Here is a 53,775-nt window from a genome sequence, read left to right on the forward strand (position 1 = left end):
GCGTGGAACAGGCGGGCATCCTGGGCCGTGCATGGGATGCCATCCGGCTCTGGATAAAGTAGCAGGAACATCCCCCTGAGGCGCTGCTGCGTCTTCACCCCTTTCTGAATGGCTGCGCCATTCAGAAAGGGGGGGGGCACCGCCAGCGCGGCGGTTCTGGCTTGGCCGCGCGCTTTCGGCGGCTGTGGGTCTCCATCTTGAGCCTGGGTTTCCAAGGAAAACCGCGTAGCGCTTGCCCGTTCAGGGCCTTGCTGCTACATTAGAAGGCTTTTCGGAAATTCCGAAGGGTTTCACGTTTTCGTTTTTTACGTTTAGGGACGTATTCATGCCAACCATCAATCAACTAGTCCGTCAGGGGCGCGAGGTCGAAAAGATCAAGTCCAAGAGCCCTGCGATGGAAAACTCTCCCCAGCGCCGCGGCGTGTGCACCCGTGTGTACACCACGACGCCTAAGAAGCCTAACTCCGCTCTGCGTAAGGTTGCCAAGGTGCGCCTGACCAACGGTTTTGAGGTCATTTCCTACATCGGCGGTGAAGGCCACAACCTGCAAGAACACAGCGTGGTGCTGGTTCGTGGCGGTCGTGTCAAGGACTTGCCCGGTGTGCGTTACCACATCGTGCGTGGTTCGCTCGACTTGCAAGGCGTGAAAGACCGCAAGCAGTCGCGCTCCAAGTACGGTGCCAAGAAGCCCAAGGCCAAGTAAGCCCTGCGCTTTTGCACAAAAGAATTTTCGGTGCTGTCTCCCGCGTGGCGCGGTGAAGCAGCGTAGTGGCCCCAAACGCAGGTGTTCTGCGCGGGTCGAGTAAGTGGGAGTCCTTGATTGGCTCTCGCGGTGTCTGAAAAGATGCCAACTGAAGCAAAGATAGAGGTAAAAAATGCCACGTCGTCGCGAAGTCCCCAAACGTGAAATCCTGCCGGATCCCAAGTTCGGCAATGTAGAGCTGTCCAAATTCATGAACGTGATCATGGAAGGCGGCAAAAAGGCGGTTGCAGAGCGCATCATTTATGGCGCCCTGGAACTGATCGAGAAGAAGCACCCTGACAAGGACCCGCTGGAAGCCTTCACTGTTGCCATCAACAACGTGAAGCCCATGGTCGAAGTGAAGTCCCGCCGCGTGGGCGGTGCCAACTACCAGGTGCCTGTGGAAGTGCGCCCTGTCCGTCGTCTGGCTCTGTCCATGCGCTGGATCAAGGAAGCCGCCCGCAAGCGCGGTGAGAAGTCGATGGCCCAACGCCTGGCCAACGAACTGCTGGAAGCCACCGAAGGCCGTGGCGGCGCCATGAAGAAGCGTGACGAAGTGCACCGCATGGCCGAAGCCAACAAGGCATTCAGCCACTTCCGCTTCTAAATCGACGAACTGCCCTCGTCGCCAAGCGCAAGGCTGCCGGCAATTTTGCCTGCAGCCTTGTGGCGATTGAGGTGGTCACAAAATTGACGGGTCGCAGCGCCACAATGCTGGGCCCTTCCCCTGAATAACACGACCCATCCAAGGATCCACCATGGCTCGCAAGACTCCCATCGAGCGCTACCGCAATATCGGTATCTCGGCCCACATTGACGCTGGCAAGACCACGACCACCGAACGTATCCTGTTCTACACGGGCGTGAGCCACAAGATTGGCGAAGTGCACGACGGCGCTGCCACCATGGACTGGATGGAGCAGGAACAAGAGCGCGGCATCACGATCACCTCGGCTGCCACGACCTGCTTCTGGAAGGGCATGGACAACTCCTACGAAGAGCACCGCTTCAACATCATCGACACCCCCGGTCACGTGGACTTCACTATCGAAGTGGAACGCTCGATGCGCGTGCTCGACGGCGCCTGCATGGTGTACTGCGCCGTGGGTGGCGTGCAGCCCCAGTCGGAAACCGTCTGGCGCCAAGCCAACAAGTACAAGGTGCCTCGCCTGGCCTTTGTGAACAAGATGGACCGTACCGGTGCCAACTTCTTCAAGGTCTACGAGCAGATGAAGCTGCGCCTGAAGGCCAACCCTGTGCCCGTGGTGATCCCAATCGGCGCCGAAGACAAGTTCACCGGCGTGGTCGATCTGCTGAAGATGAAGGCCATTCTGTGGGATGAAGCCTCGCAGGGCATGAAGTTCACCTACGAAGAAATTCCAGCCGACCTGGTCGCATCTGCCAAGGAATGGCGCGAGAAGATGGTGGAAGCCGCTGCCGAAGCCTCCGAAGAGCTGATGAACAAGTACCTGGAAGAGGGCGACCTCTCCGAAGCTGAAATCAAGTTCGGCCTGCGTACGCGCACCATCGCCACGGAAATCCACCCGATGCTGTGCGGCACCGCGTTCAAGAACAAGGGTGTGCAGCGCATGCTGGACGCCGTGATCGACTACCTGCCAGCACCGACGGACATCCCTGACGTGACGGGTACCGATGAAGACGAAAACCCCGTCACCCGCAAGGCGGATGACAACGAGAAGTTCTCGGCCCTGGCATTCAAGCTGATGACCGACCCGTTCGTGGGCCAGCTGACCTTCGTGCGTGTGTACTCCGGCGTTCTGAGCAAGGGCGATACCGTCTACAACCCCATCAAGGGCAAGAAGGAACGTATCGGCCGTATCGTGCAGATGCACGCCAATGAGCGCCAGGAAGTCGAAGAAATCCGTGCCGGCGACATCGCTGCCTGCGTGGGCCTGAAGGACGTGACGACCGGTGAAACGCTGAGCGACATCGACTCGCAGATCATTCTGGAGCGCATGGTGTTCCCTGAGCCTGTGATCACGCAGGCCGTGGAACCCAAGACCAAGGCCGACCAGGAAAAGATGGGCATCGCACTGCAGCGCCTGGCTGCAGAAGATCCATCCTTCCGCGTGAAGACCGACGAAGAATCGGGCCAGACGCTGATCGCCGGTATGGGCGAGTTGCATCTGGAAATCATCGTGGACCGCATGAAGCGTGAGTTCGGCGTGGAAGCCAACGTGGGCAAGCCTCAGGTTGCCTACCGCGAAACCATCCGCAAGACGGTGGAAGAAGCCGAAGGCAAGTTCGTGCGCCAGTCCGGCGGTAAGGGCCAGTACGGCCACGTCGTTCTCAAGATCGAACCCAACGAAGCCGGCAAGGGCATCGAGTTCGTCGATGCGATCAAGGGTGGTGTGGTTCCTCGCGAATTCATCCCGGCCGTGGAAAAGGGTATCAACGAAGCCGTGACGCAAGGCGTGCTGGCTGGCTACCCCGTGGTGGACGTCAAGGTCACGCTGCACTTCGGTTCGTACCACGATGTGGACTCGAACGAACTGGCGTTCAAGATGGCTGCCATCTTCGGCTTCAAGGAAGGCTGCCGCAAGGCCGGCCCGGTCATTCTGGAGCCCATGATGGCTGTGGAAGTGGAAACGCCGGAAGACTACGCTGGTACCGTGATGGGTGACCTGTCCTCTCGCCGTGGCATGGTCCAGGGCATGGACGACATCCCGGGCGGTGGCAAGGCCATCCGCGCTGAAGTGCCGCTGTCCGAAATGTTCGGCTACTCGACCTCGCTGCGCTCCGCGACGCAAGGCCGCGCTACGTACTCGATGGAATTCAAGCACTACAGCGAAGCACCGCGCAACGTGTCTGAAGCCATCATGGCTGCACGCGCCAAGTAAGCGCGTCGAGTGAAAGGTCTGCCCTGGGCAGGTCTTTCCTCTTTGTTTTTAAGTCAGATTGGCTGTTAGCGCTTCTCTATAAAGCGCTAGCGGCTATTAAAACAGTAGCAAAATTCTTGCAATCTGCGATCCGGTGCCGTCCTGTTGCCCTGTGCGGGACGAACCAGCAATCGGGTGCAGACGTTAAACCCCAACACAGGCATTGCTCTTTGGAGATTCAAAATGGCAAAAGGTAAATTCGAACGGACCAAGCCTCACGTCAACGTGGGCACAATCGGCCACGTGGACCATGGCAAGACGACGCTGACGGCGGCCATCGCTACCGTGCTGTCTGCTAAGTTCGGCGGCGAAGCCAAGGCATACGACCAGATCGATGCAGCGCCCGAAGAAAAGGCCCGCGGTATCACGATCAACACCGCCCACGTGGAATACGAAACGGCCAACCGCCACTACGCCCACGTGGACTGCCCTGGCCACGCCGACTATGTGAAGAACATGATCACCGGCGCAGCCCAGATGGACGGCGCTATCCTGGTGTGCTCGGCTGCTGACGGCCCCATGCCCCAGACCCGCGAGCACATCCTGCTGGCTCGCCAAGTGGGCGTGCCTTACATCATCGTGTTCCTGAACAAGTGCGACATGGTGGACGACGAAGAACTGCTCGAACTCGTCGAAATGGAAGTGCGCGAACTCCTGGACAAGTACGACTTCCCAGGCGACGACACCCCCATCATCCGTGGTTCTGCCAAGCTCGCCCTGGAAGGCGACAAGGGCAAGCTGGGTGAAGAAGCCATCATGAAGCTGGCTGAAGCGCTGGACACCTACATCCCCACGCCAGAGCGCGCTGTGGACGGTGCCTTCCTGATGCCCGTGGAAGACGTGTTCTCCATCTCCGGCCGTGGCACCGTGGTGACCGGTCGCGTTGAGCGCGGCATCATCAAGGTCGGCGAAGAAATCGAAATCGTCGGTATCCGCGACACGCAAAAGACCATCTGCACCGGCGTGGAAATGTTCCGCAAGCTGCTGGACCAAGGTCAAGCTGGCGACAACGTCGGCCTGCTGCTGCGCGGCACCAAGCGCGAAGATGTGGAGCGCGGCCAAGTGCTGTGCAAGCCCGGCTCGATCAAGCCCCACACCCACTTCACCGCTGAAGTGTATGTTCTGAGCAAGGACGAAGGCGGCCGTCACACGCCCTTCTTCAACAACTACCGCCCTCAGTTCTACTTCCGCACGACCGACGTGACCGGCGCCATCGAGCTGCCAGCCGACAAGGAAATGGTCATGCCTGGTGACAACGTGTCGATCACTGTGAAGCTGATCAACCCCATCGCCATGGAAGAAGGTCTGCGCTTCGCTATCCGCGAAGGCGGCCGTACCGTGGGCGCTGGCGTCGTGGCCAAGATCATTGCTTAATTCATAAGCAGAATAAGGAACTTGCCATGTCCAAGCAAAAAATCCGCATCCGCCTGAAGGCGTTTGACTACAAGCTGATCGACCAGTCCGCTGCCGAGATCGTTGACACTGCCAAGCGCACCGGCGCCATCGTCAAGGGCCCCGTGCCCCTGCCGACACGCATGAAGCGTTTCGACATCCTGCGCTCGCCGCACGTCAACAAGACCAGCCGCGACCAGCTCGAAATCCGCACGCACCAGCGTCTGATGGACATCGTGGACCCAACGGACAAGACCGTTGACGCCCTGATGAAGCTCGACCTGCCTGCTGGCGTGGACGTCGAAATCAAGCTGCAGTGATGTAGCGACGGCCGTTGTGAGGTGGGTCCGCCCGCCTTGCAGTGTCTGAAATAACGCGAACTTGTTTGAAAGAGCAGTTCGCGTTATACTTTAGGGCTTCGCTCAATTTGCGCCTGTTAAAAGGTGTGCATTGGCGGAGTTTTATTAACCTTCTTTCATACACGCGGGCGAGAGCTTGCGGAAACGCTGCAGCCAATTGAAGTTGTGGCGGTGAGAGTTTTGGAGAAAACCAATGAGTCTGAGCAACTCCCTCGGGTTGCTGGGTCGCAAAGTGGGCATGATGCGTCTGTTCACCGATGATGGGGACGCAGTGCCTGTCACGGTGGTGGATGTGTCCAACAACCGCGTTACCCAGGTCAAAACCCAAGAGAACGATGGCTACGTGGCCTTGCAGGTCACGTTTGGTTCGCGCAAAGCATCGCGCGTAACCAAGCCAGAAGCCGGCCACCTTGCCAAGGCAGGTGTGGAAGCCGGTGAAATCATCCAGGAATTCCGCGTGACCGCAGAAACCGCTGGCAAGTACGCCGCGGGTGCTACTGTTCCTGCCGCCGATGTGTTTGCCGTGGGCCAGAAGGTCGATGTGCAAGGCACTTCCATCGGTAAAGGTTATGCCGGTACCATCAAGCGTCACAACATGAGCTCGCAGCGCGCGTCGCACGGTAACAGCCGTTCGCACAACGTGCCTGGCTCGATCGGTATGGCACAAGACCCCGGTCGCGTGTTCCCCGGCAAGCGCATGACGGGCCACCTCGGCGATGTCACCAAGACCACGCAAAACCTCGATGTCATCCGCATCGACGAAGCGCGTCAACTGCTCTTGATCAAGGGCGCTATTCCGGGCTCCAAGGGTGGGTTCGTGACGGTGCGTCCAGCGGTCAAGGCCAAATCTTCCAAAGGAGCGAACTAATGCAGCTCGAACTCCTGAATGACCAAGGCCAAGGCGCGTCCAAGCTGGATGTTCCCGAAACCGTGTTCGGTCGTGAATACAACGAAGATCTGGTGCACCAGATCGTCGTGGCCTACCAGGCCAATGCACGCCAAGGCACCCGCGCCCAGAAGGACCGCGAGCAAGTCCGTCACTCGACCAAGAAGCCTTTCAAGCAAAAGGGTACGGGTAACGCACGTGCAGGTATGACTTCCTCGCCACTGTGGCGTGGGGGTGGTCGGATTTTCCCGAACATGCCTGACGAAAATTTCACGCAGAAGATCAACAAGAAGATGTACCGCGCCGGTATGTCCGCCATCTTGTCGCAGCTGGCCCGCGAAGGCCGTCTGGCTGTGGTCGATTCGCTGAAGCTTGATTCCCCCAAGACCAAGGTCCTGGCCGACAAGTTCAAGGCGATGAACCTGCAATCGGTGATGGTGATTGCCGACGAAGTGGACGAAAACCTGTACTTGGCTTCGCGCAATCTGGTGAACGTGCTCGTCGTTGAGCCCCGTTACGCCGATCCCGTGTCGCTGGTGCGTTTCAAGAAAGTGCTCGTCACCAAGGGTGCAATCGACAAACTCAAGGAGATGTTCGCATGAGCACACTCAAGTTTGACGAAGGTCGTCTGATGCAAGTGCTGGTCGCTCCCATCGTGTCCGAAAAGGCCACCATGGTTGCTGAAAAGTCCAATGCTGTGACGTTCAAGGTGCTGCAGAACGCAACCAAGCCAGAAATCAAGGCCGCTGTGGAATTGATGTTCAAGGTCGAGGTCAAGGGCGTTTCTGTGGTGAACACCAAAGGCAAGACCAAGCGTTTTGGCAAGACCATCGGCCGCCGCGACAACGTTCGCAAGGCATACGTCACGCTGCAACCAGGTCAAGAGCTGAACCTCTCCGGGGAGGCCGCGTAATCATGGCTGTCATCAAGATGAAACCCACTTCGCCCGGCCAACGTGCCGTGGTGAAGGTCACGCGTGACCACCTGTACAAGGGTGAAGCGTACGCCCCCCTGCTGGAACCACAATTCCAGAAGGCCGGCCGTAACAACAACGGTCACATCACCACCCGCCACAAGGGCGGTGGTCACAAGCACCACTACCGCGTAGTGGACTTCAAGCGCAACAAGGACGGCATTCCGGCCAAGGTTGAGCGCATTGAGTACGATCCCAACCGTACGGCCCACATCGCTCTGGTGTGCTATGCCGACGGCGAGCGCCGTTACATCATCGCTCCCCGCAACCTGGAAGTGGGCGCAACCCTGCTGTCCGGTTCGGAAGCCCCGATCCGCGCTGGCAACACGCTGCCTATCCGCAACATCCCCGTGGGTTCGACCATCCACTGCATCGAGCTAAAGCCCGGTGCTGGTGCACAGATCGCTCGCTCGGCCGGTGCTTCGGCAACGCTGCTGGCCCGTGAAGGCGTCTATGCCCAGGTGCGTATGCGCTCGGGTGAAGTGCGCAAGATCCACATCGAATGCCGCGCCACCATTGGTGAAGTGGCCAACGAAGAACATAGCCTGCGCCAATTGGGCAAGGCCGGTGTGAAGCGCTGGATGGGTATTCGCCCAACGGTTCGCGGCGTTGCCATGAACCCAGTGGATCACCCTCACGGTGGTGGCGAAGGCCGCACCGGCGAAGGCCGCCATGCAGTCGATCCTTGGGGCAATCTGACCAAGGGTTATCGCACCCGTAACAACAAGCGCACACAGATCATGATCGTGTCGCGTCGCAAGAAGTAAGGGGTAACAGATGACTCGCTCTCTTAAAAAGGGTCCATTTGTTGACCATCACTTGCTGGCCAAGGTCGAAAAGGCCGTCGCCACCAAGGACAAGAAACCAGTCAAGACCTGGTCGCGTCGCTCCATGGTTCTGCCCGAGTTCATCGGTCTGACCATTGCCGTGCACAACGGCAAGCAGCACGTACCTGTCTATGTCACCGACCAGATGGTGGGCCACAAGCTGGGCGAATTCGCCCTGACGCGCACCTTCAAGGGTCACCCCGCTGACAAAAAAGCGAAGAAGTAAGGAACGACCATGTCTGAAACACGTGCAGTCCTCCGGGGCGTCCGTCTGTCGGTCGACAAGGGCCGTCTGGTCGCTGACCTGATCCGCGGCAAGAAGGTGGACCAGGCTCTGAACATCCTGAACTTCACGCAGAAAAAAGCTGCGGGAATCGTCAAGAAAGTTCTGGAGTCGGCCATCGCCAATGCCGAACACAACGATGGCGCTGACATCGACGAACTGAAGGTCAAGACCATCTACGTCGAACAAGGCACCACGCTCAAGCGCTTCACCGCGCGCGCCAAAGGCCGCGGCAACCGCATCAGCAAGCCCACGTGCCATGTGTACGTGACGGTTGGCAACTAAAGGCTCGGGAAGACTATGGGACAAAAAATCCATCCTACCGGCTTCCGCCTTGCGGTCAGCCGCAACTGGTCCAGCCGTTGGTACGCCAGCAACCGCGACTTCGCGGGCATGCTGGCCGAAGACATCAAGGTGCGTGAGTACCTGAAGGCCAAGTTGAAGAACGCGGCTGTGTCGCGCATCCTGATCGAGCGTCCAGCCAAGAACGCCCGTATCACCATTTACTCGGCACGTCCTGGTGTGGTGATCGGCAAGAAGGGTGAAGACATCGAGAACCTCAAGAAGGAACTCGCGCTTCGCCTGGGCGTGCCAGTGGCAGTCAACATCGAAGAAGTGCGCAAGCCTGAAATCGATGCCAAGCTGATCGCCGACAGCATCACGCAACAGCTCGAAAAGCGGATCATGTTCCGCCGCGCCATGAAGCGTGCCATGCAGAACGCCATGCGTTTGGGTGCCCAGGGCATCAAGATCATGTCGTCCGGTCGTCTGAATGGTATCGAAATCGCTCGTTGCGAGTGGTACCGTGAAGGCCGCGTGCCACTTCACACGCTGCGCGCCGACATTGACTACGGTACCTCTGAAGCCAAGACCACCTACGGTGTGATCGGCGTCAAGGTCTGGGTCTACAAGGGCGATACGCTGGGTCGTAACGACCTGCCTGCCGTGGAAACCCCACGTCCAGACGAAGAACGCCGCCCACGCGGTCCACGCCGTGACGGCCGCCCAGGTGGCGATCGTCCAGGCGCAGGCCGTGGCCCACGTCGTCCAGTCGGTGGTAACACCGCTCCGGCCGACGGCAGCGACAAGCCAGTGGAAGCTGGTGGCGCTGATAACACCGCCGTTAAGCGCGTACGCAAAGTCGCCGCGCCCGCTACAGCAGCGGACGGAAAAGGAGAATAAGTATGCTGCAACCTGCTCGCCGCAAGTACCGCAAGGAGCAAAAGGGCCGTAATACCGGTGTCGCAACGCGGGGTGCCTCCGTTGCGTTCGGTGATTTCGGTCTGAAGTGCACCGATCGTGGCCGTCTCACGGCCCGCCAGATCGAAGCTGCACGCCGTGCGATTTCCCGTCACGTCAAGCGTGGCGGCCGTATCTGGATCCGCGTGTTCCCGGACAAGCCAATCTCTACCAAGCCCGCAGAAGTGCGTATGGGTAACGGTAAGGGCAACCCCGAGTACTACGTGGCCGAAATCCAGCCCGGCAAGATCGTTTTTGAGATCGTCGGTGTGCCTGAAGAACTGGCCCGCGAAGCGTTCCGCCTGGCTGCAGCCAAGCTGCCGCTGCGCACCACGTTTGTCAGTCGTCACCTTGGCGCTTAATTCAGGAGAACAAGCAATGAAGACTACTGAACTTCGCCAAAAAGACGTCGCCGGTATCGAAGCCGAAATCAAGGCGCTGCAAAAGGCCCACTTCGGCCTGCGCATGCAAAAGGCTACGCAGCAATTGGCTAACACCAACACGCTGCGCACCACCCGCCGCGATATCGCCCGTGCAAAGACCATTCTTGCTGAAAAGCAAGCCGCCAAGTAAGGAGCCCACATGACGGAACCTAAAAAATCCCTCAAGCGCACCTTGGTTGGCAAGGTGGTCAGCGACAAGCGTCAGAAGACTGTGACCGTGCTGGTCGAGCGCCGTGTGAAGCACGAGCTCTACGGCAAGATCGTTGCGAAGTCGAGCAAGTACCACGCCCATGATGAGAATGGCGAGTACAAGCTGGGCGACGTGATCGAAATTACCGAAAGCCGTCCGCTCTCCAAGACCAAGAACTGGGTGGCTACCCGCTTGGTGCAAAAGGCCGGTCTGCTGTAAACCAGCATCCCATTGCCCCGGGGTCAAGACCCCGGACGGCAAAGCCTTTCAAAACGACCCACAATGTGGGTCGTTTTGCTTTGTGGACGACTTTTTTTAAGACTCAGGCAAATCGGGATGCGGCATCAACTCGCTTTGGCGTGAGTCGCTTGTCTGAGCCTTGTTTTGCGCACGTCATGTTGTGTTGGCGGCGCGGGGCACTTCGCGTATCCAATCCCATTCATCCCGCTATCCATTCCACCATCCCAAGGAGATAACAATGATCAAAGTCGGTGACACCCTGCCTGCCAGCACGCTCATGGAATATTCGGAAGTCGAGGGCGAAGGCTGCAGCATCGGCCCGAACCCTGTGCCTGTAGACAAGGCTACGGCTGGCAAGACGATTGCCCTGTTTGCATTGCCCGGAGCGTTTACGCCCACCTGCTCGGCCAAGCATGTGCCAGGCTATGTGGAAAAGGCCGCCGAGTTCAAGGCCGCTGGTGTGGATGAGATCTGGTGCGTGAGCGTGAACGACGCCTTCGTCATGGGCGCATGGGCACGTGACCAGAAGACCGATGGCAAGGTCCGCATGTTGGGCGACGGCGACGCCACTTTCGCCAAGGCCACAGGTCTGACGCTGGATCTGACGGGCAAGGGCCTGGGTCTGCGCAGCAACCGTTATTCGATGCTGGTGCGCGACGGCAAAGTGGTCACCCTCAACGTGGAAGCCCCGGGCAAATTTGAAGTGAGCGACGCTGACACGCTGCTCCAGCAAGCCCAAAAGGCTTGAGTTCGGCGTTAACCGGCTGCGCCGAGTTGCTCCCTGCGATGTGGGGCGTTCTGGCTTGGGTCGGCTACCGGGGTCGCCATTGCTGTGGCGAGAACTGGCGAAGCCGGCCATAAACGTGATCCCGGGAAGGCCTTGAGCGGATCTAAATCTCGTTGGAAAACCGTATGGCATGGAGCAGCTGCTGCAGCTTCGCACTGCGTGTCGGCGCCAGCCATTGACTGGCCCATTGGACCTCGCCGGTCAGCCGGGCCCGTTCGCTGATGTCCACCTGGGGCTGTTGGCCCAGCCGGTGCAGGCGCGCCTTGAGGATGTCGAACTGTGTGCGGCTGTAGTTGATGCGCTCGTTGACCACCAGTCCCGTCACATACTGCCGCTGGTGCGCCGGCATCACGCGGGTCTTGTCCGCGCGCAGGGTGAATCCTTCGTCCTGGGCAATGGCGGTCACCCAGGCGCGCAAGTCCACCCACTTCTGGTGCAGCGCCTTTGAACCTGAAAACACCAGGTCGTCGGCATAGCGTGTGTAGCGCGCGCCAAAGCGCTCTGCCAGGGCGTTCAGCCGCAGGTCCAGCCCGAAGGCGCACAGATTTGCCAGGGCGGGCGACGTGGGCGCACCCTGCGGCAAATGGGGCTGTTTCAGGCGCGTGCTGATGGCACGGCGCTGCGCGATGGCCTCCCGCGGCAGGGGGGCTGCTTCCAGCAATCGTTCCCGGACGGCCTGAGGGGTTCGCGTGGTGGTCAGCCGCGTGAGCAGCTCGGCGGCCGGGCGACCATGGCCCAGTGCCCGCCACAGCGCGCGCACGCGGGTGGCCGTGATGCACATGAAGAAATCGGCCAGGTCAAACCGTATCACCACAGCCTGCTGGGTGCGGACCTGTGCGTGGGTGCCCACGCCGTGGCCGCGCACAAAGCCATGCGCGGCCTCGTGCACGGGCACGTCAGCCAGCAGGCTGTCCAGAATGCGGCGCTGCGTGCTGGCCAGGCGCGGGCGGGGCGCCTCCAGCAGGCGCAGCCCACCGCTGGGCTTGGGCAGCAGGCGGTAGCGATAGTGCGAAAGGGGCAGGGCATGACCCCCGTCCTGGCGTTCGCGCCAGTGCGCATGCTCGGGCGCGAGCCACAGGAGGTCATCCAGCGAAACGGCCAGGGCCTCGGTTACGTCGGTGGCGGCCAGCAGCACGGGCGTGGTGCGCTCACGGCCCATCCATGCGGGGTGCGCGCCTGCCGTGGCGGAGCGCAGCAGCCAGTGCAACGGCTCCCCGGTGCGTGGGCTGGCGGCCCAGGTGCGGAAAGCCCGGGCGAGTTGGGGGTCGGGCCATTGGTGCAAAGGCAGGGCTGGTTCGGCGTTTTCATCGTCGTAGCCCACCAGCTCGTCCCAGGCGTTCTGGTCTTTTTCCTCCTGCTGGCCGAGGGTCGTCGTAAGCGACTGCAGGGTGGCGCCATTGCGCAGCCCCGCTTTGCGCCACCAGACACCCCAGCACAGCCAGGTGGCCACGTCCTCAGGCTCCAGCCGCGCCCATTCGGCCCCGGACGCGTGGGACAGGCGGCGCAGCTGTTCGAGCAAGGGCGGGGGCAGTGGAACGGGGCTGTCCGCCAGGGTCGTGTTGTTACCCAGGCAGGCACCTGCGCGCGCTGCCAGTGCCTGGAGGGTGCGACGCTCCGGCTCCCGTGCATCGGCCAGCACGGCCATGGCCAGCGCCTTGGCCAGTGCGCGTGTGCTGGCTGGAGTCTTCGTCACGAAGCTGCGAAGTGTAGGAAGTTGGCCCGGTGCCAACCTGCGGGTTGGGTGCGAACTGCACGCCACGGGTGGCGGGAGGTTCGCGCGCCGCGATGGACGCGTTGGAAGACAACACCGTGGGGCTGCCCCACGGCTCGATCCTGATCAACAGGCTCGAAGTGCTTGGCACCGGGCCGGTCTGATTCTATAGTTGCTATAAATTTAATAGCTATTGATGCAATACCAGTGAGCGCCAGGCGCCAAAAAAACTCAAGAAATATCAACCTTGAGGTAGTGCGCCCCCGCAATGGGGTTGTGGTAGTAGGGTGGAATCTCTTCAAAGCCCAGGTCGGTGTACAGCGCCCGGGCCGATTCCATGTCGTCGAGCGTGTCGAGCAGCACGCAGGCGTAACCCGCCTGGCGCGCCCGGTCGAGCATGGCCTCCGCGAGTTCGCGGCCCAGGCCGAAGCCCCGGAAGGCTTTGCGCACGTACAGCCGTTTCATTTCGCTCGCGTTGGGGTAGTCGGCCGTATCCAGTGGCCGAAGGGCGCAGCAGCCGGCAATCGCCCCTTCGACCTGGGCCAGCAGCAGTGCGCCGCGCGGCGGGCCGTAGTCGCCGGGCAGGCCCGCGAGTTCGGTCTCGAAGTCCTGGAAACACAGGTCTACGCCGAGGGTGTCGGCGTACTCCCGGAAGATGGTGCGGACCGCTTCCATCTCGGCGGGCGAGGTGGGGGTCAGCAGGGTGACGGAAGGCTTGTCCAAAACGCAGTAGTTCAAAACAGCGGAAGCCGCAGTGTAGCGAGTCTGGCTAGAACCCCGCCGCAGCCCCCAGAGAGGACACCCACCAGGCCAGCGCGGCACTGAGGGCCAGCACCACCAGCGCCACGGCCCGGCTGGTCAAGTCGTCGCGAGACGGCGTGGCCGGGGCGGGCAGCAGTTTGTCGCCCTGCAGCATGGGCCGGACGAGGCGTTGGCGGCGAACCAGCACATAGAAAATGATGGCGATCAGGTGCAACCCCACCAGCCCCAGCACCAGGTACTGGCCAATTTCCTTGTGGTAGCCCGTGGCCTGGCCGACCACTGCATTCGACACAAACCGGGTGAGCGGGCCAGCGAAGGCGATCTCGTCATCACTGAGCAAACCGGTGGCCACCTGGGCCACCAGCACGGCCAGCAGCGCAAAGACCGACAGGGCGCCCAGTGGGCTGTGGCCAATGCTGTCTTCGGCGTGGGCTGAGCCGCGCAGATACCGCAGCACCCGCATCGGGGAGTACAGAAAACTCGTGAAGCGCGACCAGCGCCCGCCCATCAGCCCCCAGACCATGCGGAACATCAGCAGCGCCAACACGCCGTACCCCAGCCGGAAATGCCATTCCATGGCGTTGCCCCCCACCTTGGCGGTGATGACCAGGCCCACGACGCTCGCGGCGAGTGCCCAGTGGAAGATGCGGGTGGGAAGGTCCCAGATGCGTACGGAGTGTTGCGTCATGGCGGCGGGGCAGGGTGGTTGGACGAAGGGTGGTGGGCCGCATTGTGAAGGAGGCGGGGTCAACCCGAAAGAGCATGCCCGCTGCGAAATGGGCGGTAAAACGGCATACTTGCCCCGGGCTCTCAGAGCCTGTCCACCCACGAAAAAGGAATCCCCCTATGAAAGCACTTGCCGCGTTCGCCCTTGCCGCCGCTACGCTGACCTTGTCTGCACCGGCCTCTGCCCAGTTCGCCAAGGCGGAAGACGCCATCAAATACCGCCAGAGCGCGCTGTTTGTGATGGGCCAGCACTTTGGCCGCCTCGGGGCCATGGCCAATGGCCGTATCCCGTTCGACGCCAAGGCCGCGCAGGAGAACGCGGACGTGGTGGCGCAGATGGCCAAGCTGCCCTGGGCAGGATTTGGCGCGGGCACCGACAAGGGCGCGCCCACCAAGGCACTGCCTGAAATCTGGACCGAACAGGCCAAGTTCAAGGAGCATTCCGACAAGCTCGAAGCCGAATCCGTCAAGCTGGCCGCTGCGGCCAAGACGGGCAATCTGGACAACCTCAAGACCGCATTCGGCGCGGCCGCCGGCACCTGCAAGGCCTGCCACGACAATTACCGCGCGAAATAAGGCACATCCCCCTGAGCGGCTGCGCCGCTTCCCCCTTCTCTCTACGCGCTACGCGCTCCGGGAAGGGGGACGGCGCCAGCGCGGCGGGGCGGCCCTTGCGCGGCGTCCGCTCGTCTGGGCAACGCCAGTTTCAGAGGTAATTTGAAAAATTGATAGCTGCTGGCGCTTGCCTCATAAGCGCAAAAGGCCGATTTCTCATGAAATCGGCCTTTTGTCTTTGGAAGGACTGACGGAGGCGCAGCTCAGGTCTCTGCGAGCAACTTCTCTATCAATTGATGCAACTCGGGGAAGTTCGGCGCCCCCACATAGGTTTTCACGATCTCGCCGCGCTTGTTGACGATGAAGGTTGAGGGCGTGAGGCGCACATCGCCCCAGGCCTGGGCCACCTTGCCGGTGTTGTCGATCGCCACCTTGAAGGGCAGTTTGCGGGTTTCGGCAAAGTTCACCACGTAGCTGGGCGGGTCGTAGCTCATGGCCACGGCCAGCGTGTCGAAGCCTTTGGCGTGGTACTTGTTGTAGGTGGCCACGATCTCGGGCATTTCGGCCACGCAGGTGGTGCAGCTGGTGGCCCAGAAATTCACCAGCGTGACCTTGCCGCGCAGATCGGCGGTGGATTGGCTCGTGCCGTTTAGCAACACGAAGGTGGATTCCGGTGCCGCAGAGCGGCCTGTATCCAGGTACACATAGGCACCCACGGCCGCAAATGCTGCCACTGCCACCCCTGCCGCCCAATGCTTGATCGCCATGACTTGTCCATTCATCCTGAAACTGTGGCCCCTGTGGGTACCCGGGCCTGCTACCGGCATTGTGCCGGACCTGCCCTAACAACAACGCCCGTCTTCACGGGTGGCCCGCAGGCCGAACTTCGGATGGAGTCGGCTTGGCGGGCAAAAGTTCGCCCGCAGGGGATGCCGCCTGTTGATCTGGGTCACTGTGCCGATAATCGACCGATGAACTGGACACCAACCCGGGCTGCTGCCCTGCCGCCGTTGCTGTGGCTGCTCGTGGGCTGCAGCCCTGCGCTGAACTGGCGCAGCGTGCCTTTGCCCGAGGCCGGCATCACCATCACCTTGCCTTGCAAGCCCGACCAGGCCACGCGCACGGTCGAACTGGCGGGGGTGCCCGTCGAGCTGTCCATGGCGGGCTGCGATGCCGACGGCGCCACATTTGCCGTGTCGCATGCGGCCCTGGCAGACCCTGCCCAAGCGGGCGCTGCCCTGCGGCACTGGCGGGCCGCTGTGGTCGCCAACCTCGGCGCGGGCGCCGCAGCCACGGCGGCTGATGCGCCGTATGCCCCCAAGGGTGCACTGCCCCTGCCGCAGTCGGTGCGCACCGTGGTGCAAGGCCAGCGTGCCGATGGCAGCCCCGTGTTTGCCCAGGGCGTGTGGTTTGCGCGCGCTGCGGGGCCGCAGATGCGGCTGTACCACGCGGTGGTTTACACGGGCAAGCCCCGCCCCGAGTTGGCCGACCAGTTCTTTGCAGGGATGGTGCTCCAATGACCGGGCATGCGGTGTTGCCCAGGCGGGCAGCGGTCATCGTTTTTCTGGCCTTTGCCTTCGCCTACTTCCTGTCGGCGCTGGTGCGGGCTGTTACGGCCACGCTAGCGCCCACACTGGCGCAGGAGTTTTCGCTGCAGGCCAGCGACCTGGGCTTGCTTGCGGGCGGGTACTTTCTGGGCTTTGCGGCCACGCAGCTGCCGCTGGGCACCTGGCTGGACCGGCATGGCCCCCGCAAGGTGGCGCTGGGATTTCTGGGCGTGGCCGTGGTGGGCAGCCTGGTGTTTTCGGTGGCGACGGGGTTTTCGGGCTTGCTGGCCGGGCGTGTGTTGTGTGGTGCGGGCGTCAGCGCCTGCCTCATGGCGCCGCTCACGGGCTATAGGCGCTGGTTTGAGCCCACGGCGCAGATGCGCGCCAACTCCTGGATGCTGATGACGGGCTCGCTGGGCATGGTGGCGTCCACGCTGCCTGTGCAGTGGGCACTGCCCTTGGTGGGGTGGCGGCCGCTGTTCTGGGGCTTGGCGGCGCTGATCGCGCTGTCGATGGTGGTGATTGCCGTTTGGGTGCCCGGCTGGGCGGCGGGCACACCGGGCGCGGGCGGTGGCGGTGGTGCCACGGCGGAGCGCGGCCCCAGCAGTGTCACTGTGCCACCGGGCTATGCGATGGTGTGGCGCCACCCGTATTTCCAGCGCCTGGCGCCCCTGGGCTTCTTTGTGTACGGCGGCATGGTGGCCATGCAGACCCTGTGGGCAGGCCCATGGATGCAGCGGGTGGCGGGCTACTCGCCGCTGGAGGCTGCCACGGGGCTGTTCTGGATCAATGTGGCCATGCTCTGCACGTTCTGGACCTGGGGCATGGTCAACCCTTGGCTGCTGCGCAAGGGGCTGGGAGCCGACCGGCTGATGGCTGCGGGCTTGCCGCTGTGCCTGGTGGTGTTGCTGGGCATCATTCTCGCGGGGCCGCAGGCGGGAGGCGGTGCCTGGGCTCTGTTTTGTGTGTCGTGCACGTTTGTGTCGCTGTCGCAGCCTGCGGTGGCCATGGCGTTCCCGCAGGCGCTGGCGGGGCGCGCGCTGTCAGCCTACAACCTGGTGATTTTTGCGGGCGTGTTTGTGGTGCAGTGGGGCATTGGCCTGGGGGTGGACGCCTTTGCCGCGGCCGGCCTGTCCACAGTGCAGTCGTTCCAGGCCGCGATGGCGGTGTACCTGGCGTGCAACGCGGTCGCCTACGCGTGGTTCCTGCTGCAGGGGCGGCGCCATAATGTGCTGCAAACCACCACGCCATGAGCACCACCAGCATCCTCATCATTGCCCACGCCCCGTTGGCCCATGCACTGCGCGAATGTGCGCTGCATGTGTTTCCCGACTGCGGCGACAACGTGGCTGCTCTCGACGTGCAGCCCAACCAGCCGCCCGAAGAGTCGCTGGCACAGGCCCGCATCATGCTGCAGCAGCTGGGCGCAGATTCCACCCTGGTGCTCACCGACGTGTTTGGTGCTACCCCCTGCAACGTGGCGCAGCGCGTGATCGAGAGCGTGCGCTCGCGCCTGGTGACGGGGGTCAACCTGCCCATGCTGCTGCGGGCCGTGAGCTACCGCCACGAACCCCTCGACGCGGTGGTCACCCGCGCCGTGGTGGGGGGCACCCAGGGCGTGATGCAGGTGGCCATCTCCGCGCCGCAGAACCAGAACACCCGTAATCGACATGATCAAGATACGTACGACCATCAGCAATAAATTGGGCCTGCATGCCCGCGCTTCGGCCAAGCTGACCAAGCTGGCTGGCAGCTTCCCCTGTGAGGTTTTCATGAGCCGTGGCGACCGCCGCATCAACGCCAAGAGCATCATGGGCGTGATGATGCTGGCCGCCGGCATGGGCACTGAGGTGGAGATTGAAACCAACGGGGATCGTGAACAGGAGGCCATGGATGCCCTGCTGGCCTTGATTGCCGACAAATTTGGTGAGGGTGAATGACTTTTTCCGTCCACGGTCTCGCAGTCGCTCGCGGCATTGCCATCGGCCGTGCCGTGCTGGTGGCGTCCAGCCGTGTGGACGTGGCGCACTATTTTGTGAAGCCAGAACAGGTCGAGGGCGAGATTGAGCGGGTGCGCAACGGCCGCAATGCCGTGGTCGAGGAACTGCAGCGCCTGCAGACCGACATGCCCGCCGATGCGCCGCATGAGCTGACCGCGCTGCTCGACGTGCACCTGATGCTGCTGCAGGACGAGGCCCTCACGGGCGGCGTCAAGCACTGGATCACCGAGCGCCTGTACAACGCCGAGTGGGCGTTGACCACGCAGCTTGAAGTCATCGCGCGCCAGTTCGACGAGATGGAGGATGAGTACCTGCGCGAGCGCAAGGCTGACCTGGAACAGGTGGTCGAGCGCATCCTGCGCTACATGAAGGGCGTGGCCAGCCCCGTGGCGCCGCCGGTCAGCAGCCCGCGCCGCCACAAGCAACTGGGCCTGCAGCAAGACCTGCTGCTCGACGACACGGTGGACGTGCCCCTGGTGCTGGTAGCGCACGACCTCTCGCCTGCCGACATGCTGCAGTTCAAGCAAAGCGTGTTTGCGGGCTTTGTGACCGATGTGGGGGGCAAGACCAGCCACACGGCCATCGTGGCGCGCAGCATGGACATCCCGGCCGTGGTCGGTGCGCGCGCCGCCAGTCAGCTGGTGCGGCAGGACGACTGGGTCATCATCGACGGCGATGCAGGTGTGGTCATTGTCGATCCGTCGCCCATCATCCTGGCCGAATACGGCTTTCGCCAGCGCCAGGTGGAGCTGGAGCGCGAGCGGCTGGCGCGGCTGCGCCACACCCCTGCCATCACCATCGACGGCCACAAGATCGAGCTGCTGGCCAACATCGAACAACCCGGCGACGCGGCCACCGCCGTGCGCGCCGGGGCCGTGGGCGTGGGCCTGTTCCGCAGCGAATTCCTGTTCATGGGCAAAACGGGCAACCTGCCCGGCGAGGACGAGCAGTACCGGGCCTACTGCGAGGCCATTGACGGCATGCAGGGCCTGCCCGTCACCATCCGCACCATCGATGTGGGCGCTGACAAGCCGCTGGACCACAAGAGCCACAAGGACAACTACCTGAACCCCGCGCTGGGCCTGCGCGCCATCCGCTGGAGCCTGGCCGACCCGGCCATGTTCCGCACCCAGCTGCGCGCTGTGCTGCGTGCGGCGGCGCATGGCAAGGTCAACCTGTTGTTCCCCATGCTCGCGCACACGCACGAAATTCAGCAGACGCTCGCCCAGGTGGACCTGGCCCGGGGTGAGCTGGATGCGCGTGGCGAACCCTACGGCCCGGTGCAGCTGGGCGCAATGATCGAGGTGCCCGCCGCCGCGCTCATGGTGCGCACCTTCCTCAAGTACTTCGACTTTCTCTCCATCGGCACCAACGACCTGATCCAGTACACCCTGGCCATCGACCGTGCCGACGAGGCTGTGGCGCACCTGTACGACCCGCTGCACCCCGCCGTGCTGCGCCTGGTGGGCGACGTGATTGCCGAGGGCGAGCGCCAGGGCAAGAGTGTGTGTGTGTGTGGTGAAACGGCGGGCGATGTGACCATGACTCGCCTGCTGCTGGGCCTGGGCCTGCGCAGTTTCTCCATGCACCCCGCACAGATCCTGGCTGTGAAGCAGGAGGTGCTACGCGCCGACACGCGCAAGCTTGCGCCCTGGGCGCAGCAGGTGCTGGAGGGCGATGAACCTGCGGCGCTGCTGACCTCTTGAGTAACAGAGTTTTGCTCTAAAAATAGTAGCTGCTAGCGCTTTATAGATAAGCGCTAGAGGTCAATTTGATGCGTACTTCTCATGGTCAGCGCGCCCGCATCCCCATCACTGCCGCGCTGATGATCATCACTGTGGCCAGTGCGATGCTCCAGCTAAAGGTGCGGCCACTCACCACGATCAGCAGCACGGTGGACGCCAGCGGCGTGATGTAGCTCAGGATGCCGATGTGCCGCGCGTCTCCGAGCTTGAGGGCCTTGTCCCACATGAAAAACGACGCCCCCAGCGGCCCCAGGCCCAGCACTGCCAGCAGGGCCCAGTCGCGCGGCTGCAGCGCCACGGCGGGCTCCAACACCACATGGCACAACAGGGACAGCACGCCGGACACCAGTCCGAACAGGCCGATGGCCGTGGTCGGAAAAGCCGCCACGCGCTTGGTCATGAGCGAGTACGTGGCCCAGATGAATGCTGCGGCCAGCGCGGGCAGGTAACCCCAGGCCAGCGTGCCACTCAGCTCGCGTCCACCCGCAATCGCAATGGCTGCGCCCCCAAAACCCAGCAGCGCCGCCAGCACATGCGGCAGGCGCAGCGCCACACCGGGCAGCACCACAGGCGAGAGCACCACGATGAACAGCGGCCACAGGTAGTTCACCAGATTGGCCTCCACGGGCGGCGCGTGGCGCAGCGCAATGAACAGCAGGAAGTGGTACGCAAACAGGCCATACACACCGAGCGCTAGCGTGCGCAGCGGAATGCGCCACTGCGACGGGTCACGCAGCACAAACGGCCAGGCTGGCACGCTGCCGATGATGAGAGCAATGCCCGTGAGCAGGAACGGTGGAATGTGGGTGAGCGAGACACCCAGCGAGGCGAGGGAGGCCCACAGCGCGATGGCGCCCAGGGCGTACAGGTTGGCTTGCATGGCGCCGAGCTTACGCGCGCAGGACATTCGGAATCGTCGCGCAACGATGGTCCGTCGTCGCGTGGTGATCGTCTGCTGGACGCGGCAGCCTTTGTCAGTGATTCAGTGATCTTCAGCGCGCCGCAGTGCCGCCGTGAGGGCCGAGGGCGAGCGGTAGCCCGTGCGCCGCGCCACTTCGGCCACGGCCATGCCTGTGCCCCGCAGCAGCCGCGCCTGTGCCAGGCGCTGGCCGCGCAGCCAGGCCATGGCACCCATGCCCTGGTCTTCGCGGCACCTGGCAGCGAACTGGCTGGGGCTCAGATGCACCTGCGCCGCCAAGTCGGCAACGTTGAGTTCGCGGTGCCATTGCAAGGCTGCCCAGCGCTGCAGAGCAGGCCAATCGATAGTGCGTTGGCGCGTGGATCGGTGGAGGGAAGTATGGGGCGCTGAGCCCGCCAGCCACGCTTCCAGCAGCAATGCCGGGCCGTGGGTCTGCGCCAGCGGGCGGCCTTGTTGCAATGCGCTGGCCAGGTAGTGCGCCAGGGGCAGGGCATCGGTGGGCAGTGCGGTAGTGAGCTGCGCGCTGGCGCACTGCGCCCAGCCGGGGTGGGCGCTGTCGAGCACCAGGCAGACGCTGCCGCGCGACGATTCGAAGTCGTGGCGATCCCCCGGCGCAATCACGCAGCCGCCACCGGGCGCCACGCGCACACCGTGCCCCGCGACTTCCAGGTCCAGTGCGCCGGAGAGACCCAGCAGTATCTGGAAGTGATTGTGGCTATGGCTGCCCGGCGATGCGCCGTAGCGCCGCAGCGAGAGCGATTCCGCCGCGCCCATGATCGTGCTCTGGGTTGCGCGTCCCGCTAGGCTTAAACGCCAGCGGCGTGCGCCTGCTGGTCCGCATGGTAGCTGCTGCGCACCATGGCGCCAACCGCAGCGTGGCTGAAGCCCATCTTGTAGGCCTCTTCCTCGAACATCTTGAAGGTGTCGGGGTGCACGTAGCGGCGCACGGGCAGGTGGCTGTTGCTGGGCGACAGGTACTGGCCGATGGTCAGCATGTCGATGTTGTGTTCGCGCATGTCGCGCATCACCTGCAGGATCTCTTCGTCCGTCTCGCCCAAGCCAACCATGATGCCGCTCTTGGTGGGAACATTGGGGTGCAGGGCCTTGAACTTTTTCAGCAGATTCAGGCTGAACTGGTAGTCGGAGCCTGGGCGCGCTTCCTTGTACAGCCGGGGTGCGGTTTCCAGGTTGTGGTTCATCACGTCGGGTGGTGCGGCTTTCAGGATTTCGAGCGCACGGTCGTCGCGGCCCCGGAAGTCGGGCACCAGGATCTCGATCTGCGTAGCGGGCGACAACTCGCGGATGTTCTGGATGCACTCCACAAAATGGCCGGAGCCGCCGTCGCGCAGATCGTCGCGGTCCACGCTGGTGATCACCACGTACTTGAGCTTGAGCGCGGCGATGGTCTTGGCCAGGTTCAGGGGCTCGTCCTTGTCCAGCGGGTCGGGGCGGCCGTGGCCCACGTCGCAGAACGGGCAGCGGCGCGTGCACTTGTCGCCCATGATCATGAAGGTGGCCGTGCCCTTGCCGAAACACTCGCCGATGTTGGGGCAGGAGGCTTCTTCGCACACCGTGTGCAGCTTGTGCTCGCGCAGGATCTCCTTGATCTCATAGAAGCGCGTGGTGGGGCTGCCTGCCTTCACACGAATCCAGTCGGGCTTCTTGAGCACCTCGGCCTGTTCCACCTTGATCGGAATGCGCGACAGCTTGGCGGCTGCCTTTTGCTTGGCCAGCGGGTTGTAGGCTTCGGTGGATTGCGCTTCGCGGACGACTTCAGGGGTGCTCATGGCTGTAGGCAGAGTTCAGGGCGCCAACCGGATGCTGAGCTGCTGGCCCAGCACCTGCGCGGCTTCTTCCCAGGTGGTGTGGACCCCGATTGTAGAAAGGTCCACTGTTTGCAAACCTGCGTAACCGCAAGGGTTGATGCGCGAGTAGGGTTCCAGGTCCATGGCCACATTGAGTGCCACGCCGTGGTAAGTGCTGTGTCGACTGACCTTGATGCCCAGGGCTGCGATCTTGCCCAGGCCCTCGAAGTCCGGGATTGGCGCCGCCGTGCCGATGCGCTTTTGCGGACGCTGCGGCAGCAGGGCGTGGCTGTGTGGGTCGTCCAGCCGCACATAGATGCCAGGCGCGCCGCCCACGCGGTGGCCCGTGAGGCCAAAGTGCGCCAGCGTGCGGATCACGGCTTCTTCCACGCGGTAGACGTACTCTTTGACGAAGTAACCTGCGCGCTGCAGGTCGATCAGCGGATAGGCCACCACCTGACCGGGGCCGTGGAAAGTGACCTGCCCGCCACGGTTGGTGGCTACCACCGGAATGTTGCCCGGGTTCAGCACGTGATCACTTTTGCCTGCGAGCCCTTGTGTGTACAGCGGTGCGTGCTCGCACATCCAGAGCACGTCGGGTGTACCGGCCGAACGCGCGGTGGTGTAGTCCTGCATGGCCTGGACGGTGGTGGCGTAGTCCACGCGGCCCAGCATGCGAATGTCGATGGTCATGCGGCAAACATGCTGCAGCCTCGGGGCTACAGCACCACTTTCACCAGGGGGTGTGACGACAGTGCGCGGTACAGGTCGTCGAGCTGCTCCCGGCTGGTCGCGGTGATGGTGATGGTTACTCCGAGGTAATTGCCAGCGCGGCTGTCTCGCAGTTCAATGGTGCTGGCGTCAAAAGTGGGGTCGAACTGGCGGGCCAGTTCAGTGACAGCATGCACAAAGCCGTCCACCTTGGCGCCCATGACCTTGATGGGGAACCTGGAGGGGTATTCGATCAACGAGTCTTTGCGTGGATCGTTAGCCTGTGTGTCGAGGCCATTGGCAGGTGGTGGGCTGGAGGTTGTCATGGTGCGTACTGCTTCGGTTTCAATAGCTGGCGGGGCTTTGCCATTGTGCGCCAGCGGGGTTGTTGTGCTGCCGCTGGGGTGCAGGCAGCCTGCCCCAGGCCAGTGCACGGCAGTGCGGGAAGGATGGGAAAAGCCGTTGGCCTGTCACCACAACAGCGCATGCACGCGCACCGGTTTTGGGCCGGGCTTGCAGGTCTTTGTCGTGCGTCACGGGTTTTTACTTATAATTAGAGGCTTTGTGAAAGTTGCAGTCTGTAACGCGGGCGTCATTCAACAATGAAAACAATCCCGCCAGAGACTGAAATTGAGGCTGAAGAATCTGACTTCAAGCCCCTGACGGCCGAGGAGGCCGAGGTGTGGCGCAGTCGCAATCCTTCCATCTCTGTGTGGAAGGTGGTGGCGGGTCAGGCACTGGTCGGGATGCTGGTGGCCCTGGTGGCCTGGGCTCTGACGGGCAGGGCATCGGTGGGCTGGTCTGCGGCTTATGGTGCGCTGGCTGTGGTGGCTCCGGCAGCGTTGTTTGCACGCGGTGTGTTGCGCCATTCGGCGTCTTCCAAGCCGCGTGCTGCCATGGTGGGATTCTTTGGTTGGGAGATTGCCAAGATCGTGCTGACGGTGGCGCTGCTTGCTGCGGCACCTCGGCTGGTGTCGGGCTTGAGCTGGATTGCCTTGCTGGTTGGCATGGTGGTCGCAATGAAAACGTACTGGGTGGCGCTTTTGGTGCGACCCGGTGTCCGAAAAACCGATTGATATAGAGAAGAGTTGTCCGATGGCCGCAGAAGCGCACGCTCCGACTGCAAGTGAATACATCGTTCACCACCTGCAGCATCTTCAAAACGTCAACCAGACCAAGATTGTTGATTTCACCGTCATCAACTACGACTCGATCATCGTCGGTCTGGTTCTGGGTGTGCTCACCCTTTTGATTCTGTGGTCAGCTGCCCGTAAGGCAACCTCCGGTGTGCCCGGTCGCTTCCAGGCGGCGGTGGAAATGCTGGTCGAGATGGTGGACAACCAGGCCAAGGCCAATATCCACAACGCCGAGAGCCGCAAGTTCATTGCTCCTCTGGGTCTCACGGTGTTTGTCTGGATCTTCCTGATGAACTTCATGGACATGTTGCCGGTGGACCTGCTGCCCGCCATCTGGGCCAAGATCTATGGCGCTGCTGGTCATGATCCCCACCACGCCTATCTGCGTGTCGTGCCTACGGCCGACCTGTCTACCACCCTGGGGCTGGCATTTGCCATTCTGATCCTGCGCTTCTGGTACAGCGTCAAGATCAAGGGCGCTGGCGGCTGGGCGCATGAACTCGTGTCGGCTCCGTTCGGCACCAGCAAGAACCCCATCTTCGCCCTGATTCTGGGCGTCGTGAATCTGCTGATGCAGATCATTGAATATGTCGCCAACACCGTATCGCATGGCATGCGGTTGTTCGGCAACATGTACGCCGGTGAACTGGTGTTCATGCTGATCGCCCTGATGGGTGGTGCGGCTGCACTGTCGCTGTCGGGTGTGCTGCTGCCTGTGGGCCACGTCATCGCTGGCACCATCTGGACGCTGTTCCACATTCTGGTGATCTCTCTGCAAGCCTTCATCTTCATGATGCTTGCACTGATCTACCTCGGTCAGGCGCACAACGCGCACTAACGGTTCCCTTTCGTTTCCCTTTTCTTTTTCAACCTTTCTTTTTTAACTCAGGAGTCATCATGGAAAACATTCTCGGTCTCGTCGCTCTGGCTTGTGGTCTGATCGTTGGTCTGGGCGCTATCGGCGCTTCCATCGGTATCGCACTGATGGGCGGCAAGTTCCTCGAATCGTCGGCACGTCAGCCTGAACTGATCAACGAACTGCAAACCAAGATGTTCATCTTGGCTGGTCTGATCGACGCCGCCTTCCTGATCGGCGTGGCTATCGCTCTGCTGTTCGCTTTCGCCAACCCCTTCGCTTCGACGTTCTTGGCCAACCTGCCCAAGTAAGTCCCGTTCAACGCCACTCTAGAAAGGTGTTGCCGTGAGTATCAATGCGACCCTGTTCATTCAGGCCATCGTCTTCTTGATCCTGGTGTGGTTCACGATGAAATTCGTGTGGCCCCCGATCGCGAAGGCGTTGGATGAACGAGCCCAGAAAATCGCCGAAGGCCTCGCTGCTGCCGACCGTGCCAAGTCCGAACTGACCGCTGCCAACCAGCGCGTCGAAAAGGAGCTGTCACAGGCGCGCAACGAAACGGCCTCGCGTCTTGCGGACGCCGACCGACGTGCCCAGGCCATCATCGAAGAAGCCAAGGCACGCGCCACGGAAGAAGGCAACAAGATTGTTGCCTCCGCCCGTGCCGAAGCCGAGCAGCAAACGGTGCAAGCCCGCGAAGCCCTGCGTGAGCAGGTGGCAGCGCTGGCCGTCAAGGGTGCTGAGCAGATTCTCCGCAAGGAAGTCAATGCCGGCGTTCACGCCGACCTGCTCAACCGCCTGAAGACCGAGCTGTAAGGGGACACACATGGCTGAACTCGCCACCATTGCCCGCCCTTACGCCGATGCCCTGTTCAAGGCCGCTACTGCGGGTGCGGGCATGGACCTGGCCAGCACCGCTGACTGGGTCGATGAACTGGCGGCCATTGCCGCCAACCCCCAGTTGCGTCAGCTGGCGGACAACCCCAAGGTGACGGCAGACCAGGTGTTTGCCGTCTTCACGGGTGTTGCGCGTTCGGCGCTGTCCGATACGGCCAAGAATTTCCTGCGCACAGTCATCGACAACGGACGCATCAACGCGCTCCCGGAAGTGGCTTCGCAGTTTCGTACCCTCGTGAATCGCCGCAACGGCTCTTCGGATGCCGTGGTGTACAGCGCTTTTCCGATGGACAGTGCCGCACTGTCCGAGGTCAGCGCAGCGCTGGAAAAGCGCTTCGGCCGCAAGCTCAATCTCGCTGTTCAGCAGGACGAGTCCCTGATCGGCGGCATTCGCGTAGTGGTGGGTGACGAGGTGCTGGACACTTCGGTCAAGGCCCGTCTTGAACAAATGAAAGCGGCCCTCACCGCGTAACGCGCGGCGAGGACAGCGAACCAAAGAAAGAAGGAAAGAGTCATGCAACTCAATCCCGCAGAAATTTCTGAACTCATCAAGAGCCGCATCGAAGGTCTGGCTGCCAGCAGCGATATCCGCAATCAGGGCACCGTGGTGTCTGTGTCGGACGGTATCGCTCGCGTTCACGGCCTGTCGGACGTGATGCAAGGCGAAATGCTGGAGTTCCCCGCCACCAAGGACGGCCAGCCTTCCTACGGTCTGGCGTTGAACCTTGAGCGCGACTCCGTCGGCGCCGTGATTCTGGGTGAGTACGAGCACATCTCCGAAGGCGACACCGTCAAGTGCACGGGCCGCATTCTGGAAGTACCCGTCGGTCCCGAGCTGATCGGCCGCGTGGTGAACGCCCTGGGCCAGCCCATTGATGGCAAGGGTCCTATCAACGCCAAGCTCACCGACGTGATCGAAAAGGTCGCTCCGGGCGTGATCGCCCGTAAATCGGTGGACCAGCCTCTGCAAACCGGCCTGAAGTCCATCGACTCCATGGTGCCTGTGGGCCGTGGCCAGCGCGAGCTGATCATTGGTGACCGCCAGACCGGCAAGACGGCAGTGGCCATCGACGCCATCATCGCCCAGAAGGGCCAGGGCGTGACCTGTATTTACGTTGCCATCGGTCAGAAGGCTTCGTCGATCAAGAACGTGGTGCGCGCACTGGAACAAGCGGGTGCCATGGAATACACGATTGTGGTGGCCGCATCGGCTTCCGAATCGGCCGCCATGCAGTACGTGTCGGCCTACTCCGGCTGCACCATGGGCGAATACTTCCGCGACCGTGGCGAAGACGCCCTGATCGTGTATGACGACCTGTCCAAGCAAGCTGTGGCTTACCGCCAAGTGTCGCTGCTGCTGCGTCGCCCACCAGGCCGCGAAGCCTACCCTGGCGACGTGTTCTATCTCCACAGCCGTCTGCTCGAACGTGCAGCCCGCGTGAATGCCGACTACGTCGAAGCCTTCACCAAGGGTGAAGTCAAGGGCAAGACTGGTTCGCTGACCGCACTGCCGATCATCGAGACGCAAGCTGGCGACGTGTCTGCTTTCGTGCCTACCAACGTGATCTCGATCACGGACGGCCAGATCTTCCTGGAAACCAGCCTGTTCAACGCCGGTATCCGCCCCGCCATCAACGCCGGTATCTCGGTGTCGCGCGTCGGTGGTGCTGCCCAGACGAAGCTGGTAAAGAACCTGTCCGGTGGTATCCGTACCGACCTGGCCCAGTACCGTGAACTGGCTGCGTTCGCGCAGTTCGCTTCCGACCTGGATGAAGCCACCCGCAAGCAGCTCGACCGCGGTGCCCGCGTGACTGAACTGCTCAAGCAGGCGCAGTACAGCCCGCTGTCCATCTCGCTGATGGCTTCCACGCTGTTTGCTGTGAACAAGGGCTTCATGGACGACATCGACGTCAAGAAGGTTCTCGACTTCGAACACGGCCTGCACCAGTTCCTGAAGACCAGCCACGCCGCTCTGCTGGCCAAGCTGGAACAGGCCAAGGCCATGGACAAGGACGCAGAAGCCGAATTGACCGCAGCCATCGCCGCGTTCAAGAAGTCGTTCGCTTAAACCGGACGAGGAGCCATCATGGCAGCAGGCAAGGAAATACGCGGCAAGATCAAGTCGGTGGAGAACACCAAAAAGATCACCAAAGCCATGGAAATGGTGGCTGCATCCAAAATGCGCAAGGCGCAAGAGCGGATGCGGGCTGCCCGCCCTTACAGCGAGAAGATCCGCAACATTGCAGCCAATCTTGGCCAGGCCAACCCTGAATACGTGCATCCGTTCATGAAAGTGAACGATGCCAAGACGGCTGGCGTGATCGTGGTGACGACCGACAAGGGCCTGTGCGGTGGCATGAACACCAACGTGCTGCGCGTCGTGACGTCCAAGCTGCGTGAGCTGCAGGGCGCTGGCGTGTCCACCGAGGCGGTTGCCATTGGCAACAAGGGCCTGGGTTTCCTGAACCGTGTCGGTGCCAAGGTGGTTTCGCACGTGACGGGCCTGGGCGACACGCCCCATCTGGACAAGCTGATCGGACCGGTCAAGGTGCTGCTCGATGCGTATGCAGAAGGCAAGATCAACGCGGTGTACCTCTCGTACACCAAGTTCATCAACACCATGAAGCAGGAATCGGTGGTGGAGCAGTTGCTCCCCCTGTCGTCCGCGCAGATGCAGGCCGACAAGACCGAACATGGCTGGGACTACATCTACGAGCCCGATGCACAGACCGTGATCGACGATCTGCTGGTCCGCTATGTCGAGTCCCTGATCTACCAGGCCGTTGCGGAAAACATGGCGTCCGAGCAGTCGGCACGCATGGTGGCCATGAAGGCCGCCACCGACAACGCCGGCAGCGTCATTGGCGAGTTGAAGCTGGTCTACAACAAGACGCGCCAGGCAGCGATCACGAAAGAACTTTCGGAAATCGTGGCTGGCGCCGCTGCTGTGTAAGCAGCTCAACCAACATCTTTATTGGAGCGAAAAATGGCTCAAGTGCAAGGCAAGATTGTTCAATGTATCGGCGCTGTGGTGGACGTTGAGTTCCCGCGCGACCAGATGCCCAAGATTTACGACGCTCTGAAGCTCGACGGTTCGACCCTGACGCTGGAAGTGCAGCAGCAGCTGGGCGACGGCGTGGTGCGTACCATTGCGCTGGGTTCGTCCGACGGCCTGCGCCGCGGCATCATGGTGACCAACACCGGCAACTCCATCACCGTGCCCGTGGGCAAGGCGACGCTGGGCCGCATCATGGACGTGTTGGGTGCTCCCATCGACGAACGTGGTCCCGTGAGCCAGGAACTGACGGCCTCCATCCACCGCAAGGCCCCTGCGTACGACGAACTGTCGCCTTCGCAAGAGCTGCTGGAAACCGGCATCAAGGTGATCGACCTGGTGTGCCCGTTCGCCAAGGGCGGCAAGGTGGGCCTGTTCGGTGGCGCCGGTGTGGGCAAGACCGTGAACATGATGGAACTCATCAACAACATCGCCAAGGCCCACAGCGGTCTGTCGGTGTTCGCTGGTGTGGGCGAGCGTACCCGCGAAGGGAACGACTTCTACCATGAAATGGCCGATTCCGGCGTGGTGAACCTGGAGAAGCTCGAAGAGTCCAAGGTTGCCATGGTGTACGGCCAGATGAACGAGCCCCCAGGCAACCGTCTGCGCGTTGCTCTGACCGGCCTGACCATCGCCGAGTCGTTCCGCGACGAAGGCCGTGACGTGCTGTTTTTCGTGGACAACATCTACCGCTACACGCTGGCCGGTACCGAAGTGTCCGCTCTGCTGGGCCGCATGCCTTCCGCCGTGGGCTACCAACCTACGCTGGCCGAAGAAATGGGCCGTCTGCAAGAGCGTATTACGTCGACCAAGGTCGGCTCGATCACCTCCATCCAGGCCGTGTACGTGCCTGCCGATGACTTGACCGACCCATCGCCTGCCACGACGTTCGCCCACTTGGACTCCACCGTGGTGCTTTCGCGTGACATCGCCTCGCTGGGTATCTACCCTGCCGTGGATCCTCTGGACTCCACCAGCCGCCAGCTGGACCCGAACGTCGTGGGCGAAGACCACTACGCTACGGCCCGTGCGGTGCAAGGCACGCTGCAGCGCTACAAGGAACTGCGCGACATCATCGCCATTCTGGGCATGGACGAACTGGCACCTGAAGACAAGCTGGCCGTGGCCCGCGCTCGCAAGATCCAGCGTTTCCTGTCGCAGCCTTTCCACGTGGCCGAAGTGTTCACGGGCTCGCCAGGCAAGTACGTTCCACTGTCGGAAACCATCCGTGGTTTCAAGATGATCGTGAACGGCGAATGCGATCACCTGCCAGAACAGGCGTTCTACATGGTGGGCACCATTGACGAAGCCTTCGAAAAGGCCAAGAAGGTGGCCTGATTGCCCGGCGGCTGAGCAGCCTACCGCCGCTCGGCCTTCAGCAATCAAGCAACCCACCTTTTCCTAGGAGCAATGATGAACACCATCCACGTTGATGTGGTCAGTGCCGAAGAGTCCATCTTCTCCGGTGAAGCGCGTTTCGTGGCGCTGCCTGGCGAAGCTGGCGAGTTGGGCATCTATCCCCGCCACACCCCGCTGATCACCCGTATCAAGCCGGGCTCGGTGCGCATCGAAATGGCTGACGGTTCCGAAGAGTTTGTCTTCGTGGCCGGTGGCATTCTGGAAGTGCAGCCCAATTGCGTGACTGTGTTGTCCGATACCGCCATCCGTGGCAAGGATCTGGACGACGAGAAGGCCAACGCCGCCAAGGCCTCCGCCGAGGAAGCGCTCAAGAATGCCAAGAGCGAAATCGACCTGGCAAAGGCCCAGTCCGAACTGGCTGTGATGGCGGCGCAGATTGCTGCGCTTCGCAAGTTCCGCCAGAAGAAGTGATTCAGATCTTGGTGGATCTGCCCCAAAACCCGGCTTGGCCGGGTTTTTTTATGCCTGCCTGCTGCAAAACAGCAAGCGGTCATGGAAGTCTGCACTAAGGCAAGGCGGGGGACGTTTCCACCAGGTGAAGTTGCAGACCTTCGCACGCCACGGAAAGCGCATCGCCGCTGTCCGCCTGGAGCAAATGCCGGCTGCTCAGAAAGGCACGCGCTATAGATAGTGAGCGCACGCTCAGCGACAGCGATTCAATCAGCAAGTGGTCTCCTGGAACCAGCTCCAGACAGACATCCGGCATGACTGCAATGGGATGGCCAGGCTGCGAGCCTGTGAGTGCCCGCCAACGGTGCTGGTGTGTTTGCGCATCCGGGGTGCCCATGCGCAGGGCATGCAGTCCGGTGATTCCCAGGGGGCCGCCCCCGCTGTCCTGCAGGGCCTGCCGATGCTGCGCGCGGCGTTCTACCGGCGTTGCGGTTTCGGGCCAGGGGTAGAGGGCCGCACGCCGATCCCACTCGCAAAAGAACACACAACAGCTTGGAGCGGAAAGCTCAAGCAGCACGGAATTGGTGAAATTGGTGACCCTTTCGCCCCGGCTGTTCTCGGACTGGAAGGCGCGGGGAGGCTTGCAAGTGATGCCTGCCTCCATCGCGTGCTCCAGACTTTCGGCCAGGGGCGAAGCAGGCTCCAGAGCAAAACCGTGGATCAAGGGCGGTTGCGCATGGTCGGGAAGATCGCCGTTGGCGGTCGCTGCCCACAATTCGAGGTCTGTGTTGCCCAGATGGACCCAGCCATACGTGGCGAAATCAGTACGTTGCAAGGGCCAGGCCACGGGCAACCCGAAGGTCTCGCTGAAGAGCTGAAACAAAGGCTCGGCTGCGTGAAGGCGCAGCATGACATGGTCGATGGAGCGGTAGCTGGAAGCCATTGAGGTGTTCTGGGCCGGTGACTGGGCCATTGTCAATCTGTTCACGATTGGCAGGGCATAAAAAAGCCGAGGCCCCGTGAGGGGCCTCGGCTTTTGAGCGTGAGACTGCGTCGGCGTGCCGACCGCGGCACCTGCCGTGCAAATTACATGGCGCTGAATTCGCCCGAAGGGATCTTGCCAGTGCGCAGGGCTTCAGCAGCCTGGGCGCGCACAGCAGCGCGGTCAGCCGTGGACGTGTAGGTCACCACACGCGAACCAGCAGGCTCGATGCTGCGGGTCTGGGCCACGGTGGCGGCTTCAGCGGCCACTTCGGCACGGGTGCGGTTCGTGTCGAACTTCAGGGCAAATTGCGAACCATCGGCTTCGTCAGCGTGGGCGCCGAAAGCAGTGAAAGCGGCAACAGCGGCGATAGAGAGGAAACGGACAGACTTGTTCATGGTGAAACTCCAGTGAAATTCAAAAAATAGGGACGAGGTACTTGGCAATACGAAAACGTGTGAACCGTGGATTCAACAAGAATCAACCACGCTCACCCGAAGGGATCTGGCCAGCTCGCAGGGCTTCTGCAGCCTGGGCACGCACGGCAGCGCGGTCAGCCGTGGACGTGTAGGTCAACACACGCGAGCCTGCCGGCTCGATGGAGCGGGTCTGGGCAACGCTGGCGGCTTCTGCCTGCACTTCAGCGCGGGTGCGGTTGGTTTCAAATTTGGTAGCGAATTGCGAAGCATCGGCTTCGTCAGCCTGTGCGCCGAAAGAGGCGAAAGCGGCAACGGCAGCGATGGAGAGGAAGCGGGCGGTGTTGTTCATGATGAAAATCCTTGGAAGTTAAAAAGCGTCTCAAAAAAGCCGGGTCAAAAAACCATTCCTGAACCGGGTTCGGTGAGTCGCCTTGCGGGTTCGGCTCATCGATGGGTTGAACTGTACGCGGGTGAAGTCCAAAGAAAAACCACCGAGTCGCAAACTAACTGTTCCAGTATTGGAAACAATAGGCTGGGAACTTCGGTCGGAGATTTCGTAATGAGCGAGAAGATCGCCTTGAAACAAGGTGTTCTAGAGGAAAACCCTGCGGCTTATTTGGAACAGTGAGAATGCCCCGAAAGACATGCACGGTGCAGGAAGCGCCAGCCACTCCCCCAATAAACCGCGCTTCTGCTGGGCCCGCAAATCGCTTGGACGGGCCGTCAAAAGCCCGCAGCGTCAACCCACTTTCTGGAGGCAACTCCGTGCGATCAGCCTCCCGCCGTGGAGGCTGCGCGCGCGATGTCTAGCGCAGCACCGGTGCGTCCGGCAATTCGTTGTGCCCGGGCGTATCGGGCAGGCGTGGAAAGTGCCGGGCAAGGCGCAACGACACGGCGTCGACGGCCTGTGCGAGGCCCTCTTCGTACTGCTCCTGGCGAAAGCGGGGAGCCATCAGCGCAATCACATCGCGCCATTCGTCCGCTGCCACATGCCGGGCAAGGCCCCTGTCGGCCACGATCTCTATCGCGTGCTCGGGCAGCAGCAGGTAGATCAACACGCCGTTGTTGTGCTCGGTGTCCCACACGCGGTATTTGCTGAACAGCATGAGGGCGCGTTCGCGCGCGCTGGCGTTGCGGCGCAGGTAGCTCCAGGGCAGGCTGGCTTCGGCGACGATGCGGATCTGGCCCGTGTGCTGCTGCTCGCTGGCAGCCACCCGCGCGGCCAGGCGCTCCAGGGTGTCGCCGGGCAGCGCGCGGCGTGCCTGGTGCTCGCCCCAGCGATGGCGGGCCAGGCGCCAGAGGGCGGCCGGTAAGGTCGCTATGGAGGTGGTGGTTGTTGATCCTGGACCCATGTTCACCAGTCCCCCGAGGCGCCGCCGCCTCCAAAATCGCCACCGCCACCCGAGCTGAACCCGCCACTGTCGCTGCTGCTGCCACCGCCGCTCCAGCCTCCGCCGCCGACACCCGCGCCCCAGCCGCCGACCGCCGCACCGCCTCGACCACGCCGTCGGCTGCTGCCACCGCCAGTGCCGCCGAAGATCCAGGTATAGAGCAGCGCGAGCAGGCCCGCGCCGCCCGCCACAATCAGGCTGGAGGTGACCACAAAGGCCAGCAAGCCCACACCGCCGCCCATGAGCAAGCCCCCCAGGCGGCTGCCAAAAATACTGCGCGCCAGCGGCCCGGCCACCATCACACCGAAGAACAGGAAGACGGCGAGGTCCGTCCAGTCGAATCCGTCGCGGCTGGTGTCGGGGCTGTGGGCTGCGGTGCCGCTGTTGCTCGCGGGTGCTGGCAACGCCTCACCGGCGATGCGTGCGGAGATCTGAGTGACGGCGTCACGCAGGCCGCCTGCATAGTCGCTTTGCTGGAACCGGGGCTTCATGGCGCCGTCGATGATGCGCGCCGCTGCAATGTCGGGGATGGCGCCTTCCAGGGTCTTGGCGACCTCGATGCGCATCTTGCGGTCGTTCTTGGCCACGATCACGAGCACGCCGTCACCCACGTCGCGGCGCCCGATCTTCCAGGTGTTGCCCACGCGGTTGGCGAACGATGCAATGTCTTCGGGAGCGGTGGAGGGCACCATCAGCACCACCACCTGCGCGCCCCGGGTCTGCTCCAGCGTTTGCAGCTGCGTCTCCAACGCGGCTTTGTCGGAGGCGCTCAGGGTCCCGGTCTGGTCGATGACGGGGCCGGTGAGCGCGGGCACGGGCAACAGGCCGCCGTCAGCATGCGCCCATGGGAGTGCAGATGCTATTAATAATATAGCTATCAGCGCTTTATAGATAAGCGCTAGGGGCATATTCGCTCAAACTCTCAGCGGTGAGGAGTGCCGTGTTCAAGGCTTGGGCTTGGATGCGGAGAAATCCACGGTGGGCGGCGCGGAGATCTGGGCTTCGTTGGCCACGGTGAAGCTGGGCTTGGGCGCATAGCTGAACGCGATGGCCGTCAGGTTGGTGGGAAAGCTGCGCGCGAGCACGTTGTATTCCTGCACCGTCTGGATGTAGCGGTTGCGCGCCACGGTGATGCGGTTCTCGGTGCCTTCCAGCGTCACGCGCAGGTCGCGAAAGCCCTGGTTGGCCTGCAGCGTGGGATAGCGCTCGGACACCACCATCAGCCGCGACAGCGCGCCCGACAACTCGCCCTGCGCCTGCTGGAACTTGTTGAACGCCTCGGGGTTGTTCAGGGTTTCGGGCGTGACCTGGATCGAGGTGGCTTTGGCGCGCGCCTCGACCACGCGGGTCAGGGTTTCCTGCTCGAAGTTCGCCTCGCCCTTGACGGTGGCGACGATGTTGGGCACGAGGTCCGCACGGCGCTGGTACTGGTTGAGGACCTCGCTCCACGCGGCCTTGGACTGCTCGTCCAGCCGCTGGAAGTCGTTGTAGCCGCAGCCGGTCAATGCGCTCAGCGCCAGCAGGGCGGTCAGCAGGGCAAAAATGCGTTGGATCATGGTGGCTTCGCCAGGTGGAGTTCAGGGACAGTTTGGGGCACAGAGACAAGATGCCAAGGTGCCATCAACCGGCAGCTTGGCTGATTCTGCAACAAGTGCCGTCCCTGGTGCCACTTTCCGGGCGGGCCACAAGGCTTTGGGAGATGGCCGCACAATAGCAACCCGCACATGGCGGGCCGCGTGGCCGCCGCGCCACCTTCCATCCCAGACGCCTCACCAACCACCATGCCCCGTTCTCGCGCCAGCGCCGCCACCCTCGGAGGTTCCTCGGACGAAACCGAAGCCGCGTTCTATGAGGCTTTGCAGCGGGGCGACATCGAGCTTTTGATGTCCTGCTGGGCAGAAGACGACGACATCATCTGCGTGCATCCCGGCGGGCCCCGGCTGCTGGGTGCTGGGGCGATTCGCACGGCGTTCGAGGCGATGTTTTCGCATGGCACGGTGCGGGCGCGGCCGTTGCAGGTGCACCGTGTGGTGGCGCTGACCAGCGCTGTGCACAGCGTGGTCGAGCAGGTCGAGGTGATGCTGCCCGACGGCCTGCACCAGGCCGTGGTGCTGGCCACCAATGTCTATCACAAGACCCCGGAAGGCTGGCGCCTGGTGGCCCACCATGCGAGCCCCGGCGTCGCGCCCGATGCGCAGGTGGTGGACGCCCAACGGCCCGTGCTGCACTGAGTGGTGGGGCCTTGAATCCAAGCCTTTTTAGGGTCTGGCGCTTGATAGGAAAGCGCAAATAGCTATGAAATATGTAGCACCTCGATGGTTGCCCGGTGGACAGCTCCAGACCATCTGGCCAGCCCTGTATTCGCGCCGCGTGTTCGGCCCCCGCCCCGTGTACCGCCGAGAGCGCTGGGACACGCCGGACGGTGACTTTGTAGACGTGGATTTTCTGCAGGAGGAGGGTGCCACGGCGCCTGCGGCACTCCGGCCGCTGTTGGTGGTCTTCCATGGCCTGGAAGGCTCGTCGCGCAGCCATTACTGTGAGGCCTTTGCCGACTGGGCGCGCGAGCGCGGTTGGGCCTGCGCCTTGCCCCATTTCCGGGGTTGCAGTGGCGAGATCAACCTTGCACCCCGCGCCTACCACTCGGGCGACCATGCCGAGATTGGCTGGATGCTGCAGCGCATGCGCGCCTCGCACCAGGGCCCCTTGGTGGCCGTGGGGGTCTCGTTGGGCGGCAATGCGCTCTTGCGCTGGGCGGCCGAGGTGGGCGAAGACGCCGCGCGCAGCGCCGATGCCGTGGCGGCCGTGTGCTCGCCCGTCGATCTGGCCGCAGGGGGGCACGCCATCGGGCGTGGCTTCAACCGACAGGTCTACACACGCATGTTCATGCGCACCCTGGTGCCCAAGGCGCTGCGCAAACTCGCGCAGCACCCCGGGTTGTTCGATCGCCAGGCACTGATGGCGGCGCGCGACCTGTATGCGTTTGACAACGTGTTCACCGCGCCACTGCATGGCTTTCGGAACACCGAGGACTACTGGCAGCGGGCGTCGGCCAAGCCGCTGCTGCACCACATCCGCGTTCCGGCCCTGGTGGTGAATGCGCGCAACGATCCGTTTGTCCCGGCCGCCAGCCTTCCGCTGCCGCACGAGGTGCGCAATGGGTTCGTCACGCTCTGGCAGCCTCCACACGGCGGCCACGTCGGTTTTGCCCATGGCCGCCTGCCGGGGCACGTGCGTGCCATGCCCGACGCGGTGGGCGGGTGGTTGGCGGAACACGCAGGGGCTCGGACGCGGGCGGGCGCACAATCGCCGCATGGATGACATCGTCAAACAGGCGCTGGCCAAGTGGCCCAACGTGCCCGACTGTTATGGCTGGCTGGGCCTGGACGCGCGTGGCCACTGGTACCTGCGCGATGACCAGGCTCAGGCAGCAGGGCCGTTTCCGCAGAGCAAGGGGTCTTTGCTGCAGCATGAAAAGCTCATCGGCTTCATCGCGCGCAATTACGAAGCCGATGGGCAGGGGCGATGGTTCTTTCAGAACGGGCCCCAGCGGGTGTATGTAGAGCTGGAGGCTACGCCCTGGATCTGGCGCATACAGTCCGATTTTTCGGTGGTGTCCCACACGGGCCGTGGCGCGGCGGTGCAAGACTGCCTGGTGGACGCGCAGGGCTACGTCTACCTGACGTCGGCGCTGGGCGTGGGCCTGGTGCATACGCTGGACGTGCCTCTGGTGGCCGAAGCCGTGGAAGCAGGGCGCTGGCTGCCGCAGGAAGTGCTGGCGGAAGAGTTGCCTGATCGCTACGGCTTTGTCATGAGCCCGCAGGGCCAGTGGGGTGCCCGCGAAACCCCTGGGTCACCGCGCATGGTGGATACAAAGCAATCCTGAAAAGCAAAAAAGCCGGTCCACTGAACCGGCTTTTTTTATGCCTGCATGCAATGCCCCAAAGGGTGCGCCGCACATGCCGCAAGGGGAAGGCTTACTTGGCGGCGGCAGCCATGAACTCGACCGCTGCGCGCAGGTCGGCGTCTGACGCCTGGGCTGCACCGCCACGGGGAGGCATTGCGCCCTTGCCCTTGGCCACGCTGTTGTACAGCGCATCGATGCCGGCAGGCAGGCGGGCCGACCAGGCGGCCTTGTCACCAAACTTGGGAGCACCGGCTACGCCTGCAGCATGGCAGACCTGGCAGGCCTGCTTGTACAGGGCTTCGCCTGCGCCCGCGGCGGCGGCCGCTGCCACCGGCGCGGCAGCGGCTGGCGCGGCTTCTGCGGCGGGGGCTGCTGCTGCCACCGGCGTGGCGGGGGCGGCGGGAGCGGCTTCTGCGGCTGCCGGAGCCGCACCAGCCGCAGCGGGTGCTGCAGGCTCAGCAAACTTGGCGCCGGCAGCATTGGCCATGTAGGCCACGGCCCGTGCGATTTCGGTGTCGTTGAAGTCGCCACCACCTTGCGGTGCCATCGCACCCTTGCCCTTCAGGGCGGATTGCACCAGCGTTTCAAAGCCGGTGGCGATGCGGGCCGTCCAGGCGCCAGCGTCGGCAAATTTGGGAGCACCAGCGGCGCCGGTTGCATGGCAGGCGGCGCACTGGCCCTTGTACACCTCTTCGCCAGCCCGGAGAGGGCGGTTGGCGTCACGGATCTCGACCATGCCCACCTTCTGGATGCGCTCGGCAATGGCTTTCTCAGGATTGACGGCACCAGCGGCAGGCTTGTCTGCCGATGTGACGTACAGGACCAAGCCAATGATGGCAAAGATCGGAATCACAAACGAGAAAAGTACCGCGACCAGCAACTGCTTGGGGTTCTTGATCGGGCCGGTATGGGCTTCTTCGTGGTGGTTGTCGCTCATGACGTCCTCTGGTGTATCGGGGGCTTTGATGAAATCAACCTTAAATTATATCTGCGGGGCTGTTGCCTTCGGCTCAGGCCCGCGCGCGCCCTGTATCTCACCCCACACAGCCTGAGCCTGGCACGCGCCCGCAAACCAATGGGGGCCGCGCCAAGCTTGCCGCCGCCTGCGTCAGGAGGGGTTGCCTGCTGCCGTTTCGGGTGCACCGCCGCCCAGGGCCTTGTACAACGCCACCTGGTTTTGCAATTGGGCAAGTTTCACCTGCACTACAGCCTGTTGCGCCGTGAACAGCGAGCGCTGGGCGTCCAGCAGGTCCAGGTAGCTCGACACGCCATTGCGGTAGCGCAGATCAGACAGTTGCAGCCGGGCGGCCTCGGCCTGCGCCTGCAGCTGTTGCGCCTGCGCCTGCTCGCCCAGCGTGGCCTGGCCGGCCAGCGCGTCCGACACTTCGCGAAAGGCCGTCTGGATGGCTTTTTCGTATTGCGCGACGGCGATGCTGCGGCCCGCTTGGGCGCTTTCCAGGTTGGCCTGGTTGCGCCCTGCATCAAAGATGGGCAGCAGCAGGGAGGGTGCAATCGTGAACCCCCACGAGCCGCTCTTGAACAGGCCCGACAGCTCGCCGCTCGCGGTGCCTGCCTGCGCTGTGAGCGAGATACGCGGGAAGAACGCGGCCCTGGCGGCGCCAATGTTGGCATTGGCAGCAATCAGCTGCTGCTCCGCCTGGCGGATGTCGGGGCGGCGGGTCAGTAGTTCGGATGGGAGCCCCGCCGGCAGCTGTGCCATGGCGGGGGCGGCTGCCAGTCTGCTGCCTGTGAGGCTGGCACGAATGTCATCGGGCAGGGCTTGTCCCAACAGCAACGCCAGGGCGTTTTCGTCGAGCGCGCGCTGGCGCTGCTGCTGGGCCAGCGTGGCCCGCGCCGCCTGGGTCAGTGACTCGGCCTGGCGAAAGTCCAGCTCCGAGGCCACGCCTGCATCGAGGCGCATCTTGGTCAAGCGGATGGACTCCTCGCGCGAGGCGAGGGTCTGGCGCGACAGGTCCAGCAGTTCTTCATCGGCCAGAAGGTTCAACCAGCCGTTGGCTACGGCAGCCACGAGGCTGACCTGTGCGGCGTTGCGGCCTTCTTCGGTGGAGAGGTACTGGGCAAGGGCCTGTTCCTTGAGGCTTGCAATGCGGCCAAAGAAGTCGATCTCCCAGGCCGAAACGGCCAGGCCCACGCTGAACGAGTTGGTCAGATCGCCGGACCCTGCGGCGGGCGCGCGGCTCGCGTTGGCGGCCAGGCCCACGCCGGGGTACAGGTCGGCCCTGCGCACCTGGAATGTGGCGCGGGCCTGCTCGATGTTGAGCACGGCCACGCGCAGGTCGCGGTTGTTGGCCAGGGCCACCTCGATGAGCTGGCGCAGCCGGGGCTCGGCAAAATAATCTTGCCAGGGCGCGGCAGTTGCAGTGCCTGGGGCTGCCGCGTCCGTGGTGGCATAGGTGGCCGGCACTGGCGCTGCAGGGCGCTCGTACGTGGGTATGAACGAACAGCCGGCCAGAAGCAGGGCCGTTGCAAGGGCGATGGCGGTAGTGCGTGGGTGATTAGTCATGGGTTCCAACTCCTGCTTCTTCTGCGTGGCGGCGGTTCATCTCCTGCTGGCGCGCGCTGCCCTTGAACAGACTGCGCACCACTACGAAGAAGACGGGCACGAAGAACACGGCCAGCACCGTGCCCGTGATCATCCCGCCCAGCACGCCGGTGCCGATGGCGCGCTGGCTGGCCGAGCCGGCCCCCGACGCAATGGCCAGTGGCAACACCCCGAGGCCAAAGGCCATCGACGTCATAACGATGGGGCGGAACCGCAGGTGGGCCGCCGCCAGTGCCGACTCGATCACGCTCTTGCCCTGGGCTTGCAGGTCCTTCGCAAATTCGATGATCAAAATCGCGTTCTTGGCTGACAGCCCGATGATGGTGATCAGCCCCACCTGGAAGTACACGTCATTGGCATAGCCGCGCAGCAGGGTGGCCAGCAGCACACCCAGCACCCCCAGCGGCACCACGAGAATCACGGCCAGCGGAATCGACCAGCTCTCATACAACGCGGCCAGGCACAAGAACACGGCCAGGATGGCAAAGCTGTAGAGGATCAGCGACTGGGAGCCCGCCAGCTTTTCCTCGCGCGACTGGCCGGTCCATTCGAAGCCGAAGCCTGCAGGCAACTGGCCGGCGAGTTTTTCCATCTCTGCCATCGCTGCGCCCGTGCTGAAACCAGGGGCCGGTGCGCCCGAGATGCGCATGGCGGGATAACCGTTGTAGCGCACCGTCTGCTGTGCGCCGTTGACCCAGCGCGTTGTGGCAAATGCGGAAAGTGGCACAGGTTTGCCCTGGCTGTTGGCGGCGTTGATCTTCAGCAGATCGTCCGGCTGCATGCGTGCAGGCGCATCGGCTTGCACCACCACACGCTGCAGGCGGCCCTGGTTCGGGAAGTCGTTCACATAGCTCGAACCCAGTGCCGTGGACAGTGCCGAGTTGATCGCATCAAACGGCACACCCAGCGCATTGGCCTTGTCGCGGTCGATATCGATCTGCAGCTGGGGCGCGTCTTCCAGTCCATCCGGGCGCACCTGGGTCAGCACCTTGCTTTGCGAGGCCATGCCCAGCAGCTGATTGCGTGCCTTCACCAATGCCTCGTGCCCGGCGCCTCCTCGGTCCTGCAGGCGGAATGTGAAGCCGCTGGCGTTGCCCAGTTCAGGAATGGGAGGAGGGCTCAGCGGGAAGATGAACGCGTCGCGGATGCCCATCAGCCCGCCAAAAGCGCGGTTGGCCACGTCTTGCGCAGACTGACCCGGGCCGTGGCGCTCGCTCCAGTCCTTCAGGGTCACAAAGGCGAGGGCCGCATTCTGGCCCTGGCCGGAAAAGCTGAAACCCAGCACACCCACCATGCTTTGAACTTCGGGCTGCTTGAGGATGAATTCCTCAACCTGTTGCATCACGGCCAGCGTGCGTTCCTGTGTCGCACCGGGGGGCAGTTGCACATTGACGATGATGTTGCCCTGGTCTTCGCTGGGCAGGAACGAGGTGGGCAAGCGCATGTACACCACGGTCACGGCGCCGATGATGGCGGCGTAAATGACCAGGTAGCGCGCGGCCCGCTTGAGCATGCGCGCAACAAAGCCTTCGTACCCCTTGGCCGTGCGTGAGAAGCTGCGGTTGAACCAGCCGAAAAAGCCGCGTTTTTCATGGTGGTGGCCGGCTTCTACGGGCTTGAGCAGCGTCGCGCACAGTGCCGGTGTGAGCGACAGCGCCATGAAGGCCGAGAAAGCGATGGATGCCACCATCACCGCCGAGAATTGGCGGTAGATGTTGCCGGTGGACCCGGCAAAGAAGGCCAAAGGTACGAACACCGAGATCAGCACCACGGTCACGCCGATGATGGCGCCCGAGATCTGGCGCATGGCCTTGCGGGTCGCCTCCAGTGGCGAAAGACCCTCCTCGCTCATGATGCGCTCGACGTTCTCCACCACCACGATGGCATCGTCCACCACGATGCCGATGACCAGCACCATGCCGAACATGGTCAGCACATTGATCGAGAAACCCAGCGCCAGCAGTGTGGCGAACGTACCCAGCAGTGCGATGGGCACCACGATGGTCGGGATGATGGTGTAGCGCCAGTTCTGCAGGAACAGGAACATCACCAGGAACACCAGCGCCACGGCTTCCAGCAGTGTCTTGGCCACCTGGGTGATGGAGATGTCCACGAAGCGCGAGCTGTCGTAGGGGATGCTCCAGCTCATGCCCTCGGGGAAGTAGCGGGAGAGTTCATCCATCTTGGTGCGCACGGCCTTGGCGGCTTCGAGGGCATTGCCGCTGGGAGACAGTTGCACGCCGATGCCTACGGCGGGCTTGCCGTTCAGGCGTGCAGCCGTGGCATAGGCCTGTCCGCCCAGCTCGACACGCGCCACGTCCTTGATGCGGACCGTGGAGCCATCGGTGTTGGCGCGCAGCACGATGTTGCCGAACTGCTCCACGCTGGAGAGCTGTCCGTTGACCACCACGGTGGCCGCGATGCCCTGGCCCGCCACATTGGGCAGGTCGCCGATGGTGCCGCTGGCCACCTGCGCGTTCTGCGCACGGATGGCGGCTGTGATCTCGGCCGCCGAGAGGTTGAAGCTCACCATCTTGGCCGGGTCGATCCAGATGCGCATGGCACGCTCGGTACCGAACAGCTGGGCTTGGCCAATGCCTTTCAGGCGCTGCAGTTCGGGCACCACGTTGCGCGATGCGTAGTCGCCCAGCGCCACCGTGTCCGTGGCCGGATTGGTGGACGAGAGCATGGTGAACAGCAGGAAGTTGGAGCGCGACTTGTCCACGCGCACGCCTTGCTGGGTCACGGCCGAGGGCAGGCGTGGCGTGGCTCGCGAGAGCCGGTTCTGCACATCGACCTGAGCCAGGTCGGCGTTGGTGCCGGGCTGGAAGCTCAGGGTGATGCTGCCGGAGCCATCGGCCTGCGCGACGGACTCCATGTAGATCAGCCCGGGTGAGCCGTTCATCTCGCGTTCAATCACCGACAGCACGCTGTCTTCGAGGGTTTGCGCAGAGGCGCCAGGGTAGGCCGCGTTGATGACGATGGACGGCGGCGCGACAGGGGGATACTGGGCGATCGGCAACTGCGTGATCGCCACCCCGCCCATCACCATGATGAACAAGGCAATCACCCATGCAAAGATGGGGCGGTCGATAAAGAACTTGGCCATGCTGGAATGCCCCTTATGGCTTCGATGCCGAAGCGGCCGATGCAGCAGGTGTGGCGGCCTGTGCCGAAGGCGCCCCCGGAGCTTGCCATGGAACGGGTTTTACGGGCGTGCCGGGAGGCAGCATCTGCAGCTTCTGGAAACCGTCCACCATGATCTTTTCCCCGGCCTTCAGCCCCTCAAGAACCACCCAACGGTTGTTTTGTGCGGCGCTGACCTTGATGGTGCGCTGGGACACCTTGCCGTCTTCGCCCACCACGCTCACGGTGTCGCCCTGCTGGGTGCGCGTGACAGCCTGCTGAGGCAGAGTGATGGCATTGCTGGCCTGGGCTTGCTCAATGCGCACGCGCAGGTAAAGGCCGGGCAACAGCTCGCCCTTGGGGTTGGGCACCTCGGCGCGCAGCGTGACCTGGCCCGTGGTGGCATCCACCGACAGGTCGGTGAACAGCAGCTTTCCTGTCTGGGCGTACTCCGAACCATCGCCCATCACGAGTTTGACACTGGCGGCCTCTGCGCTGCCTGCACGCTTGAACTGTCCACTTTCCATGGCCCGTCGCAACTGAAAGACGTCGCCGGCCGACTGGGTGAAGTTCACGTACACGGGGTCGATCTGCTGCACCACCGCCAGGGGCGTTGCTTCGCCTTGTCCCACGAGCGCACCTTCGGTAACCAGAGCCCGGCCGATACGGCCCGAGATAGGCGAGGTCACACTGGCATAACCCAGGTTGATGTCTGCCGTACGTACGGCAGCCCGGGCAGTGGCCACATCTGCCTGTGCCTGCTTTTCGGCAGCTTCGGCATTCACAAAATCCTGTTTGCTGATGGCGTTGGCACTCACCAGCGGGCGGTAGCGTTCCACTTGAGCACTGGCCTGTGCGAGGTTGGCCTGGGCCTTGGCCAGGCCAGCGCGCGCGCTTTCCGATGCGGCGGCGTAGGGGGCGGGGTCAATGCGGAACAGCGACTGCCCTGCCTTCACATCACTGCCTTCCTTGAAAAGGCGCTGCTGCAGGATGCCTGCGGCGCGAGCACGTACTTGTGCAACCCGCGAGGCCTCCACACGGCCCGGCAATTCGGTGATCAAGCCGACATCGCCAGGCGTTGCCGTCACCACACCCACCTCAACAGGTGGCATTTGCGGCCCTCCAGCGGGTGCTTGGCCATCCGTCTTGCCACAAGAGGCGAGAAACAGTGTTGTTGCTGTCAAGGCAACCAGAGAGACAGCCCTGCGGGTGGGAAAGGCGCTAAAGGAGGGAGTTGCAGATGCATCACGCAGCATGGGAGTCCTTTTTGATGGGCGTCAAGGAATCGGGTTGTAGGGGATGGGCCGCTTGTCGAGGGCCCGACCAGGCCAGAGCCCGACAAAATAAGTGCGCGATTATACATACAGACATGAATGTATAATTGTGACGGCTGATGCCTTTGCGGATCGTGTGGGTACGTAGTGTGTAGAACGAGGAGACAAATACCAATGGCGCGTCGAACCAAGGAAGATGCGGTTGCCACGCGCAACGGCTTGATTGATGCGGCGGAGCAGGTTTTTCGAGAGAAGGGGGTCTCACGCGCTTCGCTGAGTGATATTGCGCAGGCTGCGGGGGCTACGCGGGGAGCGATCTACTGGCACTTCAAGGACAAGGTGGATCTTTTCAATGCCATGATGGATCGGGTGACACTTCCGCTGGAGCAAGGCTACGGGGAGTTTGAGAGCAGTACCTGCCCAGACCCTGTGCAGCGATTACGCGCGGTGATGGCGCTCGTGCTGCGCGGCGTTGCTTCAGATGAGCGAACGCGCAGGGTTTTTGAGATTGCGCTCTACAAAGTAGAGTATGTGAGTGAGCTTGTGGGGGTGCGTGACCGCCATGTGGCTGCGTCGGAGGGTTTTACGCAGCAGCTGGCGCGTGATTTCGCGTTGGGGGCGCAGCACCAGGGGGTTGTCTTGCCGATGGCTCCGATCGAGGCGGCGATTGGTTTGCACGCCCTGTTCGATGGCTTGATTCGGAACTGGATCCTGAGCGAGGGTAATTTTGATCTTGTGGGTGTTGGTGGTGCCTGTACCGATGCCTTTTTGTTGGGGCTGGGGCTCTCACTGCCGGTGTCCTTGGGTGCCGAGGTCAGTAGTCTTCCTTCCTGATACGCCATCCATTTTGTCGTCGTGCGGGAGTCGGTTGTGATTGATTCCTTTGGTGTGTGGTGACGTGCGATAATGTGAAGCTGTGCCATTTCGGTCGTGCGGCTGTAGCTCAGTGGATAGAGTATTGGCCTCCGAAGCCAAGGGTCGTGGGTTCGATCCCCGCCAGCCGCACCATGAATTTGTATAGCTTTGCCTCCTGTCCTGGATGTGGCGTGGTGGTTTGGCCTTACGAATTTCTCCGGACTGCAAAAAACTGGTGCTATAATTCGAAATTCTCCGGAGGGGTGCCCGAGTGGCTAAAGGGGGCAGACTGTAAATCTGTTGGCTTACGCCTACACTGGTTCGAATCCAGTCCCCTCCACCAGTTAGCAGAAGTGATGAGGTTGTTGTTTGGTCTCGTTTTTTCGGGGCTGGACGCGCAGAGACTGTTGGTCGATGCGGGAGTAGTTCAATGGTAGAACCCTAGCCTTCCAAGCTAATGACGCGGGTTCGATTCCCGTCTCCCGCTCCATTGCTTGTTGTGCTGGTTTGTTGAGTTAGAGATTTTGATGTCGCGCGAGCGGTGTCAAGTTGCCCATGTGGCTCAGTGGTAGAGCACTCCCTTGGTAAGGGAGAGGTCGCGGGTCCGATTCCCGCCATGGGCACCACTTTCAGGTGCGTCCGATTCTGGTTGCGCCGAGATCCAGTTGTATTGGTATAGATTTTTTTCGGAGTCGGAAAAATGGCAAAAGGTAAGTTCGAGCGCACCAAGCCTCACGTCAACGTGGGCACAATCGGCCACGTGGACCATGGCAAGACGACGCTGACGGCGGCCATCGCTACCGTGCTGTCCGCCAAGTTCGGCGGTGAAGCCAAGGCATACGACCAGATCGATGCAGCGCCCGAAGAAAAGGCCCGCGGTATCACGATCAACACCGCCCACGTGGAATACGAAACGGCCAACCGCCACTACGCCCACGTGGACTGCCCTGGCCACGCCGACTATGTGAAGAACATGATCACCGGCGCAGCCCAGATGGACGGCGCTATCCTGGTGTGCTCGGCTGCTGACGGCCCCATGCCCCAGACCCGCGAGCACATCCTGCTGGCTCGCCAAGTGGGCGTGCCTTACATCATCGTGTTCCTGAACAAGTGCGACATGGTGGACGACGAAGAACTGCTCGAACTCGTCGAAATGGAAGTGCGCGAACTCCTGGACAAGTACGACTTCCCAGGCGACGACACCCCCATCATCCGTGGTTCTGCCAAGCTCGCCCTGGAAGGCGACAAGGGCAAGCTGGGTGAAGAAGCCATCATGAAGCTGGCTGAAGCGCTGGACACCTACATCCCCACGCCAGAGCGCGCTGTGGACGGTGCCTTCCTGATGCCCGTGGAAGACGTGTTCTCCATCTCCGGCCGTGGCACCGTGGTGACCGGTCGCGTTGAGCGCGGCATCATCAAGGTCGGCGAAGAAATCGAAATCGTCGGTATCCGCGACACGCAAAAGACCATCTGCACCGGCGTGGAAATGTTCCGCAAGCTGCTGGACCAAGGTCAAGCTGGCGACAACGTCGGCCTGCTGCTGCGCGGCACCAAGCGCGAAGATGTGGAGCGCGGCCAAGTGCTGTGCAAGCCCGGCTCGATCAAGCCCCACACCCACTTCACCGCTGAAGTGTATGTTCTGAGCAAGGACGAAGGCGGCCGTCACACGCCCTTCTTCAACAACTACCGCCCTCAGTTCTACTTCCGCACGACCGACGTGACCGGCGCCATCGAGCTGCCAGCCGACAAGGAAATGGTCATGCCTGGTGACAACGTGTCGATCACTGTGAAGCTGATCAACCCCATCGCCATGGAAGAAGGTCTGCGCTTCGCTATCCGCGAAGGCGGCCGTACCGTGGGCGCTGGCGTCGTGGCCAAGATCATTGCTTAATTAGCAAGGTATACAGGGGTATAGCTCAATTGGCAGAGCGTCGGTCTCCAAAACCGAAGGTTGTAGGTTCGATTCCTACTGCCCCTGCCACTTGAATGTGGCCCAAAACAAGCCCGCCAGACCCTGGCGGGCTTCGGTGTCTTAAGTGATGCCGTGCATCGGAAGCAGGAAATACTCAAAGATGGCCACTTCACAGGTTGAAACAGTCAATACAGGCGCAGACAAGGCCAAGCTCGCTGCGGTGGTGGCCCTGGTCATCGCTTCGGTTGCAGGCTTCTATTTGTTGGGAAAACAAGGCGCTGTGGTGCAGTGGGCTGCGCTGATCGTTGGGCTGGCTGCTGCTGCTGGCGTGTTCTTGGTGTCGGAGTCCGGTCGCCAGTTCGTTGCCTTTGCCAAAGACGCTTGGCGCGAGGTGAAGAAGGTCGTTTGGCCCACCCGCAAGGAAACCCTGCAGATGACGGCCTACGTATTCGCCTTTGTGGTGATCATGGCCCTTTTCCTGTGGTTCACTGACAAGACGCTGGAATGGGTCTTGTACGACTTGATTTTGGGCTGGAGAAAGTCATGACAACCGCTGCGGAAATCACTGGAGCAGAAGCTCCTGCAGGCTCTTCTGCTTCGGCAAATCCCGATCTGCGTTGGTACATTGTCCATGCCTACTCGGGCATGGAAAAGGCTGTGGAGCGCAATATTCAGGAGCGGATTGGTCGCTCGGGTATGCAGGACAAGTTTGGTCGCATTCTGGTGCCGACCGAGGAAGTGGTCGAAATGAAGAACGGCCAGCGCAAGACGACAGAGCGTCGCTTGTTTCCTGGCTATGTGTTCGTCGAGATGGTGATGGACGATGACACTTGGCATCTGGTGAAGCACACCAACAAGGTGACGGGGTTTGTAGGGGGGGCGAAAAATCGCCCTGCGCCGATTTCTGAAGAGGAAGTCCAGAAAATCGTCAGTCAGATGCAGGAAGGTACAGACAAGCCTCGCCACAAGATCGAATTCATGGTCGGCGAACTTGTACGTGTCAAAGAAGGTCCCTTCACCGACTTCAATGGTTCGGTTGAAGAGGTCAATTACGAAAAGAGCCGCGTGCGGGTCTCCGTGATGATTTTTGGTCGCTCCACGCCCGTCGAGCTGGAGTTTGGGCAGGTCGAAAAGACATAGGTCTTTCGGATAACACCTAAGTTCTTCCTGGCAAGGCCAGGGTAAGCAGTTGGATGCCGCACTTTTCGACTCGGTGCGAACATCGTGATAGCGAGTCGTTAACCCCGGGGAGCCAGTTGTTGCGTGGTGCGACAACAGCGTTATGACCCGTAAGGAGTAAAACATGGCGAAAAAAATCGTCGGTTTTATCAAGCTGCAAGTTCCAGCTGGTAAGGCCAATCCATCCCCACCCATCGGCCCAGCACTGGGTCAACGTGGTCTCAACATCATGGAGTTCTGCAAGGCATTCAATGCGCAGACCCAAGGTGTGGAGCCAGGTCTGCCACTGCCCGTGGTCATCACGGCGTTCGCGGACAAGAGCTTTACCTTCATCATCAAGACGCCGCCTGCGACGACTCTGATCAAGAAGGCTATCAAGCTCGAAAAGGGTTCTTCCAATCCGCTGAAGACCAAGGTTGGCAAGATCACGCGCGAACAGCTCGAAGAAATCGCCAAGACCAAGATGAAGGACATGAATGCTGCGAATGTTGACGCTGCTGTCCGTACGCTGGCTGGTTCCGCTCGCTCGATGGGCGTGACGGTGGAGGGTTTGTAAATGGCCAAGTTGACAAAAAAGCAAAAGGCCCTGCAGGGCAAGGTTGACAGCACCAAGCTGTACGCCTTTGCAGATGCCGTGGTTCTGGTGAAGGAAGCTGCTACTGCTAAGTTCGATGAATCCATCGACGTGGCTGTTCAGCTGGGCATTGATGCCAAGAAGTCCGACCAGGTGGTGCGTGGCGCTGTAGTGTTGCCCAACGGTACTGGCAAGACGACCCGTGTGGCCGTCTTTGCGCAAGGTGCCAAGGCGGAAGAAGCCAAGGCTGCTGGCGCTGACATCGTTGGCATGGATGACCTGGCTGCCATGGTGAAGGCTGGTGACATGCCCTTCGATGTGGTGATCGCTGCTCCTGACGCCATGCGCGTTGTGGGTACCCTGGGTCAGATCCTTGGCCCACGTGGCCTGATGCCAAACCCCAAGGTGGGCACGGTTACTCCCGACGTGGCTACGGCTGTGAAGAACGCCAAGGCTGGTCAGGTGCAGTTCCGTGTGGACAAGGCCGGTATCGTGCACAGCACTATTGGCCGCCGCTCGTTCGACAATGAAAAGCTGCAAGGTAACCTGGCTGCACTGATCGACGCTCTGAACAAGGCCAAGCCTGCTTCGAGCAAGGGTCTGTACCTGCGCAAGGTCGCTGTGTCCTCCACGATGGGCGTTGGCGTCCGCGTGGACACACAATCCATCGCAGCGTAATTGCGGTAAAAAATCTTCGGGCCTGCAAGGGCCTGATGTGGTGGGCTGGGGTGGTGCAACAACCATCTCCAGGCCATCCAAGACCGTTGGTGTGCTGCCTTGCACTTAATCCCTCCGGGGCCAACGCAGATGGCGATCCCGCTGCAGATGGAATTCATTCCGAAACAGTTGGTCGCTGCAACAAGAGCGTGTACGAGGGCGCAAGCCTGAATGCACAATTTAAGGAGTAGACCTTGAGTCTTAATCGCAGTGAGAAAGAAGCGGTCATCAGTGAAGTGACCAGCCTCGCCGCTAAAGCTCAAACGCTTGTGATCGCGGAATACCGTGGCATCACGGTCGCCGACATGACCAAACTGCGTGTGGAAGCTCGCAGCAAGGGCGTGAACCTGAGTGTTCTGAAGAACACTTTGGCCCGCCGTGCTGTGGCTGGCAGCGCGTTTGACGTGGTGGCTGACCAGATGACCGGTCCTCTGATCTATGGCTTCTCCGAAGACGCCGTGGCTGCCGCGAAAGTGGTGGCTGACTTTGCGAAAACCAACGACAAGCTGGTGATTCGCGGTGGCGCTTTCGGTGGTAAGGCCCTGGACGTGAACGGCGTTAAGCAACTGGCCAACATTCCTTCCAAGGAAGTTCTGCTGGCTCAGATTTGTGGCTTGCTTATGTCCCCCATGTCGCGTACGGCCGTTGTGCTGGGCGCACTGGCGGCGAAAAAAGGCGAAGGCGCAGCCGCACCGGCCGCCGAACCTGTTGCGGCTTGATAGCCCGGCAGACAACCAACACAATTGTTAGGAAATCAAAATGGCATTCGATAAAGACGCATTTTTGACCGCGCTGGACAGCATGACGGTTCTGGAACTCAATGACTTGGTGAAGGCCATTGAAGAGAAGTTTGGCGTGAGCGCTGCAGCCATGGCTGCTCCTGCTGCCGCTGGTGGTGGCGCTGGCGCTGCTGCTGCTGAAGAAAAGACGGAATTCAACGTGGTGCTGACCGAAGCCGGCGCCAACAAGGTGTCCGTCATCAAGGCAGTGCGCGAAATCACCGGCCTGGGCCTCAAGGAAGCCAAGGATCTGGTGGACGGCGCTCCCAAGAACGTCAAGGAAGGCATTGCCAAGGCCGACGCCGAAGCAGCCGTCAAGAAGCTGGTGGAAGCCGGCGCCAAGGCCGAACTCAAGTAATTCGGTCTTGCTCAAGGGCTGGAGTGCTCCTCAAAGGGCCTCCAGCCTTTGGTGCTTTCAGAGCGCACCCGAAAGCCGCCGTGCAAACGCTGGTTTTTGAGTGTCTTCTGACAACCCCGACAGCAGAAGACGCCTTGGTTCGGGTGATGTGCAACGCATCACCGTCCGCCATGGTTGGTAGTGGCCAACCGCCAAGCCCGTAAGGACAGCGCTCCTTGCGGGTCAGTCGTCGAAGACCCAGGACTCATGTCTTTGCCCGGAGATCTCATGGCCTATTCCTACACCGAACGCAAGCGAATTCGCAAAAGTTTCGGCACCCGCGATAGCGTGCTCGAAGTTCCTTATCTGCTGCAGATGCAGAAGGACGCCTACACCGCTTTCTTGCAGGCTGATAAAGCACCCCAGAAAAGAACCATCGAAGGCCTTCAGGCTGCATTCGACGCTGCCTTTCCTATCGTCTCCCACAACGGTTTTGTGGAGATGAAGTTCATTGAATACAACCTGGCCAAGCCGGCTTTTGATGTGCGCGAGTGCCAGACCCGTGGTCTGACTTTCGCCTCGGCCGTGCGCGCCAAGGTGCAACTGATCATTTATGACCGCGAGTCCTCGACCTCGCAGTCCAAGGTGGTCAAGGAAGTGAAGGAGCAAGAGGTCTACATGGGTGAAGTGCCTTTGATGACCGACAAGGGCTCGTTCATCATCAACGGCACCGAGCGTGTGATCGTGTCGCAGCTGCACCGTTCGCCGGGTGTATTTTTCGAGCATGACAAGGGCAAGACCCACAGCTCGGGCAAGCTGCTGTTCTCTGCACGCATCATTCCTTACCGTGGTTCGTGGCTCGACTTCGAGTTCGACCCCAAGGACATCCTGTACTTCCGCGTGGACCGTCGCCGCAAGATGCCGGTCACGATCCTGCTCAAGGCCATCGGCCTGAATCCAGAATCTATCCTGGCGAACTTCTTCGTCAACGATAACTTCCGTCTGATGGACAGCGGTGCACAAATGGAATTTGTGTCCGAGCGTCTGCGTGGTGAAGTGGCCCGTTTTGACATCACCGACAAGTCTGGCAAGGTTGTTGTGGCCAAGGACAAGCGTGTCACGGCTCGCCACACCCGCGAACTGGAACAGTCTGGCACGACGCACATCAGCGTGCCGGAAGACTTCCTGATCGGTCGTGTCGTGGCCCGCAACATTGTGGATGCGGACACTGGTGAGATCATCGCCAAGGCCAATGACGAGCTGACCGAAGCGCTGCTCAAGAAGCTGCGCAGCGCTGGTGTGCAAGACGTACAGTGCATCTACACCAATGAACTCGACCAGGGGGCGTACATGTCGCAGACCCTGCGCATCGACGAAACGGTGGACGAATTTGCTGCACGCGTGGCCATTTACCGCATGATGCGCCCTGGCGAGCCGCCAACGGAAGACGCCGTGCAGGCCCTGTTCCAGCGCCTGTTCTACAACCCCGACACGTACGACCTGTCGCGTGTGGGCCGCATGAAGTTCAATGCCAAGATTGGCCGCGACGAATCCACTGGCCCCATGGTGCTGTCTAACGAAGACATCCTGGCTGTGGTCAAGATTCTGGTGGACCTGCGCAACGGCAACGGCGAAGTCGATGACATCGATCACCTGGGCAACCGCCGCGTGCGTTGCGTGGGCGAACTGGCCGAAAACCAGTACCGCACGGGCCTGGCACGTATCGAAAAGGCGGTGAAAGAACGTCTGGGCCAGGCCGAGCAAGAGCCGCTGATGCCCCACGACCTGATCAACAGCAAGCCGATCTCGGCTGCCCTGAAGGAATTCTTCGGCGCGTCGCAGCTGTCGCAGTTCATGGACCAGACCAATCCGCTCGCCGAAATCACGCACAAGCGCCGTGTTTCCGCCCTGGGCCCGGGTGGTCTGACCCGCGAACGCGCAGGCTTCGAAGTGCGCGACGTGCACGTAACCCATTACGGCCGCGTCTGCCCTATCGAAACGCCTGAAGGCCCGAACATCGGCCTGATCAACTCGCTGGCTCTGTACGCTCGGCTGAACGAGTACGGTTTCATCGAAACCCCTTACCGTCGCGTGGTGGATGGCAAGGTCACGAACGAGATCGACTACCTCTCGGCCATCGAAGAAGGCAAGTACGTGATCGCGCAGGCCAACGCCGTGCTCGACAAGGATGGCCGTTTGACGGGTGATCTGGTGTCTGCCCGTGAGAAGGGTGAATCCATTCTGTGTGGTGCAGACCGCGTGCAGTAC

The 53,775-nt window shown here is 62.0% G+C and carries 63 protein-coding genes and 5 tRNA genes (2 of these 68 only partly in view); 49 read left to right on the plus strand and 19 right to left on the minus strand.

Going from position 1 to position 53,775, the window contains the following annotated elements; all coding sequences use genetic code 11:
* From C8C94_RS20310 to C8C94_RS20390, 17 genes are all read left to right on the plus strand, one after another.
* Window positions 1-62: the 3' end of a D-alanyl-D-alanine carboxypeptidase family protein gene (locus tag C8C94_RS20310; protein ID WP_121421999.1), read on the plus strand. It extends 1,108 nt beyond the left edge of the window; only the last 62 of its 1,170 coding nucleotides appear in the window; its start codon lies off the left edge, out of view; its stop codon occupies window positions 60-62.
* Between the two features lie 263 nt (window positions 63-325).
* Window positions 326-703: a 30S ribosomal protein S12 gene (rpsL, locus tag C8C94_RS20315; protein ID WP_007851137.1), complete on the plus strand. Its 378-nt coding sequence runs from the start codon at window positions 326-328 to the stop codon at window positions 701-703.
* Between the two features lie 172 nt (window positions 704-875).
* Window positions 876-1,349 (plus strand): 30S ribosomal protein S7, encoded by a 474-nt coding sequence (gene rpsG / locus C8C94_RS20320; protein WP_005798541.1) that lies wholly within the window; start codon window positions 876-878, stop codon window positions 1,347-1,349.
* 151 nt (window positions 1,350-1,500) lie between these two features.
* Window positions 1,501-3,603, plus strand: coding sequence for an elongation factor G (gene fusA / locus C8C94_RS20325; protein ID WP_121422000.1), 2,103 nt, complete (start codon window positions 1,501-1,503; stop codon window positions 3,601-3,603).
* Between the two features lie 222 nt (window positions 3,604-3,825).
* A complete protein-coding gene (tuf, locus tag C8C94_RS20330) occupies window positions 3,826-5,016 on the plus strand; it encodes an elongation factor Tu (protein ID WP_056642984.1) in 1,191 nt (396 codons plus the stop codon).
* A 26-nt stretch (window positions 5,017-5,042) separates the two neighbouring features.
* A complete protein-coding gene (gene rpsJ, locus C8C94_RS20335; RefSeq protein ID WP_005796953.1) occupies window positions 5,043-5,354 on the plus strand; it encodes a 30S ribosomal protein S10 in 312 nt (103 codons plus the stop codon).
* Window positions 5,355-5,586: 232 nt separating this feature from the next.
* Window positions 5,587-6,261, plus strand: a complete 675-nt coding sequence (rplC, locus tag C8C94_RS20340) for a 50S ribosomal protein L3 (protein ID WP_121422001.1) — start codon at window positions 5,587-5,589, stop codon at window positions 6,259-6,261.
* Window positions 6,261-6,881 (plus strand): 50S ribosomal protein L4, encoded by a 621-nt coding sequence (gene rplD / locus C8C94_RS20345; protein WP_008906425.1) that lies wholly within the window; start codon window positions 6,261-6,263, stop codon window positions 6,879-6,881. The genes rplC and rplD overlap by 1 nt, the downstream gene beginning before the upstream one ends.
* Window positions 6,878-7,192, plus strand: coding sequence for a 50S ribosomal protein L23 (rplW, locus tag C8C94_RS20350; protein ID WP_010467173.1), 315 nt, complete (start codon window positions 6,878-6,880; stop codon window positions 7,190-7,192). The genes rplD and rplW overlap by 4 nt, the downstream gene beginning before the upstream one ends.
* 2 nt (window positions 7,193-7,194) lie before the next feature.
* On the plus strand, window positions 7,195-8,019 hold the full coding sequence (rplB, locus tag C8C94_RS20355) for a 50S ribosomal protein L2 (protein ID WP_010467175.1): 825 nt from the start codon (window positions 7,195-7,197) through the stop codon (window positions 8,017-8,019).
* Window positions 8,020-8,029: 10 nt separating this feature from the next.
* Entirely contained in the window at window positions 8,030-8,305 is a 276-nt protein-coding gene (gene rpsS, locus C8C94_RS20360; protein WP_010467177.1) for a 30S ribosomal protein S19, read from the plus strand.
* Between the two features lie 9 nt (window positions 8,306-8,314).
* Entirely contained in the window at window positions 8,315-8,647 is a 333-nt protein-coding gene (gene rplV / locus C8C94_RS20365) for a 50S ribosomal protein L22 (RefSeq protein WP_007847806.1), read from the plus strand.
* Window positions 8,648-8,662: 15 nt separating this feature from the next.
* Window positions 8,663-9,544: a 30S ribosomal protein S3 gene (rpsC, locus tag C8C94_RS20370; RefSeq protein ID WP_055394983.1), complete on the plus strand. Its 882-nt coding sequence runs from the start codon at window positions 8,663-8,665 to the stop codon at window positions 9,542-9,544.
* 2 nt (window positions 9,545-9,546) lie between these two features.
* Window positions 9,547-9,963: a 50S ribosomal protein L16 gene (gene rplP / locus C8C94_RS20375; protein ID WP_015012190.1), complete on the plus strand. Its 417-nt coding sequence runs from the start codon at window positions 9,547-9,549 to the stop codon at window positions 9,961-9,963.
* A gap of 16 nt (window positions 9,964-9,979) precedes the next feature.
* Window positions 9,980-10,174, plus strand: a complete 195-nt coding sequence (gene rpmC, locus C8C94_RS20380; protein WP_055394985.1) for a 50S ribosomal protein L29 — start codon at window positions 9,980-9,982, stop codon at window positions 10,172-10,174.
* Window positions 10,175-10,183: 9 nt separating this feature from the next.
* On the plus strand, window positions 10,184-10,453 hold the full coding sequence (gene rpsQ / locus C8C94_RS20385) for a 30S ribosomal protein S17 (RefSeq protein WP_055394987.1): 270 nt from the start codon (window positions 10,184-10,186) through the stop codon (window positions 10,451-10,453).
* A gap of 259 nt (window positions 10,454-10,712) precedes the next feature.
* On the plus strand, window positions 10,713-11,222 hold the full coding sequence (locus C8C94_RS20390; protein WP_055394989.1) for a peroxiredoxin: 510 nt from the start codon (window positions 10,713-10,715) through the stop codon (window positions 11,220-11,222).
* Between the two features lie 142 nt (window positions 11,223-11,364).
* On the opposite strand, the gene C8C94_RS26080 is transcribed toward C8C94_RS20390, so the two are convergent.
* The 3 genes from C8C94_RS26080 to C8C94_RS20405 all read right to left on the minus strand — a co-directional run bounded on the left by C8C94_RS26080 (window position 11,365) and on the right by C8C94_RS20405 (window position 14,422).
* On the minus strand, window positions 11,365-12,282 hold the full coding sequence (locus C8C94_RS26080; protein ID WP_370449769.1) for a reverse transcriptase family protein: 918 nt from the start codon (window positions 12,280-12,282) through the stop codon (window positions 11,365-11,367).
* A 921-nt stretch (window positions 12,283-13,203) separates the two neighbouring features.
* Window positions 13,204-13,695 carry a GNAT family N-acetyltransferase gene (locus tag C8C94_RS20400; RefSeq protein ID WP_121422003.1) on the minus strand — a complete coding sequence of 164 codons (492 nt, stop codon included), beginning with the start codon at window positions 13,693-13,695 and terminating at the stop codon, window positions 13,204-13,206.
* A gap of 46 nt (window positions 13,696-13,741) precedes the next feature.
* Window positions 13,742-14,422 carry a cytochrome b/b6 domain-containing protein gene (locus tag C8C94_RS20405; RefSeq protein ID WP_121422004.1) on the minus strand — a complete coding sequence of 227 codons (681 nt, stop codon included), beginning with the start codon at window positions 14,420-14,422 and terminating at the stop codon, window positions 13,742-13,744.
* Window positions 14,423-14,580: 158 nt separating this feature from the next.
* Between C8C94_RS20405 and C8C94_RS20410 the strand changes: the two genes are divergently transcribed.
* Entirely contained in the window at window positions 14,581-15,036 is a 456-nt protein-coding gene (locus C8C94_RS20410) for a cytochrome c (protein WP_055394996.1), read from the plus strand.
* Between the two features lie 242 nt (window positions 15,037-15,278).
* Here the strand turns inward: C8C94_RS20410 and C8C94_RS20415 are convergent, their stop codons facing one another.
* Window positions 15,279-15,782, minus strand: a complete 504-nt coding sequence (locus tag C8C94_RS20415) for a peroxiredoxin (protein ID WP_121422005.1) — start codon at window positions 15,780-15,782, stop codon at window positions 15,279-15,281.
* 204 nt (window positions 15,783-15,986) lie between these two features.
* On the opposite strand from C8C94_RS20415, the gene C8C94_RS20420 reads away from it, so the two are divergent.
* From C8C94_RS20420 to ptsP, 5 genes are read left to right on the plus strand one after another with little or no spacing between them, the layout of a single operon-like run.
* Window positions 15,987-16,535 carry a hypothetical protein gene (locus C8C94_RS20420; protein ID WP_055395000.1) on the plus strand — a complete coding sequence of 183 codons (549 nt, stop codon included), beginning with the start codon at window positions 15,987-15,989 and terminating at the stop codon, window positions 16,533-16,535.
* Window positions 16,532-17,815, plus strand: a complete 1,284-nt coding sequence (locus tag C8C94_RS20425; RefSeq protein WP_121422006.1) for an MFS transporter — start codon at window positions 16,532-16,534, stop codon at window positions 17,813-17,815. Before C8C94_RS20420 ends, C8C94_RS20425 begins: the two co-directional genes overlap by 4 nt.
* Complete coding sequence (locus C8C94_RS20430; RefSeq protein WP_121422007.1) at window positions 17,812-18,264, plus strand: PTS sugar transporter subunit IIA; 453 nt, start codon at window positions 17,812-17,814, stop codon at window positions 18,262-18,264. Before C8C94_RS20425 ends, C8C94_RS20430 begins: the two co-directional genes overlap by 4 nt.
* On the plus strand, window positions 18,233-18,502 hold the full coding sequence (locus tag C8C94_RS20435; protein WP_121422008.1) for an HPr family phosphocarrier protein: 270 nt from the start codon (window positions 18,233-18,235) through the stop codon (window positions 18,500-18,502). Before C8C94_RS20430 ends, C8C94_RS20435 begins: the two co-directional genes overlap by 32 nt.
* Window positions 18,499-20,268 carry a phosphoenolpyruvate--protein phosphotransferase gene (gene ptsP / locus C8C94_RS20440; RefSeq protein ID WP_121422009.1) on the plus strand — a complete coding sequence of 590 codons (1,770 nt, stop codon included), beginning with the start codon at window positions 18,499-18,501 and terminating at the stop codon, window positions 20,266-20,268. The genes C8C94_RS20435 and ptsP overlap by 4 nt, the downstream gene beginning before the upstream one ends.
* Before the next feature lie 85 nt (window positions 20,269-20,353).
* Here the strand turns inward: ptsP and C8C94_RS20445 are convergent, their stop codons facing one another.
* The 5 genes from C8C94_RS20445 to C8C94_RS20465 all read right to left on the minus strand — a co-directional run bounded on the left by C8C94_RS20445 (window position 20,354) and on the right by C8C94_RS20465 (window position 24,068).
* Window positions 20,354-21,187, minus strand: coding sequence for a DMT family transporter (locus tag C8C94_RS20445; protein ID WP_121422010.1), 834 nt, complete (start codon window positions 21,185-21,187; stop codon window positions 20,354-20,356).
* A 102-nt stretch (window positions 21,188-21,289) separates the two neighbouring features.
* Window positions 21,290-22,000 carry an AraC family transcriptional regulator gene (locus C8C94_RS20450; protein ID WP_121422011.1) on the minus strand — a complete coding sequence of 237 codons (711 nt, stop codon included), beginning with the start codon at window positions 21,998-22,000 and terminating at the stop codon, window positions 21,290-21,292.
* 32 nt (window positions 22,001-22,032) lie between these two features.
* The gene (gene lipA / locus C8C94_RS20455; RefSeq protein WP_121422012.1) at window positions 22,033-23,013 is read right to left on the minus strand and encodes a lipoyl synthase; all 981 of its coding nucleotides are present in this window, start codon (window positions 23,011-23,013) and stop codon (window positions 22,033-22,035) included.
* A 15-nt stretch (window positions 23,014-23,028) separates the two neighbouring features.
* Complete coding sequence (lipB, locus tag C8C94_RS20460; protein ID WP_121422013.1) at window positions 23,029-23,724, minus strand: lipoyl(octanoyl) transferase LipB; 696 nt, start codon at window positions 23,722-23,724, stop codon at window positions 23,029-23,031.
* Between the two features lie 26 nt (window positions 23,725-23,750).
* A complete protein-coding gene (locus C8C94_RS20465; RefSeq protein ID WP_055396230.1) occupies window positions 23,751-24,068 on the minus strand; it encodes a YbeD family protein in 318 nt (105 codons plus the stop codon).
* A gap of 276 nt (window positions 24,069-24,344) precedes the next feature.
* Between C8C94_RS20465 and C8C94_RS20470 the strand changes: the two genes are divergently transcribed.
* The 9 genes from C8C94_RS20470 (at window position 24,345) to C8C94_RS20510 (ending at window position 31,516) form a co-directional block, all read left to right on the plus strand.
* Entirely contained in the window at window positions 24,345-24,818 is a 474-nt protein-coding gene (locus tag C8C94_RS20470; protein WP_055396234.1) for an ATP synthase subunit I, read from the plus strand.
* A gap of 19 nt (window positions 24,819-24,837) precedes the next feature.
* The gene (atpB, locus tag C8C94_RS20475) at window positions 24,838-25,716 is read left to right on the plus strand and encodes a F0F1 ATP synthase subunit A (RefSeq protein ID WP_121422014.1); all 879 of its coding nucleotides are present in this window, start codon (window positions 24,838-24,840) and stop codon (window positions 25,714-25,716) included.
* Between the two features lie 59 nt (window positions 25,717-25,775).
* A complete protein-coding gene (gene atpE, locus C8C94_RS20480) occupies window positions 25,776-26,045 on the plus strand; it encodes a F0F1 ATP synthase subunit C (protein WP_007847749.1) in 270 nt (89 codons plus the stop codon).
* Window positions 26,046-26,079: 34 nt separating this feature from the next.
* The gene (locus C8C94_RS20485; RefSeq protein ID WP_007847746.1) at window positions 26,080-26,550 is read left to right on the plus strand and encodes a F0F1 ATP synthase subunit B; all 471 of its coding nucleotides are present in this window, start codon (window positions 26,080-26,082) and stop codon (window positions 26,548-26,550) included.
* 10 nt (window positions 26,551-26,560) lie between these two features.
* Entirely contained in the window at window positions 26,561-27,103 is a 543-nt protein-coding gene (locus C8C94_RS20490) for a F0F1 ATP synthase subunit delta (protein WP_055396238.1), read from the plus strand.
* 42 nt (window positions 27,104-27,145) lie between these two features.
* Entirely contained in the window at window positions 27,146-28,699 is a 1,554-nt protein-coding gene (gene atpA / locus C8C94_RS20495; protein ID WP_121422015.1) for a F0F1 ATP synthase subunit alpha, read from the plus strand.
* Between the two features lie 18 nt (window positions 28,700-28,717).
* Window positions 28,718-29,584, plus strand: a complete 867-nt coding sequence (gene atpG / locus C8C94_RS20500; RefSeq protein WP_055396242.1) for a F0F1 ATP synthase subunit gamma — start codon at window positions 28,718-28,720, stop codon at window positions 29,582-29,584.
* 33 nt (window positions 29,585-29,617) lie between these two features.
* Window positions 29,618-31,024, plus strand: a complete 1,407-nt coding sequence (atpD, locus tag C8C94_RS20505) for a F0F1 ATP synthase subunit beta (protein WP_055396243.1) — start codon at window positions 29,618-29,620, stop codon at window positions 31,022-31,024.
* Between the two features lie 75 nt (window positions 31,025-31,099).
* A complete protein-coding gene (locus tag C8C94_RS20510; RefSeq protein ID WP_010467232.1) occupies window positions 31,100-31,516 on the plus strand; it encodes a F0F1 ATP synthase subunit epsilon in 417 nt (138 codons plus the stop codon).
* A 94-nt stretch (window positions 31,517-31,610) separates the two neighbouring features.
* Here the strand turns inward: C8C94_RS20510 and C8C94_RS20515 are convergent, their stop codons facing one another.
* The 6 genes from C8C94_RS20515 to C8C94_RS20540 all read right to left on the minus strand — a co-directional run bounded on the left by C8C94_RS20515 (window position 31,611) and on the right by C8C94_RS20540 (window position 35,843).
* Complete coding sequence (locus tag C8C94_RS20515) at window positions 31,611-32,342, minus strand: hypothetical protein (protein WP_233573531.1); 732 nt, start codon at window positions 32,340-32,342, stop codon at window positions 31,611-31,613.
* Between the two features lie 239 nt (window positions 32,343-32,581).
* Window positions 32,582-32,875 (minus strand): DUF4148 domain-containing protein, encoded by a 294-nt coding sequence (locus C8C94_RS20520; protein WP_121419969.1) that lies wholly within the window; start codon window positions 32,873-32,875, stop codon window positions 32,582-32,584.
* An 82-nt stretch (window positions 32,876-32,957) separates the two neighbouring features.
* Window positions 32,958-33,245 carry a DUF4148 domain-containing protein gene (locus tag C8C94_RS20525; protein WP_121419970.1) on the minus strand — a complete coding sequence of 96 codons (288 nt, stop codon included), beginning with the start codon at window positions 33,243-33,245 and terminating at the stop codon, window positions 32,958-32,960.
* Between the two features lie 457 nt (window positions 33,246-33,702).
* Window positions 33,703-34,248, minus strand: coding sequence for a TPM domain-containing protein (locus C8C94_RS20530; RefSeq protein WP_121422017.1), 546 nt, complete (start codon window positions 34,246-34,248; stop codon window positions 33,703-33,705).
* A 2-nt stretch (window positions 34,249-34,250) separates the two neighbouring features.
* Entirely contained in the window at window positions 34,251-35,195 is a 945-nt protein-coding gene (locus C8C94_RS20535) for a YgcG family protein (protein WP_121422018.1), read from the minus strand.
* Between the two features lie 36 nt (window positions 35,196-35,231).
* A complete protein-coding gene (locus tag C8C94_RS20540; protein ID WP_242701291.1) occupies window positions 35,232-35,843 on the minus strand; it encodes a LemA family protein in 612 nt (203 codons plus the stop codon).
* 225 nt (window positions 35,844-36,068) lie between these two features.
* On the opposite strand from C8C94_RS20540, the gene C8C94_RS20545 reads away from it, so the two are divergent.
* The 3 genes from C8C94_RS20545 (at window position 36,069) to C8C94_RS20555 (ending at window position 38,170) form a co-directional block, all read left to right on the plus strand.
* The gene (locus C8C94_RS20545) at window positions 36,069-36,518 is read left to right on the plus strand and encodes a nuclear transport factor 2 family protein (protein ID WP_055401297.1); all 450 of its coding nucleotides are present in this window, start codon (window positions 36,069-36,071) and stop codon (window positions 36,516-36,518) included.
* A gap of 64 nt (window positions 36,519-36,582) precedes the next feature.
* The gene (locus tag C8C94_RS20550) at window positions 36,583-37,605 is read left to right on the plus strand and encodes a YheT family hydrolase (RefSeq protein WP_121422019.1); all 1,023 of its coding nucleotides are present in this window, start codon (window positions 36,583-36,585) and stop codon (window positions 37,603-37,605) included.
* Entirely contained in the window at window positions 37,598-38,170 is a 573-nt protein-coding gene (locus C8C94_RS20555) for a DUF2946 family protein (protein ID WP_121422020.1), read from the plus strand. Before C8C94_RS20550 ends, C8C94_RS20555 begins: the two co-directional genes overlap by 8 nt.
* A 91-nt stretch (window positions 38,171-38,261) precedes the next feature.
* On the opposite strand, the gene C8C94_RS20560 is transcribed toward C8C94_RS20555, so the two are convergent.
* The 4 genes from C8C94_RS20560 to C8C94_RS20575 form a co-directional block, all read right to left on the minus strand.
* Window positions 38,262-39,128 carry a cytochrome c5 family protein gene (locus C8C94_RS20560; protein ID WP_121422021.1) on the minus strand — a complete coding sequence of 289 codons (867 nt, stop codon included), beginning with the start codon at window positions 39,126-39,128 and terminating at the stop codon, window positions 38,262-38,264.
* 171 nt (window positions 39,129-39,299) lie between these two features.
* A complete protein-coding gene (locus C8C94_RS20565) occupies window positions 39,300-40,715 on the minus strand; it encodes an efflux transporter outer membrane subunit (RefSeq protein ID WP_121422022.1) in 1,416 nt (471 codons plus the stop codon).
* Entirely contained in the window at window positions 40,708-43,863 is a 3,156-nt protein-coding gene (locus C8C94_RS20570; protein WP_055401284.1) for an efflux RND transporter permease subunit, read from the minus strand. The genes C8C94_RS20565 and C8C94_RS20570 overlap by 8 nt, the downstream gene beginning before the upstream one ends.
* Before the next feature lie 13 nt (window positions 43,864-43,876).
* Complete coding sequence (locus tag C8C94_RS20575; RefSeq protein WP_121422023.1) at window positions 43,877-45,136, minus strand: efflux RND transporter periplasmic adaptor subunit; 1,260 nt, start codon at window positions 45,134-45,136, stop codon at window positions 43,877-43,879.
* A 192-nt stretch (window positions 45,137-45,328) separates the two neighbouring features.
* On the opposite strand from C8C94_RS20575, the gene C8C94_RS20580 reads away from it, so the two are divergent.
* The 14 genes from C8C94_RS20580 to rpoB all read left to right on the plus strand — a co-directional run.
* Window positions 45,329-45,988, plus strand: coding sequence for a TetR family transcriptional regulator (locus tag C8C94_RS20580; RefSeq protein ID WP_121422024.1), 660 nt, complete (start codon window positions 45,329-45,331; stop codon window positions 45,986-45,988).
* A 98-nt stretch (window positions 45,989-46,086) separates the two neighbouring features.
* Window positions 46,087-46,162, plus strand: a tRNA-Arg gene (locus tag C8C94_RS20585).
* 104 nt (window positions 46,163-46,266) lie between these two features.
* A tRNA-Tyr gene (locus C8C94_RS20590) sits at window positions 46,267-46,352 on the plus strand.
* Between the two features lie 73 nt (window positions 46,353-46,425).
* A tRNA-Gly gene (locus tag C8C94_RS20595) sits at window positions 46,426-46,499 on the plus strand.
* Window positions 46,500-46,560: 61 nt separating this feature from the next.
* Window positions 46,561-46,635, plus strand: a tRNA-Thr gene (locus C8C94_RS20600).
* 74 nt (window positions 46,636-46,709) lie between these two features.
* The gene (tuf, locus tag C8C94_RS20605) at window positions 46,710-47,900 is read left to right on the plus strand and encodes an elongation factor Tu (protein WP_056642984.1); all 1,191 of its coding nucleotides are present in this window, start codon (window positions 46,710-46,712) and stop codon (window positions 47,898-47,900) included.
* A 14-nt stretch (window positions 47,901-47,914) separates the two neighbouring features.
* A tRNA-Trp gene (locus C8C94_RS20610) sits at window positions 47,915-47,990 on the plus strand.
* Window positions 47,991-48,081: 91 nt separating this feature from the next.
* Window positions 48,082-48,468 carry a preprotein translocase subunit SecE gene (secE, locus tag C8C94_RS20615; protein ID WP_121422025.1) on the plus strand — a complete coding sequence of 129 codons (387 nt, stop codon included), beginning with the start codon at window positions 48,082-48,084 and terminating at the stop codon, window positions 48,466-48,468.
* Window positions 48,465-49,061 carry a transcription termination/antitermination protein NusG gene (nusG, locus tag C8C94_RS20620; RefSeq protein ID WP_121422026.1) on the plus strand — a complete coding sequence of 199 codons (597 nt, stop codon included), beginning with the start codon at window positions 48,465-48,467 and terminating at the stop codon, window positions 49,059-49,061. Before secE ends, nusG begins: the two co-directional genes overlap by 4 nt.
* A gap of 163 nt (window positions 49,062-49,224) precedes the next feature.
* Entirely contained in the window at window positions 49,225-49,656 is a 432-nt protein-coding gene (rplK, locus tag C8C94_RS20625; protein ID WP_010467238.1) for a 50S ribosomal protein L11, read from the plus strand.
* The gene (rplA, locus tag C8C94_RS20630; protein WP_055398510.1) at window positions 49,657-50,352 is read left to right on the plus strand and encodes a 50S ribosomal protein L1; all 696 of its coding nucleotides are present in this window, start codon (window positions 49,657-49,659) and stop codon (window positions 50,350-50,352) included.
* 233 nt (window positions 50,353-50,585) lie between these two features.
* Window positions 50,586-51,110: a 50S ribosomal protein L10 gene (gene rplJ / locus C8C94_RS20635; protein WP_055398511.1), complete on the plus strand. Its 525-nt coding sequence runs from the start codon at window positions 50,586-50,588 to the stop codon at window positions 51,108-51,110.
* Window positions 51,111-51,150: 40 nt separating this feature from the next.
* Window positions 51,151-51,528, plus strand: a complete 378-nt coding sequence (gene rplL / locus C8C94_RS20640) for a 50S ribosomal protein L7/L12 (RefSeq protein ID WP_008907085.1) — start codon at window positions 51,151-51,153, stop codon at window positions 51,526-51,528.
* A 267-nt stretch (window positions 51,529-51,795) separates the two neighbouring features.
* On the plus strand, window positions 51,796-53,775 hold the start of the coding sequence (gene rpoB, locus C8C94_RS20645; protein ID WP_055398512.1) for a DNA-directed RNA polymerase subunit beta. 2,133 nt of this gene lie beyond the right edge of the window; the window shows 1,980 of its 4,113 coding nt (coding positions 1-1,980); its start codon is at window positions 51,796-51,798; its stop codon lies off the right edge, out of view.

Source organism: Acidovorax sp. 94 (assembly GCF_003634645.1).
Taxonomy (GTDB): domain Bacteria; phylum Pseudomonadota; class Gammaproteobacteria; order Burkholderiales; family Burkholderiaceae_C; genus Acidovorax; species Acidovorax facilis.

Excerpts from the sequence above, each read along its gene's own strand:
- C8C94_RS20410 (WP_055394996.1), top strand. The coding sequence starts at position 14,581 with ATGAAAGCACTTGCCGCGTTCGCCCTTGCCGCCGCTACGCTGACCTTG.
- nusG (WP_121422026.1), top strand. The coding sequence starts at position 48,465 with ATGACAACCGCTGCGGAAATCACTGGAGCAGAAGCTCCTGCAGGCTCT.
- C8C94_RS20565 (WP_121422022.1), bottom strand. The coding sequence starts at position 40,715 with ATGACTAATCACCCACGCACTACCGCCATCGCCCTTGCAACGGCCCTG.
- tuf (WP_056642984.1), top strand. The coding sequence starts at position 46,710 with ATGGCAAAAGGTAAGTTCGAGCGCACCAAGCCTCACGTCAACGTGGGC.
- C8C94_RS20420 (WP_055395000.1), top strand. The coding sequence starts at position 15,987 with ATGAACTGGACACCAACCCGGGCTGCTGCCCTGCCGCCGTTGCTGTGG.
- rplV (WP_007847806.1), top strand. The coding sequence starts at position 8,315 with ATGTCTGAAACACGTGCAGTCCTCCGGGGCGTCCGTCTGTCGGTCGAC.
- lipA (WP_121422012.1), bottom strand. The coding sequence starts at position 23,013 with ATGAGCACCCCTGAAGTCGTCCGCGAAGCGCAATCCACCGAAGCCTAC.
- rplC (WP_121422001.1), top strand. The coding sequence starts at position 5,587 with ATGAGTCTGAGCAACTCCCTCGGGTTGCTGGGTCGCAAAGTGGGCATG.
- atpG (WP_055396242.1), top strand. The coding sequence starts at position 28,718 with ATGGCAGCAGGCAAGGAAATACGCGGCAAGATCAAGTCGGTGGAGAAC.
- C8C94_RS20570 (WP_055401284.1), bottom strand. The coding sequence starts at position 43,863 with ATGGCCAAGTTCTTTATCGACCGCCCCATCTTTGCATGGGTGATTGCC.
- secE (WP_121422025.1), top strand. The coding sequence starts at position 48,082 with ATGGCCACTTCACAGGTTGAAACAGTCAATACAGGCGCAGACAAGGCC.
- C8C94_RS20550 (WP_121422019.1), top strand. The coding sequence starts at position 36,583 with ATGAAATATGTAGCACCTCGATGGTTGCCCGGTGGACAGCTCCAGACC.
- C8C94_RS20555 (WP_121422020.1), top strand. The coding sequence starts at position 37,598 with ATGGATGACATCGTCAAACAGGCGCTGGCCAAGTGGCCCAACGTGCCC.
- rplA (WP_055398510.1), top strand. The coding sequence starts at position 49,657 with ATGGCCAAGTTGACAAAAAAGCAAAAGGCCCTGCAGGGCAAGGTTGAC.
- rpsG (WP_005798541.1), top strand. The coding sequence starts at position 876 with ATGCCACGTCGTCGCGAAGTCCCCAAACGTGAAATCCTGCCGGATCCC.
- C8C94_RS20435 (WP_121422008.1), top strand. The coding sequence starts at position 18,233 with ATGATCAAGATACGTACGACCATCAGCAATAAATTGGGCCTGCATGCC.
- rpsJ (WP_005796953.1), top strand. The coding sequence starts at position 5,043 with ATGTCCAAGCAAAAAATCCGCATCCGCCTGAAGGCGTTTGACTACAAG.
- C8C94_RS20470 (WP_055396234.1), top strand. The coding sequence starts at position 24,345 with ATGAAAACAATCCCGCCAGAGACTGAAATTGAGGCTGAAGAATCTGAC.
- C8C94_RS20580 (WP_121422024.1), top strand. The coding sequence starts at position 45,329 with ATGGCGCGTCGAACCAAGGAAGATGCGGTTGCCACGCGCAACGGCTTG.
- rplW (WP_010467173.1), top strand. The coding sequence starts at position 6,878 with ATGAGCACACTCAAGTTTGACGAAGGTCGTCTGATGCAAGTGCTGGTC.
- atpD (WP_055396243.1), top strand. The coding sequence starts at position 29,618 with ATGGCTCAAGTGCAAGGCAAGATTGTTCAATGTATCGGCGCTGTGGTG.
- atpA (WP_121422015.1), top strand. The coding sequence starts at position 27,146 with ATGCAACTCAATCCCGCAGAAATTTCTGAACTCATCAAGAGCCGCATC.
- C8C94_RS20490 (WP_055396238.1), top strand. The coding sequence starts at position 26,561 with ATGGCTGAACTCGCCACCATTGCCCGCCCTTACGCCGATGCCCTGTTC.
- C8C94_RS20445 (WP_121422010.1), bottom strand. The coding sequence starts at position 21,187 with ATGCAAGCCAACCTGTACGCCCTGGGCGCCATCGCGCTGTGGGCCTCC.
- rplP (WP_015012190.1), top strand. The coding sequence starts at position 9,547 with ATGCTGCAACCTGCTCGCCGCAAGTACCGCAAGGAGCAAAAGGGCCGT.
- C8C94_RS20545 (WP_055401297.1), top strand. The coding sequence starts at position 36,069 with ATGCCCCGTTCTCGCGCCAGCGCCGCCACCCTCGGAGGTTCCTCGGAC.
- C8C94_RS20540 (WP_242701291.1), bottom strand. The coding sequence starts at position 35,843 with ATGATCCAACGCATTTTTGCCCTGCTGACCGCCCTGCTGGCGCTGAGC.
- C8C94_RS20405 (WP_121422004.1), bottom strand. The coding sequence starts at position 14,422 with ATGACGCAACACTCCGTACGCATCTGGGACCTTCCCACCCGCATCTTC.
- C8C94_RS20415 (WP_121422005.1), bottom strand. The coding sequence starts at position 15,782 with ATGGCGATCAAGCATTGGGCGGCAGGGGTGGCAGTGGCAGCATTTGCG.
- C8C94_RS20430 (WP_121422007.1), top strand. The coding sequence starts at position 17,812 with ATGAGCACCACCAGCATCCTCATCATTGCCCACGCCCCGTTGGCCCAT.
- rpsL (WP_007851137.1), top strand. The coding sequence starts at position 326 with ATGCCAACCATCAATCAACTAGTCCGTCAGGGGCGCGAGGTCGAAAAG.
- C8C94_RS20575 (WP_121422023.1), bottom strand. The coding sequence starts at position 45,136 with ATGCTGCGTGATGCATCTGCAACTCCCTCCTTTAGCGCCTTTCCCACC.
- rpsC (WP_055394983.1), top strand. The coding sequence starts at position 8,663 with ATGGGACAAAAAATCCATCCTACCGGCTTCCGCCTTGCGGTCAGCCGC.
- rplD (WP_008906425.1), top strand. The coding sequence starts at position 6,261 with ATGCAGCTCGAACTCCTGAATGACCAAGGCCAAGGCGCGTCCAAGCTG.
- atpE (WP_007847749.1), top strand. The coding sequence starts at position 25,776 with ATGGAAAACATTCTCGGTCTCGTCGCTCTGGCTTGTGGTCTGATCGTT.
- C8C94_RS20530 (WP_121422017.1), bottom strand. The coding sequence starts at position 34,248 with ATGGGTCCAGGATCAACAACCACCACCTCCATAGCGACCTTACCGGCC.
- rpsS (WP_010467177.1), top strand. The coding sequence starts at position 8,030 with ATGACTCGCTCTCTTAAAAAGGGTCCATTTGTTGACCATCACTTGCTG.
- C8C94_RS20520 (WP_121419969.1), bottom strand. The coding sequence starts at position 32,875 with ATGAACAAGTCTGTCCGTTTCCTCTCTATCGCCGCTGTTGCCGCTTTC.
- C8C94_RS20560 (WP_121422021.1), bottom strand. The coding sequence starts at position 39,128 with ATGAGCGACAACCACCACGAAGAAGCCCATACCGGCCCGATCAAGAAC.
- C8C94_RS20510 (WP_010467232.1), top strand. The coding sequence starts at position 31,100 with ATGAACACCATCCACGTTGATGTGGTCAGTGCCGAAGAGTCCATCTTC.
- rplL (WP_008907085.1), top strand. The coding sequence starts at position 51,151 with ATGGCATTCGATAAAGACGCATTTTTGACCGCGCTGGACAGCATGACG.
- C8C94_RS20425 (WP_121422006.1), top strand. The coding sequence starts at position 16,532 with ATGACCGGGCATGCGGTGTTGCCCAGGCGGGCAGCGGTCATCGTTTTT.
- tuf (WP_056642984.1), top strand. The coding sequence starts at position 3,826 with ATGGCAAAAGGTAAATTCGAACGGACCAAGCCTCACGTCAACGTGGGC.
- lipB (WP_121422013.1), bottom strand. The coding sequence starts at position 23,724 with ATGACCATCGACATTCGCATGCTGGGCCGCGTGGACTACGCCACCACC.
- C8C94_RS20465 (WP_055396230.1), bottom strand. The coding sequence starts at position 24,068 with ATGACAACCTCCAGCCCACCACCTGCCAATGGCCTCGACACACAGGCT.
- C8C94_RS20390 (WP_055394989.1), top strand. The coding sequence starts at position 10,713 with ATGATCAAAGTCGGTGACACCCTGCCTGCCAGCACGCTCATGGAATAT.
- rpsQ (WP_055394987.1), top strand. The coding sequence starts at position 10,184 with ATGACGGAACCTAAAAAATCCCTCAAGCGCACCTTGGTTGGCAAGGTG.
- C8C94_RS20535 (WP_121422018.1), bottom strand. The coding sequence starts at position 35,195 with ATGCCCCTAGCGCTTATCTATAAAGCGCTGATAGCTATATTATTAATA.
- rplK (WP_010467238.1), top strand. The coding sequence starts at position 49,225 with ATGGCGAAAAAAATCGTCGGTTTTATCAAGCTGCAAGTTCCAGCTGGT.
- ptsP (WP_121422009.1), top strand. The coding sequence starts at position 18,499 with ATGACTTTTTCCGTCCACGGTCTCGCAGTCGCTCGCGGCATTGCCATC.
- rplB (WP_010467175.1), top strand. The coding sequence starts at position 7,195 with ATGGCTGTCATCAAGATGAAACCCACTTCGCCCGGCCAACGTGCCGTG.
- fusA (WP_121422000.1), top strand. The coding sequence starts at position 1,501 with ATGGCTCGCAAGACTCCCATCGAGCGCTACCGCAATATCGGTATCTCG.
- rpmC (WP_055394985.1), top strand. The coding sequence starts at position 9,980 with ATGAAGACTACTGAACTTCGCCAAAAAGACGTCGCCGGTATCGAAGCC.
- C8C94_RS20525 (WP_121419970.1), bottom strand. The coding sequence starts at position 33,245 with ATGAACAACACCGCCCGCTTCCTCTCCATCGCTGCCGTTGCCGCTTTC.
- C8C94_RS20450 (WP_121422011.1), bottom strand. The coding sequence starts at position 22,000 with ATGGGCGCGGCGGAATCGCTCTCGCTGCGGCGCTACGGCGCATCGCCG.
- atpB (WP_121422014.1), top strand. The coding sequence starts at position 24,838 with ATGGCCGCAGAAGCGCACGCTCCGACTGCAAGTGAATACATCGTTCAC.